Origin of the sequence: Arthrobacter sp. NPDC058127, assembly GCF_042884555.1 — a bacterium.
Taxonomy (GTDB): Bacteria; Actinomycetota; Actinomycetes; order Actinomycetales; family Micrococcaceae; genus Arthrobacter.
On record NZ_JBHVTT010000024.1, the window covers coordinates 1 to 55,712 of the forward strand.

Here is a 55,712-nt window from a genome sequence, read left to right on the forward strand (position 1 = left end):
GGGAGGGTGTGGGAGAGTAGGACACCGCCGGACAACCATTCACGTTCAGGCCCCGACACACGTCGGGGCCTGAACCATTTAAACCCACCCACCCGCACGTGAGCCGGCGTCCAACGAAAACCCGGCATACGAGAGCGGGCGTCTAGCCCGAGAAGAAGTCGGCGAGCTCGGCGATGAGCTTGTCGGGTGCGCGGATCACTCCGTCGTGTCCGTGGCCGGGCAGGATGGTGTAGCTCGATCCGGAGAGGACGTCGTGGATCTGGCCACACGCCACCCCGAAGTAGGCGGGGCTCTTTTCCCCGACCACAATGAGCGTCTCCAGCGGCAGCTCAAGGAACGGCTCTGCGGGCATGTCCGCGGCGATGACTGCCTTGATCTCCCGCACGCCGGCCTGCATGAGCTCACGCATTTGTTTGCCCATGGGGGTGCCCGACGTCAGCTTGTTGACGAGTGTCAGCATGGATAGCGGCATCCGCGCGAAGGCGCCCTCCGTTTCGACGCCCTTCACGAGCACAGCGAGCCCGCGGTCAAAGTCTCCGGTCGCCGTCGCGCGCTCGTATTCGCTTGTCCACTCGGCCTTCACGCTGTGGTTGACGGATACTGCGGGGTCGTAGACCGCCAGGCGTTCCACCGGCAGCGTGCGTGCCGCGTGCAGGGCCACTGCGCCTCCGAAGCTGTGGCCGAAGACATCGGTGCTGCCCGTGTGCTTCATGATTTCGGAAAGATCCCGGATGTCGACGTCGAGGGTGTAGTCCTCGGGCTGGGGCGACGATTCACCACGGCCGCGGCGGTTGAAAGTGTGGACCGGGCGGCCAAGGGCAGCACTGAGTTTCTGGGCAAACTTGGAGTAGTCCGCGGCCGTCACCATGGAGGCGGGCACGACGACGACGCCTGAGCCGCCGTTAGCAAGCTCACCGCCCGTCGTGAAGAGCTCGAGGGTTCCGCCGTCGGCCGTTGTGATGTTCTCGCGCGTCATGCTTCGAGCCTAACGGAGCCGCAGGGTTCCGTCAGTCCTTGAAATAGCTTGAAAGGTCCGTCACGAGTTCCTTGACCGCCGCGGGGATGGATCCGTGGAAGCCTTTTGGCGATACCACCAGTGTGCTTCCTGGGACGGCTGCGTATAGCCGCTCCGCAGTGACCTTGTAGTATTGGGGGCTTTTGCTGCCCACCATGAACCGCGTGTTGCGGGGGAGCACGGAGAAATCCCGGGGGAGGGCAGCTTCGTCGTAGGCGGCTTTGAGCTCGGCTACCCCTGTGGGCATGAGTTCCCGGAGGACTTTGTTGACCTTCGTGTGGGACACGAGGGCCATGAGTCCGGCCAAGATGGGCTCGGGTATCCGCGCCAGGGCGGTTCCAGGCTGCATGCCCCGCTTCATCCTGGCCATGGCATGCCCCACATTCCCGCTATCCACGGATTGGGCGAAGCCGTCCAGCCAGCCGGTGTCCACGCTCCCGTCGATGTTCACGGCGGCGTCGTACACGGCAAGTTTGTCCGGCTCGTAACTTGTTCCCGCGAACTCCTGCACGGCATTCAGTGCCACGGATCCGCCAAGGCTGTGGCCGAGGAGGTTCCTGGCCCCGGTGGCGTCCATGATGCTCCGCACGTCCGCAATCTCGGTGGCCATGGAGTAGTCCGCGGGTAGTTCCGTCGAGCTGCCCCGACCTCTGCGATCGTAGGCGTCGACTGCCCAGCCCTCGCCCAGTCCCTTGGATAGCGCCATGGAAAATGGCCGGTAGATGAGCGCGGTCAGGAATGCGCCGCCAATGAGCACCACGCGGCGCTCTCCGGGCGCGTCCACTGCGCCGTAACTGTACAAGGCGAGCTTGCCGCCGTCGGGCGTAGGGACCTCACGTTCTCTCACCGCTTCATCCTAGGGGGATGGCGCCTTCGCAGTTCCTTGTGCCAGGTAGCGGGCGATTCTCACCGCGAGCTGCTTCCCCGGCCGGAGGGGACCCTCGTGGAACTGCAGGGGGACTACCGCGAAGTCCACCACCGGGCTGGCAGCCGCAAGTTGCCGACCGGTCTCGGCAAAGTACGCCGGGCTCCAGCCGCCACTGAGCATCAGGGTTGGCGTTTGCAACTCCGCATAGTCCTGGATATGCGAGCCGGCGTCGATGATCGCCCGCATCTCCAACACCGCCGTCGGCAGCAGTTCCCTCATCTCGGATCCCAACCTCGTCTTGGCCGAGAGGATACTAAGCACCCGCAGTGCCCCGAGCGGCAAATACGAAATCGGGCCGGCCGTGCCTAGCCCTTGGACCAAATGCGCCCATGCGTGGTCGAGCTGGCCCGAGGTGACGGCCTCTTCCAATTGCGGCCGCCACCGCTCGTTCAAGTTGCCGGAGAGGGAAACCGCGGCGTCGTAAGTGACGAGTCGGGAAATGGGTGCGCGCAGGGCCGCCTGGAGCGCGACGAATCCGCCATAGCTGTGCCCGACAACATCGGTGGATCCGCTGGCCTCCATCACGGAAAGCAAGTCGCTGGTCTCAGTCTCGGCGGAGTAGCTAGGCGGCTGAGGTGCGGAACGGCCGCGGCCGCGCCGGTTGTAGGAATGCACCGGCCGGCCAAGCAGGACGCTGAGGTTCCGGGCGAATGGCCAGTAAAGGGAATCAGTCACCAAGGTGCCATGAACAAGCACGACGCCGGGCTCCTCCACAGCGCTCGAGGCGCCGGGAATGGATGCCTCTGCCGCCGGTCGGAAGGAGTGCACTTCAAGGTGACCGCCGTCGTCGTCCGTTTCAACTGTCCATGTCTCCACAGCCCGAGTCTATGTTGCTGCGGGGGCGGGAGGGGAAGAGAGGGAACTCTAAGGAATCCCCGGTAAACTTGTGGATTGTGACTTCCGCAAACACCCCATCCCCGCACACCGCCGCCGAGCCCGCCGACGCCAGCGAGCAGATGCGCATCCGCATGGAAAAGCGCAACAAGCTGATCGAGCGCGGCACCGAGGCCTACCCGGTGGGTGTTGAGCGGACGCATTCCCTTGCCGAGATCCGCGAGAAGTACGCCCATCTCCAGGCTGATGAAACCACCGGCGACATCGTGGGAATCACTGGCCGCGTGGTGTTCGTGCGCAACACCGGCAAGCTCTGCTTCGCAACCCTCCAGGAGGGCGGTGCGGACGGGAAGGGCGTGCGCCTGCAGGCGATGCTGAGCCTGGCGAACGTCGGCGAGGAAACCCTCGCGGACTGGAAGGCGCTGGTGGACCTCGGGGACCACGTCTTCATCAAGGGCGAAGTCATTTCCTCCCGACGCGGCGAGTTGTCCGTCATGGCCGACTCCTGGTCCATGGCCTCCAAGGCCCTGCGCCCGCTGCCGGTGCTGCACGCCGAACTGAATGAGGAAACCCGTGTCCGGCAGCGCTATGTGGACCTGATGGTCCGCGATGAAGCACGGGAAATGGTCTACACCCGCGCAGCGATTACCCGTTCGGTTCGCGACACGCTGGACCGCCGCGGCTACGTGGAGGTGGAGACGCCCATCCTGCAGCTAGTCCACGGTGGTGCCACCGCGCGTCCGTTCGAGACGCACATGAATGCCTTCGACCAGAAGATGACACTGCGTATCGCCACCGAGCTCTTCCTCAAGCGCGCCGTGGTGGGCGGAATTGACCGCGTCTACGACATGGGCCGCGTCTTCCGCAACGAAGGCGTCGACTCCACGCACAGCCCCGAATTCACGACGTTGGAATGCTACGAGGCGTGGGCGGACCAGTTCGTGATGGCCGAGCGGATGAAGGAAATCATCCTGAACGTCGCCGACGTCGTGGGCACCCGCACCATCCAGACGCACGCCGGAGAGATCGACCTCGACGGCGAATGGGCTTGGGTTGCCGTCTACCCGGGCCTCTCCGAGGCGATCGGCGAGGAAATCACTCCGGACACCACGGTGGCGGAACTGCAGGCGATTGCCGCCAAGCACGAAGTCAAGGTGGATCCCAAGTGGGATGCCGAAAAGCTTGTAGTCGAATTGTTTGGCGAGATTGTCGAACCCACGCTGCTCAACCCGACCTTTGTCTACAACTACCCGCCCTCCGCGCAGCCTCTTGCCCGCCCGCATCGGGAGGACGACCGCCTGATCGAGGCCTGGGACCTCATCATTGGCGGCATGGAACGCGGCACGGCCTTCTCCGAGCTGATCGACCCCGTCATCCAGCGCGAACGCCTCACGGAACAGTCGCGTCGTTCGGCCGCAGGTGATGTCGAGGCCATGCAGTTGGATGAAGACTTCCTGCGCGCCCTTGAGTACGGTGCTCCGCCCATGGGCGGCATCGGCCTAGGCATCGACCGCTTGGTCATGCTGTTCACCGGAGCAGGCATCCGGGAAACCATCCTGTTCCCACTCCTCAAGCCCGAAGGGCACTGACCATGGAATACATTGCCGTTCTTGCGCCGTCCGTCGTTGTCGGACTTCTCTTTTGGTTTGCCATGAAGGCTATCTTCAACGCGGACAAATCAGAGCGCCAAGCAGAAGCCCGCGCCCAGGAAGAAGCCGGACTCGGAATTGCGAAGCCGGCGGGCGACGGCTCAACACCTGCCAAATAGCTCTTTCTCCGGGCCGCCCGCGAAGATTTTAATAGAGCCTTTGACTGTGCCTTTGACTGACGCCATGCACTGGACGATAATCTTTAATTAGTAGTCTAGCTATTCTGCATATCCGACCCCTCCAAAAGAGAGTCTTTTCATGGCACAGAAAGTCAAAATTATCCTCGTTGACGACCTGGATGAGGGCTCCGCGGATGAAACTGTCCGCTTTGGCCTTGATGGAGTCAGTTACGAAATGGATCTGTCCAGTGCCAACGCTGCGAAGCTGCGGGACGCTCTTGGGCCATTTGTAGCCAAGGCGCGCAAGACATCGACCGGCCGTGCAACGCGTAGTCGCGTTGCTGCGGGGAGAAACCAGGACTCCGCACAGATCCGTCAATGGGCGCGCGAGAACGGTTATACCGTAAACAGCCGTGGCCGCATTCAGGCCGAAATTCAGGAAGCCTACCAGAAGGCCAATTCCTGACATCAAGTATCAATACCCCGGCCCTAGGGCCGGGGTATTGTCTTTTAACCGCCGGGCGGTCGGGATAACGGTGTCGTGCGCCACTATTCCCGGGAAGGCTTGGAGCCGACTGGGCATATCCGGTAGGCGATCACTGCGTTTGCTGAGAAGGACGACGGCGGTCCGCCGGCTCGTGGGGGTGGCGGCGGGAGCGCGGCCGGATCGTGGAGGCCCTGATTTGGTCGCCGCCGTGGTCCCAGGTGCCACAGACGGGTTGAGCGGGCTTATTCCCGGTGCGGCCATGTTTCCCCTGTGGCGAACACGCCCCAAAATTCCAGCGTTGCCACGTAGCATCAAAGTACGTCGTAGCTAGGAGTGTGGCGAAATGTTTGAGAGATTTACGGACCGTGCCCGTCGCGTTGTTGTGCTTGCCCAAGAAGAGGCACGCATGCTCAACCACAACTACATCGGTACCGAGCACATCCTCTTGGGTCTGATCCACGAGGGTGAAGGCGTTGCCGCCAAGGCGCTTGAGTCCTTGAGCATTTCGCTCGATGGCGTCCGCGAGCAGGTACAGGAGATCATCGGCCAGGGCCAGCAAGCCCCGTCCGGCCACATCCCCTTCACCCCGCGTGCCAAGAAGGTACTTGAGCTCTCGCTCCGCGAAGCCCTGCAGCTCGGCCACAACTACATCGGTACTGAGCACATCCTGCTCGGCCTCATCCGCGAGGGTGAAGGCGTTGCCGCGCAGGTGCTTGTCAAGCTTGGCGCCGACCTCAACCGCGTCCGCCAGCAGGTCATCCAGCTGCTCTCCGGCTACCAGGGCAAAGAAACTGCCGGTCCTGGCTCAGGTCCGGGCCAACAGGAAGGCACCCCGGCCGGTTCGGTTGTGCTGGACCAGTTCGGTCGCAACCTGACCCAGGCCGCGAGGGAAAACAAGCTCGATCCTGTGATCGGCCGCGAGCTGGAGATGGAACGCGTCATGCAGGTCCTCTCCCGCCGCACCAAGAACAACCCCGTGCTGATCGGCGAGCCCGGCGTCGGCAAGACCGCCGTCGTCGAAGGCCTCGCCCAGGCGATTGTCCGCGGAGACGTCCCGGAGACCATCAAGGACAAGCAGCTCTACACGCTTGACCTCGGTTCCCTTGTGGCGGGTTCCCGTTACCGTGGTGACTTCGAAGAGCGCCTGAAGAAGGTCCTCAAGGAAATCAGGACACGCGGGGACATCATCCTCTTCATCGACGAGATCCACACGCTCGTGGGCGCCGGCGCCGCAGAGGGTGCCATCGATGCCGCGTCCATCCTCAAGCCGATGCTGGCCCGGGGTGAGCTCCAGACCATTGGGGCCACCACCCTGGATGAGTACCGCAAGCACATCGAGAAGGATGCCGCGTTGGAGCGCCGCTTCCAGCCGATCCAGGTCAAGGAGCCTTCCGTCGCGCACGCGATCGAGATCCTCAAGGGCCTGCGGGACCGCTATGAGGCGCACCACCGGGTGACCATCACCGACGGCGCCCTTGCCTCTGCGGCAACGTTGGCCGAACGCTACATCTCGGACCGCTTCCTGCCGGACAAGGCGATCGACCTGATCGACGAAGCCGGGGCGCGATTGCGCATCCGCCGGATGACGGCTCCGCCGGAGCTCAAGGCCATGGACGAGCGCATCGCCGAGGTGAAGATGGAGAAGGAATCGGCCATCGACGCCCAGGACTTCGAAGGCGCCGCCTCGCTGCGCGACAAGGAGCAGAAGCTCATTGCCGAGCGTGCCGAGAAGGAACGCAACTGGAAGTCCGGCGGCATGGACGATATCTCCGAAGTGGATGAGGAGCTGATTGCCGAGGTTCTCGCGAACTCCACCGGCATCCCGGTCTTCAAACTCACCGAGGAAGAATCCAGCCGCCTGCTCAAGATGGAAGACGAGCTGCACAAGCGCGTCGTCGGCCAGGACGAGGCCATCCGTGCTCTCTCCCAGGCGATCCGCCGTACCCGTGCCGGCCTCAAGGATCCCAAGCGTCCGGGTGGCTCGTTCATCTTCGCCGGCCCCACCGGCGTCGGCAAGACCGAGCTCGCCAAGGCGCTGGCCGAATTCCTGTTCGGTGAAGAGGACGCCCTCATCACGCTGGACATGTCGGAGTACTCCGAGAAGCACACGGTTTCGCGTCTCTTCGGTGCCCCTCCGGGCTACGTCGGCTACGAAGAAGGCGGGCAGCTGACCGAGAAGGTCCGCCGCCGTCCGTTCTCCGTGGTCCTGTTCGACGAAGTGGAGAAGGCCCACGCCGATCTCTTCAACTCGCTGCTGCAGATCCTCGAGGACGGCCGTCTGACCGACTCCCAAGGCCGCGTGGTGGACTTCAAGAACACGGTGATCATCATGACCACCAACCTGGGCACCCGCGATATCTCCAAGAGCGTCGCAACGGGCTTCCAGTCCGGCACGGACACCACCACCGGTTACAACCGGATGCGGGCAAGGGTCACCGAGGAGCTCAAGCAGCACTTCCGCCCCGAGTTCCTCAACCGTGTTGACGACGTCGTGGTGTTCCCGCAGCTCACGCAGGACGAGATCATCGAGATCGTTGACCTGTTCGTCACGCGCCTCGAGGCCCGCCTCAAGGACAAGGACATGGGCATCGAGCTCACCACGGCCGCCAAGGTTCTCCTGGCGACCCGGGGTTACGATCCCGCCATGGGTGCGCGGCCGCTGCGCCGCACCATCCAGCGCGAGATCGAGGACCAGCTCTCCGAGAAGATCCTCTTCGGCGAGCTGCACTCAGGTGACATCGTGGTGGTCGACGTGGACGGCGAAGGCGACGACGCCAAGTTCACGTTTGCCGGCAACGCCAAGCCGCGCATCCCGGAAATCGCTCCGAGCGCCTAGGCTCCGGTTCCGCCGAATTCCGATTCAAAGGCCCCGTCCGCTCCCAAAGGAGCGGGCGGGGTTTTTGCGTCCCCGATGAGCGTATTATCTGAAATAAGCGTTTCACTCTTAGTGAATCCTTTGTGATCTGCGGCACATTGCGTGTTGAATCAGAGCATGGATTCGAATGCCTCAGAGACCCCGAGCACCCAACCCGAAACTCCTTTCCACGATCTCGACCACTACCTGGCCATCCCCCGGGTCGGCGGCCTGGCCCTCAGCACCGACGGAAGCCGCTTGGTCACCACGGTTTCCACCCTCAACGCCAAGGGCACTGAATACGTCACTGCCCTGTGGGAGCTTGATCCAGCGGGAAAGAAGCACGCCCGCCGCATCACGCGCAGCGCCAAGGGGGAGACCGGTGCGGTGTTTGCGGCCAACGGTGACCTGCACTTCACCTCGGCCCGGCCCGATCCGGACAGCCCCGAAGCGGATCCCGTGAGCGCACTGTGGCTCCTGCCTGCCGACGGCGGTGAGGCCCGGGTGGTGCATTCCCGCGCGGGCGGCGTAAGTGGCGTCATGGCCGCGTCATCCGCGGATGCCACTTTCGTGACGGCCTCGGTCCTCTCCGGTTCCACCGATGAGGAAAATGACGAGGAGCGGCGCAAGAGCCGCAAGGACAACAAGGTAGCGGCCATTTTGCACACCGGCTACCCGGTCCGCTACTGGGACGCAGATCTGGGACCAGCCCAACCGAGGCTGTTTGCCGTGGAAAACGGAGATGCGGTTGAGTCCGGCAAGCCTGCGACCGTGGATGCTACCGCCCCCCTGAAGCTGCGCAATCTGACTCCAGACGTCGGCGGCAACCTCCGCAACACCCATGCGGTGGTCAGCCCGGACGGGAAGACGATTTATACGAGCCTCGCCAAGCCGCTCGCGAAGGCCGATACGCGCTTTGTGCTCGCCTCCGTCGATGTCGCTTCCGGCTCACTGAAGGTGCTCCTTGACCATGAGGGAATGAGCTTTTTCCCGGGCCCGGTCAGCCCTGACAACAAGATGCTCTCCGTAGTCAGCGAAAGCGACAGTACCCCCGGCGAGGCGCCCCAGGTCAAACTCCACCTTTTGAATGTCGGAGTGGGAGAAACCCTTGACCTCGAGCCGCTCGCGCCCGCTTGGGACCGCTGGGGCAGCCCGGCGGCCTGGCTTCCCGACGGGCGCTCGCTCCTCGTCACAGCCGACGACGACGGCGCGACGCCGGTCTTCCGGGTCGCCGTCGCTGACGGTACGGTCACCCGGGTGACGCGTGACGCGGCGGCGTACACCGACGTCGTGGTTTCGCCCGATGGTCTGAGCGCGTTTGCGCTACGCAGCTCTTATGAATTCCCGGCCGAAGCGGTCCGGATCGATCTCGCCTCGGGTGAGGTCGAGCGGCTCCCCGCCCCGGCTGAACGCCCCAGGATCAAAGGCTCGCTGGAACGGGTGGAGACCAGTGCGGCTGACGGTTCGAGGGTTCCGGCTTACCTCGCGCTCCCGGAAGGCGCGTCCGCGGCAAATCCGGCGCCGTTGCTGTTGTGGATCCACGGCGGGCCTTTGGGATCGTGGAATGCCTGGACCTGGCGATGGAATCCATGGCTGCTCGTGTCGAAGGGGTATGCCGTGCTGCTGCCGGACCCGGCACTATCCACAGGCTACGGCCAGCAATTCATCCAGCGCGGCTGGGGCCAATGGGGCAAGGCGCCGTTTACGGACCTCATGTCCATCACCGACGCAGTGGTCCGGCGGCCGGACATTGACGAGACGCGGACGGCCGCCATGGGCGGATCATTCGGCGGATACATGGCCAACTGGGTGGCCGGGCAGACGGACCGCTTCAAGGCGATCGTGACGCACGCCAGTTTGTGGGCACTGGACCAGTTCGGGCCCACCACGGATGCTTCGCAGTATTGGCTCAAGGAAATGACCGCGGAGATGGCAATGGACAACTCGCCCCATCTCCATGTTGCAAAAATCCACACCCCCATGCTGGTGATCCACGGCGACAAGGACTATCGGGTGCCGATCGGCGAGGGCCTGAGGCTTTGGTACGAACTTCTTTCCAGCTCCGGGCTGCCCGCCGACGACAACGGCGAGACCCAGCACCGCTTCCTGTACTTCCCTGACGAGAACCACTGGATCCTGCAGCCACAGCACGCCAAGGTCTGGTACGGCGTCGTGGAGCACTTTTTGGCCAAGCAGCTACTGGGACAGGAGGTTCCAGTTCCTGGGGACCTGGGGCTTTAGGCGCCTTCGGCCTCGTAAGATTGGGGCTGTGACTTCGACTTTCAGTATCCGCCCTGCCCGCACCGGCGATGTTGCCGCGATCAAGAGGCTTGTAGCGCCATTGGCAGAGCAGCGAATCCTGATGGCCAAGGAGACCGTGGCCTACTACGAGAGCCTTCAGGAGTTTCGGATTGCCGAATCGTCCGACGGCGAGGTGATCGGTTGCGGTGCCTTGCACGTGATGTGGGAGGACCTGGCTGAGGTGCGCACCTTGGCAGCGGACGACAATTGGCGGGGCAAAGGCGTGGGCCACGTCCTTGTCCAGCAGCTCCTGGAGGACGCCCGGGCTTTGGGCGTCGCCCGGGTCTTCTGCCTGACGTTCGAAGTGGACTTCTTCAAGCGCCACGGATTCGAAGTCATGGCGGACCAAACCGCCGTCGACCCCCAGGTCTACTCGGAATTGCTGCGTTCCCACGACGAAGGCGTGGCCGAGTTCCTCGATCTGGCCCGTGTGAAGCCCAATACCCTGGGCAACACCCGCATGATCAAGGTCCTGTAGCTCCGGTTTCTTCTCTCGGTTCCTGAATGTGCCGGTCCTCAAGTCTTTACGTATATCAACTTGATGGATAAACTAATGGAGGCTCGGTTGCGGCGGGCCAACCATACTGTGGAGGCGAGAAATGAAGTACCACGTTATGTTTCCGGACTTTTCAGGTTTCCAAATCGACATGCCGCGCCCTGGCGCCACACCGGAGTCGCGCAAGCAGGGAACCGGGGGTTGCATGCGGTCCGCGTGCACGGATCTCTGGCCGGACTCGATGGCCAAAGACGCAACAGGCCAAGACTTGAGTATCGCTCGATTGACAGTGGGCGGGCCGCCGCACTGACCAGGCGCATGCCGGAAGTTTTTCCAGAAGGGACAGCCATTGGGGGTTGTCCCTTCCTTGTGTCTACCGCTGGGTTCTGTATTGCACGTTCCCACATACGTACCATTCCCCTACCGTGCCCGGGGCGCTGGTAGTAGGGTCAAATCACCTACCAGCAACGCCCCAGGAGCGCGCCATGAAAAAGCTCATCAACGATCCCCGCTCGGTGGTGGACGAGTCTGTCGAGGGATTCGGCATGGCCCATGCCGATCTCGTGGACGTCCATACGGACCCTATCTTCGTCGTTCGAAAAGGAGCGCCGGTTGCCGGCAAGGTGGCGCTTGTCTCGGGAGGAGGGAGCGGCCATGAGCCGCTTCATGCCGGCTTTGTGGGGCACGGAATGCTCGACGCCGCCGTGCCGGGCGCCGTTTTCACGTCGCCCACCCCGGACCAGATCATTCCGGCCACCGCGGCCGTCGATTCCGGGGCCGGGGTCATACACATTGTGAAGAACTACACCGGTGACGTGCTGAATTTCGAGACTGCGGCAGAGATGGCCCAGGCTGAAGGAATCAGCGTCCGCTCGGTTCTCGTCAACGACGACGTCGCAGTGGAGGATTCGCTGTACACGGCAGGCCGACGCGGCGTGGGTGGCACCGTGCTGGTCGAAAAAATTGCAGGCGCCGCAGCCGAGCGTGGGGATTCCCTGGAAGCTGTCGCGGGTGTAGCGGAGGGAGTTGTCCGCAACGTGCGCACTATGGGCGTCGCTTTGTCCGGCTGCACCGTGCCGCATGCCGGGGTACCCAGCTTTGAGCTCGCCGACGACGAAATAGAAATCGGCATAGGCATTCACGGTGAGCCGGGGCGGCACCGGATCGCCATGGAGGGAGCCGACGCCATCACCAGCCGCCTATTGGACCCCGTTCTGGAGGACCTCGGGATCAAGGCCGGTGAAGAGGTGCTGCTCTTCGTCAACGGCATGGGTGGTACGCCGCTCAGTGAGCTGTACATTGTCTACCGCCGGGCGGCCCAGATCCTCGCGGAAAGGGGAGCCAAAGTGGAGCGCTCACTCGTGGGCAACTACGTCACGTCCCTTGAGATGCAGGGCTGCTCCATCTCGGTACTGCGTCTTGATGACGAACTCACCGCCCTTTGGGACGCGCCCGTCCACACTCCAGCCCTGCGTTGGGGGATGTGACGGTGGGCCTGGGGGTCGAATGGGCGGTCGAATGGTTGACACTCTCCGCACGGCTCATGGCCGAGCATCGGGAGGAATTGATTGCATTGGACCGTGCGATTGGCGACTCGGACCACGGCGAAAACATGGACCGAGGATTCCAGGCCGTCATGGAGAAGCTTGCACAAACTCCTCCCGAAACACCCGGCGCAGCTCTGAAGCTGGCTGCGATGGCCCTGATGTCCAAAGTGGGCGGGGCCGCCGGACCGCTGTATGGAACCGCGTATCTTCGGGCGGCCACGGCGCTGGGAGAAAACGCCGACATTGATGCGGCAGCGCTAGCGGGTGCACTGACTGCGGCACGGGACGGAATCATTGCCCGCGGGAAGGCGGAGCTAGGTGACAAAACTATGGTGGATGCCTGGTCTCCGGCGGTGGAAGCGGCGGACGAGGTCCTGGTGGCCGGTGGAGATGCTGTTGCAGTGCTGGCTGCGGCGGCCGAGGCTGCCGAGGTTGGAGCCGTCACGACTGATCCGTTGGTAGCCCGCAAGGGTCGCGCCAGCTACCTCGGTGAACGCAGCGCCGGTCACCGCGATCCGGGGGCCGCGTCTTCTGCTTTGCTGTTGCGCGCGGCCGCCACCGCGGCGGGATTCCCCGAGGGGTCCGCCGAATGACGGTGGGCTTAGTGGTGGTCTCACACAGCCGGAAGATCGCGGAGGGGGCAGTGGAATTGGCCGCGCAGATGGCCCCCGATGTGCGGTTCTACGCTGTAGGCGGCACGGACGATGGCAGGATTGGGACGGACCTGGAGAAAACGATCACCGCATTCGAGGCAGGACTTGCGGAGGCTTCCGGGGATGGCGTGGTGGTCCTGACGGACCTCGGTTCGGCCGTCATGACGGCAGAATCAGCAGTCGAGTTCTCCAGCGAGCCGGAAAAGGTCCTCCTTGCCGACGCTCCTTTGGTGGAGGGCCTCGTTGCCGCGGCAGTGGCGACCCAGGGTGGTGCATTGGCCGCCGCGGTGAAGGCCGCCGCCGAGGCCGTTCGATTCGGCCCGGAGCCTGTTTTTGATGCCGAGGCGCCGTCTCAATCCGAAGGCAGGGGTCAACCGGCGGAAAGCGGCGAGTTCGAACTCGTAAACCCGATGGGAATGCACGCCCGGCCTGCGGCGAAGATTGCAGGTGGACTGGCCGGCATGGATGTCGAGGCAACAGTAAACGGCGTCGATGGCACATCCATTATGGAACTCATGAGCCTCGCAGTAGGCAAGGGCGGGAAGCTCAGGGTCGAGGCCTGGGGCACAGACTCATCGAAAGCCGTGGAGTACGTCAGGCGGTTGGTGGAACAGGGATTCGGCGAGATCTGACGGGGCGAGACCTGAACGCCGCGCGGGGTTTGGGATTCAGGACTGCCGGAGACCGTGGGCATCGAGCAGCAGGCTCGCCGTGATGGTGGTCTGGCACTGCTCGCCCCAGGGTTTCGCGGTTTTGGGTGTGAAGTCGAGTGTCCAGGGCGGCAAGGTCCCGCCGTTTACGTCCGTGCCGGTCACCTCGGCATCGATGGGTGAGGACGTCAGTGTTCCCATGTTCAGGAAGCCGTAGCGGGTGCCATCCGGTGACGTGACGGCGGAGCATGACCCATCGGGTTCAGGGCTGCAGGATTGGGGGACGGACACGCTGCCTGGGCGCAAATCCAAATCGGCCTCGCGGCATTTCCCGTCCTGGCATGCCTTCAAATGGACGGTTTTCACCGTCGGCGCGTATTCCGCCGTGATTGTCAGGGACACCACCGGGGCCATGGCAATTGCCGGGCAAGCGGTGACTTGAGGTTCACATCCCGACCAGAGTGCCGCCGTCGTGGTCAATGCGATGGCGGCCCACAACCTGCGCATACTTGAGGATAATCCCGCTGCCGTGGCCCGGAACGGGAGGCCTGCAACTGGCAGGCACATCGTTACCGACATTTGCGGATCGTTGCCGCGCCGCGACCTCACGGCCGGGTCACGTCGACTTCCGAGGCGGTCAGGACCGGGTCACGGCCGGGCGCAAGGAATTAGCCGGCCGCAAAGAATAGGGTTCTTTGCATGACTGAACCCTCGGACGTGCATGCCACTCGCTCCGCCTACAACAGCCTGCAGTTTGATGAAGGGTCGATGGAGGCGCTGGAGCTGGCGGACGGCACCTTGGGTGGCATCGTCGGCTGGTATTCGATCATCCACACGCCGCCCGGCCGTTTGCCGGCGGTGTTCGCGGAATTCCACCGGACCCTCCTGGACGGCGGCTTGCTGCTTCTCGCGTTTCAGGCCGGTGACGAGCCCAGGCATTTGGACTTCGCGTATGGCCACGAGATCGATCTCGATGCCTATCGCTTGCCGCCTGAGCGCATCACGGAACTCCTCCTTCGGGCCGGCTTTGTCGTGGACGCGCAGCTTCTCCGCGAACCGGACGAAATGCACGAGAAGACCCCGCAGGCCTACCTTCTAGCCCGCAAGCCGCCGCGCAAACCGGCCACGGCGTGAACGAAGCCGCGCAAACGGAGGCCTAGGCAGGGAGCCGCAGTCCGCCGTCGTGCATCTCTGCCAAGCCGTCGCGCAGGAGCCCTTCGAGGGCGCGTTCGAGCTGCTCCGGAGCCGAATTCAAGCGGTGCAGGGCAGCCAGCGGTACGGCCGCGCCCTCGGCCGCGAAACCGAGGTCAGCCGCGGGGCGCTCGAACAGTTCCGGGGCTACCGGCGAATCGGCCACGCGCAATACGGCCATCACGGCACCCCGCAGCTGCCGGTCCGTGCCGTGCCACGCCTGGCCTTTGGGCGTGTATGTCGGCGGCGGTTCACCTGCGGCAAGCCACGCACAGGAGTCGCGGACGGGGCAGTCTGAGCACTTCGGGGAGCGGGCCGTGCACACCAGCGCTCCGAGTTCCATGACGGAAGCGTTCCAGCGGACGGAGAGCCCGACGTCGTCGGGCATGAGCGATTGGGCGAGGCGCATCTCCGACGCGCTGAGCGACGGCGCCGGCAGCGCAAGTCCCGAAACAAGCCGGGCATGCACTCGCCGGATGTTCGTGTCCACCACGGTTTCGCGTCGCCCGAACGCAAAAGCAGCCACCGCCGCGGCCGTATAGTCGCCGACGCCGGGAAGGCTCAACAGCGATGCGTGCGTATCCGGCACCTTGCCGCCATGCTGTTCCACGATCGCGACGGCGGCCGCGTGGAGCCTGAGCGCGCGGCGGGGATAACCGAGCCTGCCCCAATGTCGCACGGCCTCGCCCGAGGGCTGCCCCGCGAGATCCGCAGGTTCCGGCCAGCGTTCCATCCAGTCTTCCCACACCGGTAAGACACGAACTACCGGAGTCTGCTGAAGCATCACCTCGCTGACCAGGATTCCCCACGGGCTGCAGTCTGGCGACCTCCATGGCAATACCCTGGCCACCTCGGAGAACCAGCGGTCCATGGACTGATGCAGGTCCGTGAGGTGATGGGTGCCGGCAAGTTCAGCGGCGCTGGCAATCTCGGCGGAGCCGGGCAGTGACATGAAGATCCTTGCTGCGGTTCGTGGCAGGCCCTGATGGCGGCCGATTCCTGCCATCCACTGTAGTGGAGTCGCGGGGATGACGTAGGTCATACTGGCCCCGATCGGGCCCTGGCGGCGTGGTGCGGCGCCATCAAGGCCCTGCGTTGCCTAGCCTAGAAGCATGGTCAACAAGGGCAAGCAACCGCCGAGGGCGCGCACGTCGTCGTCGGCAAAAAGCCCTGCCCGGACCGCAGGCGCAAACCGTCCGACAAACGGGGCCAGGCCTCAAAGGCGCCGGACCAGCCCTGCCGTTTACCGGCGTCGGAGGCTGGTAGTTTTCGGTGCCCTCCTGCTGGTCCTTGCGATGCTCGTGGCCGGGGTCGTGGCCATGAGTTCATCCCTTGCGAGCAAGGCTGATTCCGGAATCTCCAAGAACGACGCGGGTGCGGCGGCCCCCGCGGTCCAAGCTCCTTCGACTGATCCAATTGTGCCCACTACAACGCCCGCGCCGACCCCGGTGTGCGACCTCAATCTGGTGACGGTAACGGCGTCCACGGACCAGCCTGCCTATGCGGCCGGGCAGAACCCCGTGCTGAGCATGAAGATCACCAACGGCGGAACGGCACCGTGCCAGGTCAATGTCGGCACGTCCCAGATGGAGTTCCTGGTGATGAGTGGCGAGGACCGGATTTTCTCCTCGAAGGACTGCCAAGCCAAGGGCGATGACCTCGTGAAGCAGATCGATCCGGGCAAGAGCGAGACGGCCAACTTCCCGTGGCAACGCAACCGGACGACGGAAGGCTGCGGCGTGATCTCTGCCAAGCCAGCCACCGGTACGTACACCTTCAAGGCCGTCCTGGGAAACAAGGCGAGCACCAAAGCCGTCTTCGAGCTGCGCTAGAGGAACCTGTCCAGCAGGCTGGCTTCGGCCATGCGGCTGAGCCCTTCGCGGACGGTCCGGGCGCGCTGGTCGCCGATGCCGTCCACGGTCATGAGGTCGTCGATAGTGGCGGCCATAAGGTTTTGGAGTCCGCCGAAGTGCTCCACCAAACGGTCGGCCACGGCTTTCGGAACGGACTTCAACCCCGACAGGAGGCGGTAGCCGCGCGGCTGCACACCGGCGTCGAGCACGTCCATGCCTCCGGCGAAACCGATGATCCCGGCAATCTTGCCCAGATCAATCAGCTCTGTAGGGCCAAGATCCAGAAGGGCCTGCACCGCGCCGTCGATGTCCTCCGGCGAGGCATCGGCACCCGCGTAGTCGCGGATGATCACGTCGCTGCCCGGCCCGCGGCCCGTGGTGAGCTCCTCCAACTGCAATGAGAGCAACCGGCCGTCCTCGCCAAGCTCCAGGACATATTGTGCGATTTCCTCGGCAATGCGCCGGACCATTTCCTGGCGCTGAAGGGTCACAGCCACATCCCGGACGGTGACCATGGCTTCGATTTCGAGGGCCGACAGGGCGCTGGTGACTTGGTCCAAGCGGGCGCTGTAGCGTTCGAGGGTTGCGAGAGCCTGGTTGGCGCGGGCCAGGACCTTCTCGGAGCCCTCCAGCACGTGCCGCAGGCCGTTGACGTAGAGGGCGATGATCTGCATGGACTGGCTGACCGAAATCACCGGAACTCCGGTCTGGATGGCCACGCGCTCGGCCGTCCTGTGGCGCGTTCCTGATTCCTGGGTCTCGATGCTGGAGTCCGGCACAAGCTGGACCGCGGCACGAAGGATGTTCCCGGCGTCCTTGTCGCAGATGATGGCGCCATCCATCTTCGCGAGTTCGCGCAGCCGCGTCGGGGAGAAATCGATGCCGATTTCAAAGCCGCCGGAACAGATGGATTCGATGGTCCGGTCCGTTCCCAGCACAATCAGGGCGCCAGTGCGCCCACGGAGGATGCGTTCCAGGCCGTCGCGCAAAGGTGTTCCGGGGGCCACCCTGCCCAGAGTCGCCTTGAGCGAATCTTCGGGGCTCCGAGCCATAGGTGTTCCCTTCAAAGGTGCACGCAGGCGCGCCCGCAAGTGTGCCGGTTTTCAGCAATGAGTCGACGGGATAAAAATGCCAGGTTTCCCGCAAGCTCAATGATAGAGGTATAGACCGGCAACAACCGCACGGGCAAGCCTTAAAGTGCCCCAAAGAAGGTTATGTGGCGGGTGCTTCGAAACGCGTTCGACGGCGGCCGCCCGACCGCCACTTTGGGCTCGGTCCCCGGGACCCTCAGCTCGGTCCCTGGACACTCAACTTGGGCCCGGACCCTCAGGGGGCCGTCCGAAGCCGCGCTAGCCGCTCGAGGTCGCGTCGCACACTCTGCAACGCGGCTTCCCGGGCCGCCGCCCTTCCAGTGTCCGGATGCGTTTGCCTCGCGGGAGAGTGGGTTGCCCCTCTGCCGGCGTCCGGGCGGTGCCCTTGTCGGAGCCGGCTCCTGGCCGCGGCGGAGTTCGCTTCCGTGAACCCGGGAGGGTTCGCGGCGAGGCTCGCGGCGAGGTTCGCCGGGGGATTCGCCGCGGGGTACGTTGCGGGGGAGGGGCCGAGGGGATCGTAGAACAAGTCATTCCCTGGTTTCATTGATGCCTGTTCCTTTCATGCCATCGTCGGCTGCTCGGGTGTTCTTCCTGGCGGATGGCTCCAACGCGAGCTGGAGCTCCCGCCTTTCAATTCAAACTATCGGCAGGTGATTTCGGAGGTTTGTGCACCTCGTTTCGATCCTGTTAAGCGCCGGCCTTGGGACCCTGCCTCCGGCGGAGTCCCCGGCTGCGATAAACTTGGTATCTTGGCTGGCGCGCAAATCGTGCCGCTCCCTGAGTTGGCCCCCGGCCGGCACGGGGCCGTACCCAGCCTCCATTCCACGTTCGGCCCGTCGTTTCAATGCGGGCAACGCCTAGATCGCAGCGAAAGTAGCACCGTGTCCCAAGAAGTCCTGAGCCCCGCCCGAGTCCAGGAAATTCACCATGAGGCCTCCCGGCGTCGTACTTTCGCGGTCATTTCGCACCCTGACGCCGGCAAGTCCACGCTCACGGAAGCCCTCGCCCTGCACGCCAAAGTGATCGGCACCGCCGGTGCGTCGAGCGGCAAGGCCAACCGCAAGGAAACCGTCTCCGACTGGATGCAGATGGAGAAGGACCGCGGTATTTCCATCAGTTCCGCAGCATTGCAGTTCTCCTACCGGGACACTGTGATCAACCTGCTGGACACCCCGGGCCACGCCGACTTCTCCGAGGACACCTACCGCGTCCTGGCCGCAGTCGACTGCGCAGTGATGTTGGTCGACGCCGCCAAGGGCCTGGAAACGCAGACCATGAAGCTCTTCGAGGTCTGCAAGCAGCGGAACCTTCCCATCATCACGGTCATCAACAAATGGGACCGTCCGGGCCTGGACGCCCTCGCGCTGATGGACGAGATCACGGAACGCACCGGCCTTCAGCCCATGCCCTTGACCTGGGCCGTGGGCATTTCCGGCGACTTCCGTGGAGTCTGGGACCTGCGCAATGACCGCTTCGCACGGTTCGCGCGCAACAACGCCGGCGCCAACATCGCCATCACCGAATACTTCAGCCCGGAAGAAGCAGCCGAGGCCCAGGGCAACAACTGGAGCGACGCCGTCGACGAAGCCGGACTGGTGATCGAATCAAACCTCGAATTCAACGTGGAGAGCTTCCACGCCGGAACGGCAACACCCATCCTCTTCAGCTCGGCGGCCCTGAACTTCGGGGTCAAGGAGATCCTTGACGCCTTGGTGGATTTCGCGCCTCCGGCCGCACCCCGCCCGGACGTCGACGGCGAGCCCCGTTCCGTTGACGCTCCCTTCGCCGGATTCGTCTTCAAGGTCCAGGCCGGCATGAACAAGGCCCACCGAGACCACGTTGCGTTCATCCGTGTGTGCTCCGGCGTCTTTGAGCGCGGCATGGTGGTCACGCAGACACGCACCGGGAAGTCCTTCGCCACCAAGTACGCCCAGCAGGTGTTCGGGCGCGAACGCGAAGTCATCGACGAGGCCTACCCCGGCGACGTCGTCGGCTTGGTGAACGCGTCCTCACTCCGTGTAGGGGACAGCTTGTTCCTGGACGAACCAGTGGAATTCCCCGCCATTCCGCTCTTTGCCCCAGAGCATTTCCAAGTGGCAAGGTCCCAGGATCCCAGCCGATTCAAGCAGTTCCGCCGCGGCATCGAACAGCTTGAGCACGAAGGCGTCATCCAGGTGCTCCGTTCCGACGTCCGAGGCGACCAGGCACCCGTGCTCGCCGCTGTCGGTCCCATGCAGTTCGAAGTGGTGGAAGACCGCATGGCCCACGACTTCAACGCCCCGATGCGCTTGGAACGCCTCCCGTACTCGATGGCGAGGATCTCGACGGCGGAGGCCATGCCGGCGCTCGCAAACGTCCCCGGCGCTGAGGTGCTTCTGAGGTCCGACGGCGAATACCTCGCGTTGTTCAACGATGTCTGGGCGCTGCGCCGGATCGAGAAGAACCACCCGAAGCTCACGCTGGTCCCGATCGGCACCCACAACCCTGCGAAATAGTCCTCCAAAGACGAAGCACTCCTCTGGACATGCCCCTCGTATGAGCTAAGGACTGGACATGATGCTGTTATGTCCAGTCCTTGGTTCGAAGAGGGGGCATGTCCCGTGGGGACCTCGGCTTGGGGCGGGCGTTTAGTAGCTCACTTGGCGTTCGAGCTTGTTTCCCAACCCCAGCATGGCGAGGCTCACCGCGAGGAATCCTACGGCGATCGCTACGGCAAAAACCGCCACTCCGCCCCAACCGCCCGCACGCAGAGGGTCGATGAACCAGTAGGCGTACCAGTTTACGAATGAGCCCCGGACCAGGCTGTAGACGAGGTAGGCAACCGGGTAGAGCAGCCAGTACCAGAGGTGCTTGACGGTCAGCCTCGAGCGCGGAGGCTGGAACAGCCAATCGGCAACCATGACAACCGGCATGAGGTAGTGGACGACGAAGTTGACCCAGGGGAGCAAGGAGCCGAGGTCTTGTCCTGCAAGGAGTGCGCCGAAGACGAGTCCCACAACGGCCATGGCGATCGTTGCAGTGCCCCGCGTGGCGTCGTCGAGTTCGCTGGGCCGCTTGCCAACCATCACGCGGTAGCCGCTGATCAACAGCACCACCGACGCGAAGATGTTGGACAGGTTGGTGAAGTAGCTGAAGAAGTTCCACGGATCAAAGCCCAGGCCGATGTGGACCGTGAGCTGCGTCCCGACGGCTACAAGGGTCAGGAGGGCAAAGAAGAGGCGTCCCCCAATGAGCACATTTCTTTTGGTCATGGGGACAATCTTCCGGTGGCCACGGCTAACTCACGCGCCCGACACTCCGAGCCAAGCTGTCAACTCAAACAGGGGGCATGTCCAGTGGTGGACTAGGTGCTGACCACCTGTTCGTACGGCATGGATCAACTTCGGGGCACCTCAGGTGGTGCTACTTATGGGCGTTCGAGATCCAGTGGACGCGGACCTATCCGCTCGGCAGGGAGGCCGGTCGCGTCGCGGATCGGGCCCTACACGGTGGTGATCTTGCCGTCCCACCCGCCGCCGGCCGGGACGGAGGCGTGCTGGTGGATCAGTTCCCAGCCGTTCTCACGCCGCTCGAAGCAGTCGGTCTGCCGGGCCATGACGTGCTTGGTGGAGCCGTTCTTGAGCACGATGTTCGTGCTCTGCACCGTGCAGACGATGCCCATGTCCCCATTGACCTTCGCGGACAGTTCGAGGATCTCGACGTTGCAGGACTCGAAGTTGGCGAAGGTGTCGTCGAACAGCTTGCGCGCCGGGGGGACGCCCCTGGACGCGAACGGGGGGATGTCGAACCACAGCACGTCGGACGCCCAGTGCCGGGTGCTCTGCGCACCGGTCATCGACGTCGCCATCTCGCGGACGATGGCGATGATGGCTTCCTTGTCCTGCTCGGTGGTCGTCATGACTTTGCTCCCTTCATCTCGCGGCCCTGATCAGCCGCTACGGACAACCCTGCCGCGTGCCCCGACGAGAGGTGCAAGCCCCGCACGCGCCCGTGTATCTCCCGTTGGGGGAGGTGGCATAGTGGCAGGCATGGACGCGACACTGCCGATCGGGGACTTCGCAAGGGCCACGCACTTGAGCGTGAAGACGCTGCGCTACTACCACCAGGTGGGCCTGCTGGAACCGGACGAGGTGGACCGGCATACCGGCCACCGGTACTACACCACCGCGCAGATCCCGACCGCGCAGATCATCCGCCGCTTTCGCGCCTTGGACATGCCGGTCGAGCAGATCGCCAAGGTGCTGGCCGCCCCCGACCTCGACACCCGCAACGCGCTGCTGGCCGCGCACCTGAACCAGATGGAGCGGGAGTTGGCGCGCAGCCAGTCTGCGGTCGCCTCGCTGCGCGACCTGCTTACCCGCCCGCCGGGCGGCACCCGGGCCGAGATCGGGCGCCGGAGCGTTCCGGCCACGCCGGCGGCTGCGATCACCGAGACCGTTGACGTCGCCGAGGCGTTGACCTGGTACCAGGGTGCGCTCGGTGAGATCTACGCGACGCTTGACGCCCAGGGCCTGGCCGCCGACGCGCCGGCTGGCGGGATCTTCAGTACAGACCTGTTCACCCACGGGCGCGGACCGGCGACGATCTTCGTGCCTTGCGCCGGACCGCTGCGCCCCATGGGTCGGGTCGGTGCGCTGGTCATCCCGGCGGTCGAGTTGGCGACGATTGTGCACCGCGGCCCGCATGCGAATATCGACCTGGCTTACGGAGCCCTCGGCACGTACGTCGCTGAACATGCCCTCGCCGTGGACGGCCCGATCCGCGAGTACTACCCCGTCGGGCGCCACGAGAGCGCAGAGGCGGCCGAGTGGCGCACCGAGATCTGCTGGCCGATCTTCCACACGGGACCGTCGCCCGACGAACCCGCAGCGCGCACACACGAAGGCGGCGATGGGTAGAGGGCGCAGGTGGCACTCGGAACCTGCGGCGCCGAACGCGCCGACACCGGCGATATCGAAACTCCTATGCGGTCACGGCGCTACGAGATCAGCAACTCCAAAGCCTCGGCCAGATGTGCCACCTCGCGGACCGAGAAACCCTCCGGGATGGGCCCCGGTCCGTTGGGACTGGCGGGCACCACCGCGTGGGTGAAACCAAGCCGCTGCGCCTCGTGGATGCGCTGGTTGATCCCCGGCACGGGACGGACCTCGCCTGCCAGGCCAACCTCGCCGAAGGCAATGAGCCGCTGAGGCAGTGCCTTGCGCGCCTTCGCCGAGGCCACGGCAAGCGCCACCGCGAGGTCGGTGGCCGGTTCGCTCAATTTCACCCCTCCGACAGTGGCCACGTAGGAGTCGTCCTTGTGCAGGATGCAGCCGGCCCGCTGTTGAAGCACAGCCAGGAGCATGGCGACGCGCGAGCTGTCCAGGCCGCTCGTGGCCCTGCGCGGCAGTGAGCTGGCACTCTCAGCCAGGAGCGACTGCACCTCGGCCAGCAGCGGGCGCCTGCCTTCCATGGTCACGGTGATGCATGTGCCCGACACCGGCTCGCGCGTCCGCGACACAAAAAGCCCGCTGGGATCGGCGAGGCCTTCGATGCCGGCTTCGTTCAGGTCGAAACAGCCGACGTCGTCCGTGGCCCCGTAGCGGTTCTTGACCGCGCGCAACAATCGCAAGCGCGAATGGCGCTCGCCTTCGAACTGGCACACGACGTCCACCAGATGCTCCAGGAGACGCGGACCGGCAATGGAGCCGTCCTTCGTCACGTGGCCAACCAGCAGGGTGGTCATGTTGCGGCGCTTTGCGGCGGCGATGATGGACGCTGCGACTTCCCGGACCTGTGAGACCCCGCCCGCGCTACCTTCGACGTCGGCGCTGCTGAGGGTCTGTACCGAGTCCACGATCAGCAGCTTCGGCTCGAGCTTCTCCACTTGCCCCAGTGCCTGCCCGAGGTCCGTTTCCGCAGAGAGATAGAGGGTATGCGCGACCGCGTCAATCCTTTCCGCACGGAGCTTGACCTGGGCCGCCGATTCCTCGCCCGTGACGTACAGGACGTCCTGGCCCGTGCGGGCGAACTTCGCCGCGACATCCAGGAGCAGCGTGGATTTCCCGACGCCTGGTTCCCCGGCAAGCAGGATGACCGCACCGGGAACCAGCCCTCCGCCCAGGACGCGGTCCAGTTCGTCGACGCCGGTGGGCAGGAACGCGGCCGTGGTGCCGTCTACCTCGGCAATCCGGCGGGCCGGCTCCAAAACCGTTGTGGCCGCCGTCGTACGCGCAACCGTGACGCCTGTTTCCTCCACGGTGCCCCACGCCTGGCATTCGCCGCAGCGCCCCACCCACTTGACCGTGGTCCACCCGCATTCGGCACATTTGTACGCGGGTGTCTTGGAGGTGCGTGAGGTCTTGGAAGCCATGCGTACAAGGCTAGTGGAGGGGTAGGACAGTCAAGTGCGCCTCACTGCAATGGAGGAAGCACGTCCCTTGCCTCGCGGGGGTCCATGCCCGCGGCTTCGAGCAGGTCCACCATGAGCGGGCGGAAGAGCATCACCACTGTTTCGCCCTCGAGCTTCTGGACGTGCAGCATTTTGGGGTGCAGGCGGGTGGCAATGTCAGCCAAGTCCTGCCGAGCGCCGCGCAGGTGGGCGCGGCGGGCGCCGTCGTGCACTTCGGCGAGTCCGAGCGACAATTCCTCGACCGCGGCGGAAGTGTCCTGCAGGACCTCCGAAATGCTGTCCGTGGCCTCGTCCGTCAGGGCTGCGTGGTTGATGGCACTCGTCAGCCGCCGCGCGAACACGCGGCCGTTGCGAAGGGCGAGGTCGATGGAATCCAGCGATTCCTCCAGCATGGTCAACTCGTCGCGGTGCCGCCGGTACGCCGGGGCGAGCGTGGCCACCTCACCGGAGGCCTTGAGGGATTGGCGCATCCGGTCCACGAGGGGCTGGCAATTCCGCCCCCGGATGAGGGCATGCCAGGCTTGGGTCGAGTCGCTGTTGATCAATGCGTCGGCACACTCACGGAGGACCTCCGAGAGTTCGTGGAGGAGTTTGCGGACGTCCTGGCGCGGTTCCCGTCGCGGGTCCTTCGGGACCAGCATGGTGACCAGCAGCGCGAAAACCCCGCCGACTACGGCGTCGATGCTCCGCGTGAACGGTCCGCCTTCCGGCGCCGGCAGCAGGACCACGAGAAGTGATTGCAGGCCGAGCTGGGTGGTGAAGATGGAGCCACTGTCCAGGAACCGGGCCAGGAGGATGGAGAAAAGGAGCACGACGGCGGCTTGCCAGATTCCCGAACCCAGCCAGTGGAGCAGCAAATCGCCGATGACGATCCCGAGGGTACAGCCGAGCCCGACTTCCACCACCCGGCGAAGCCGCGGATCCCGCGAGAAGCCGAGCGCGATCAGGGACGAGGTGGCAGCAAAAAGGGGTCCCTTGTGCCCCAGGATGTATTCAGCGAACGCGTAGGCGCCCACGGCGCACACGGTCATCTGGACCGCCGGAACCAAGGAGTTCCGGCTGCGGACGAAGCCGGTGCGCAGCCGCGCCCGCAGGAATTTCTTGCTTGCTGAAAGTCCTTGGGGGGCGGTCATGGCTCAAGTCTATTCAGGAGCGGCTCACGGAGTGCGGCACGCCGAGGAAGCCTTGAAGTGAGGGGCGTCACTTAATCCCCCATGACACGCCAAGCGCAAGGGCGACGCTGCACTTGTAAACCAATGGTCCGCCGCCGTTCATCTCCCGTTCACTTTGGACCGCCGATCCCGTTACCTGCGGCTCCTACCGTCAATCAAGGTACAAACACGTACGCAAATCTTTCGTATGCCGACTTTCTCCCTCGGCACGCATCAGAGAATCCCTGGAAGGGGTACATCCCAGTGAAGGCAACTCGCTTCGGCCGCAACGCGGCAATTGCGGTCCTCGCAGTCGGCGCCCTTGCGCTGACCGCTTGTGGTTCAGATAACGCAACCGGCGCCGCACCGGCAGCCACCCCGAGCGCCGCAGCCGTCAAGGTCACCGGCACGCTGACCGGCATCGGCGCCTCCTCGACCGGCGCGGCCATGGACGCTTGGAAGGCCGCGTTCGCTTCCGCCAACCCGGGTGCCACCGTCCAGTACTCCCCGGATGGCTCGGGCGCAGGCCGTAAGGCCATCCTCGACGGCTCCGCGCAGTTCGCAGGCTCTGACGCCTACCTGAGCGACGCTGAGTTGGCCACCTCCAAGACCAAGTGCGGCACCGATGGCGCCATCAACATCCCGGTCTACGTCTCGCCGATCGCCGTTGCCTTCAACATCCCGAACGTCAAGGACTTGAAGCTCGACGCCACCACGGTTGCCAAGATCTTCCGCGGCCAGATCACCAACTGGAACGACCCGGCAATCGCCGCCCTGAACGCCGGCGTCACGCTTCCGGACCTCAAGGTCACCCCGGTCAACCGCTCTGACGACTCCGGAACCACCCAGAACTTCACCGATTACCTGGCTGCCGCTGCTCCCTCGGTCTGGACCGACAAGGCAGCCGGCGTTTGGCCTGCTTCCCTGAAGGGTGAGAACGCCAAGGGCACCTCCGGCGTCGTCAAGACCGTCACCGACACCCCGGGTGCCGTGACTTACGCTGACGATTCCGCAGTTTCCGGCAAGCTCGGCACCGCGCAGATCAAGGTTGGCTCGGACTTCGTCAAGATCTCCGCTGCCGCTGCCGCCAAGGCTGTTGAACTGGGCAAGCCCGTTGCAGGCCGCCCGACCGGCGACCTGTCCATCAAGCTCGACCGCACCACCACGGATTCCTCGGCCTACCCGGTAGTCCTCGTTTCTTACCACGTCGTCTGCACCACCTACGACAAGAAGGAAACCGCTGACCTGGTCAAGGCATTCGAGAGCTACGTAGTCTCCGACGCCGGCCAGCAGGCTGCTGCCGGCTCCGCCAAGTCCGCTCCGCTCTCCAAGGCGCTGCAGGACAAGGCGAAGGCCGCTGTTGACTCCATCAAGGCCAAGGCCTAAGGACCACAATGGGGTAGTGGTGCCGCGGACCGCGTCACCACTACCCTTGAATATCAACGTTCCCCGTCCCGCGCTGGTGAAACATCACCGGACGGGGCGGGGAACTTGGCCATTTTTGAGTGAATCTGAAGGATCGTGAAGTGACCACCAACTCCTTGACCACTTCCCAAGGTGCCGGACGCGCCGGGGACAAGGTCTTCTCCGGAGCCACCTTGGCCGCGGGATGCCTGATCCTCGCGGTTCTCTTCGGCGTCGCACTTTTCCTTGTCATCCAGGCCATTCCGGCCCTTGTGGCTCCACCCGCGGACATCCAGGGCGGCCACGGCTTCTTCGCCTACATCGGTCCGATCGTGGTGGGAACCCTGATTGCCGCGGTCATCGCCCTTGTGATTGCAACTCCCGTTGCCATCGGCGTTGCACTGTTTATCTCCCACTACGCGCCCCGCAGGCTTGCCTCGGGCCTTGGCTATGTGGTGGACCTCCTCGCCGCCATTCCTTCCGTGGTCTACGGCGCATGGGGCGCGGCATTCCTTGCCCCCCAGATTTCGCCCGCGTACGGCTGGCTGGCCAGCAACATGGGCTGGCTGCCGATTTTCCAAGGCCCGGCCTCGGCTACCGGCAAGACCATCCTGACCGCGAGCATTGTCCTGTCCGTCATGGTCCTGCCGATCATCACTTCCCTGTCGCGCGAGATCTTCCTGCAGACCCCGAAGCTCCACGAGGAAGCCGCCCTGGCCCTCGGCGCGACCCGCTGGGAAATGATCAAGATTGCGGTTTTGCCGTTCGGGCGACCCGGCATCGTGAGCGCCATCATGCTAGGCCTCGGCCGTGCACTTGGCGAGACCATGGCCGTCGCGCTGGTCCTCTCCTCCGGCGCACTGACCGCAAGCCTGATCCAGTCCGGCAACCAGACCATCGCCGCGGAAATCGCCTTGAACTTCCCTGAAGCCAGCGGACTCAAGGTCAGTACGTTGATCGCGGCCGGCTTGGTGTTGTTCGTCATCACCCTGGGTGTCAACATGATTGCACGCTGGATCATCTCCAGGCACAAAGAATTCTCGGGAGCCAACTAATGACTGTCACAGCCCCCGTAGCGCGCAAACGCTCCGCACTGACCAAGGGCCAGTTGCCCGCTTTCGCGCCGTACGTCGTCCTGGCCGTCGCCTTGGTACTCGGCGCTGCGATCCTTGCACTGATCGGCTTCAACGCCTTCGGCTGGGGCCTCGTGTCCGGCATTCTCTTCACGATCGGCCTGGTCGGCTGGAGCGCAGCCGTCGAAGGCGGCCGCAAGGCAAACGACAAGCTTGCCACATGCCTGATCGTCGGCTCGTTCCTTGTTGCGCTGCTGCCCCTGATCTCGGTGATCTGGACCGTCCTCGTGAACGGCATCCCGGGCATCATCACCCCCGGCTTCCTGACGACATCCATGAACGGCGTCACAGGTGCTCTCGACAACAAGAGCGTCGATGACGGCACGAAGGTCCTCGGCGGCGTCTACCACGCGCTCCTGGGCACCGTGCAGATCACCCTGCTCGCCACTGTCATATCGGTCCCGGTTGGCTTGCTGACGGCTATCTACCTCGTGGAGTACGGCAACGACCGGGCTCTCGCCCGTGCCATCACGTTCTTCGTCGACGTCATGACCGGTATCCCCTCGATCGTGGCGGGTCTCTTTTCCGCAGCATTCTTCTTCGCCGTGGTCGGCCCGGGCACCAAGACCGGTGCGGTTGCCGCCGTCGCGCTTTCAGTCCTGATGATCCCGGTGGTGGTTCGCTCGAGCGAGGAAATGCTCAAAATCGTCCCGAACGAGCTCCGCGAGGCGGCTTACGCGCTCGGCGTCCGCAAATGGCGCACCATCCTCAAGGTGGTCATCCCGACGGCGATTTCCGGCATCGCGTCCGGCGTCACCTTGGCGATCGCCCGAGTGATTGGCGAGACGGCTCCGATCCTCGTCACCGCAGGTTTCGCGACCACCATCAACAACAACGTGTTCGGCGGCTGGATGGCCTCACTGCCTACGTTCATCTACACGCAGATCCTGAACCCGACCTCGCCGTCCAACCCGGACCCGTCGAGCCAGCGGGCATGGGGCGCCGCACTGGTCCTGATCATCCTGGTGATGCTCCTGAACCTCGGCGCCAGGCTGATAGCCCGGATCTTCGCCCCCAAGGCCGGCCGTTGAACCGCCAGGCCACACGCAAACTTCCAACCACAGCACCGAAGGAACACCATGTCTAAGCGGATCGACGTCAAGGATCTGAACGTCTACTACGGCAGCTTCCTGGCCGTTGAAGGCGTCAACATCAACATTGAAGCCAAATCGGTCACGGCGTTCATCGGTCCGTCCGGTTGTGGCAAGTCCACCTTCCTGCGCACCCTGAACCGCATGCACGAGGTACTGCCCGGGGCCCGCGTCGAAGGCGAAGTCCTGCTCGACGGCGACAACCTCTACGGCCCCGGCGTGGACCCAGTGACCGTCCGCACCCAGGTCGGCATGGTCTTCCAGCGGCCCAACCCGTTCCCCACGATGTCCATTCGTGACAACGTGCTGGCCGGCGTGAAGTTGAACAACAAGAAGATCAGCAAGGGCGCGGCCGACGCACTCGTGGAGAAGTCCCTGCGCGGCGCGAACCTGTGGAACGAGGTCAAGGACCGCCTTGAGAAGCCGGGATCCGGACTCTCCGGCGGCCAGCAGCAGCGGCTCTGCATTGCCCGTGCCATCGCCGTGGAACCGCAGGTCATCCTCATGGACGAGCCCTGCTCCGCGCTTGACCCCATCTCCACCTTGGCCGTCGAAGACCTCATCAATGAGCTCAAGGACGAGTACACCGTGGTGATCGTGACCCACAACATGCAGCAGGCCGCACGCGTTTCCGACAAGACCGCGTTCTTCAACATCGCCGGCACCGGCAAGCCCGGCAAGCTCATCGAGTTCGCCGACACCACCACCATCTTCAACAACCCGTCCCAGAAGGCCACGGAAGACTACGTCTCCGGCCGGTTCGGATAATCCGCACCGCCACCCTAGCCTCGCAAGTCCCCACCGGCTCCCAGCCTTCGCAAGCTCAGGCAGGGGCCCTCGCCGGTGTGGGCCCCCGGACAGGGAACCCTGGCGGCGTGGGCCCACGCCCGGGGACCCCTGCTGCTGTGGGCCCAGTAAAGCCCGACGGCGACGGTCACCTCGGAAGGTGACTGCCGCCGTCGGGCTTTTTGCATACCTGAGGGCTACAAGCGGATCTGGTGCGGATCCCTCTCAAGGGCCGCCTCCCGAGCCGCTGCCTTCGCCGGCCGGAAGCGGCGCCAGGCCAAGGCCACCAACGGCCAGCAAAGAATGAGCGCCACCAAGAGGTAGACCACCACGGCGACCGGTTCGTTCCACAGGCCGGAGATGTCGCCCGCACTCAGCTGGAAGGCCTTGCGCAGCTGACCTTCGATCCGGGGACCCAGGATCAGGCCGATGATCAGGGGCAGGATCGGCAGGCCGAAGCGCCGCATGGCGAAGCCCAGTGCACCGAGCACCAGCAGGATGACCAAGTCGAATGCCTGCAGGTTGACCGCGTACGCGCCCAGCGTTGCGAAGAACAGTATCCCGGCATACAAGTAAGGCCGGGGAATCCGCAGCAGCTTGGCCCACAAGGGCGCCATGGGCAGGTTGATGAGCAAGAGCAGGGTATTCCCGATGAACAAGCTGGCGATGAGGCCCCAGACCAGGATTGGTTCGTTCTGGAAGAGCAACGGACCGGGTTGGATGCCGAACTGCATCAAGGCGGCAAGCATGACGCCCGCCGTAGCATTGGTCGGCAGGCCGAGCGCCAGCAGGGGCGTCAACGTACCGGCAGCGGAGGCGTTGTTCGCGGCCTCGGGGCCGGCCACGCCTTCGATGGCACCGTGCCCGAATTCCTCCGGGTGCTTGGTGAGCTTTTTCTCGACCGAGTAGGACAGGAAGGTGGGGACCTCGGCCCCGCCCGCCGGCATGGCGCCGAACGGGAAGCCAAGCGCGGTTCCACGGAGCCACGGCTTCCAAGAGCGCTTCCAGTCCTGCTTGCCCATCCATGGCTGGCCCACCGGGATGGTGGACGTCTTGCTGCGGCGAAGATGGGCAGCGATCCAGAGGGCCTCGCCGACGGCGAAGATCGCCACGGCCACCACTACGATGTCGAGGCCGTCGCTCAGCAAGGGGATGCCGAAGACCAGGCGCTGCTGGCCGGTCACCGGGTCCAGGCCGACCAGTCCGATGGCCAGGCCGAGGCCGAGGGATGCGAAGCCGCGGAGCTTGGAGGCTCCAAGGACCGCAGTCACGGTCAACAGGCCCAGGATCATGATGGCCAGATAGCTGGACGGGCCCAGGCTCACCGCAAACTTCACCACCACGGGGGCGAACGCGGCCAAAAGCGCGGTTCCTATGGTGCCGGCCACGAAGGAACCGATGGCTGCCGTGGCCAGGGCTTGTGCAGCCCGGCCCGCCTTTGCCATCTTGTGGCCCTCGATTGCGGTGATAACCGTGGACGACTCGCCTGGGGTGTTCAGCAGGATGGACGTGGTGGAGCCGCCGTACATACCGCCGTAGTAGATGCCGGCGAACATGATGAGCGCACTGGTGGGTTCGAGGTTGTAGGTCAGGGGCAGCAACAGCGCGATAGCCATGGCCGGGCCGATGCCTGGAAGCACGCCCACGGCGGTGCCGAGGAGCACGCCAAGGCACGCGAACATGAGGTTCATGGGGGTCAGCGCGGTGGAGAACCCCTGTAGCAACAGATTGAAAGTATCCATGTCAGAGGATTCCTGCCAAGATGCCGGCGGGCAGTTTGATGCCCAGCCCGAAGTAGAAGCCGTAGAAAGTCAGAAGGGCCATGGCCACGGAGACCAGCCCGTCCCGGACGTAGTTGCGGCCACCCAACGCCCACACGCTGCCCCAGAAAAGCAGCGTTCCGGAAATGACCCAGCCGGCAACGTCGATCAGCAGGATGTTCAGGACAAAGGCGCCAGCCAGGGGCAGGACGGTCTTCCAGTCCGCGGGATGGCTCAGATCCACGTCCTCGCCCTCTTCGGCCTGGCCGCGGCCGCCCCGCAAGACGTTGACAGTCAGCAGCACGGCAGTGACGAGGAGCAGGCTCCCGATGATGATTGGAAGGGTCTTGGGACCCACCGGATCTGATACCGAGTACGGGACTACCAGCCGGGACGCGTCCCAGAGAACGACGGCGCCGGCCGCCCCGAGCAGGGCAGCAATGCCGAGCTCGGAGCGGCCTTTGCGTGCCGCCGGCTTACCGGCGGCGGTGGCGTGCTGCGTCACGCCAGCCCCAGTTCCTTCAGTACGTCGGCCACCCGCTTGTCCTGGTCCGTGAGGAAGGTCTTGAACTCATTGCCGGTGATGAATGCGTCGGACCAGCCGCGCGTCTTAAGGGCTGCCTTCCACTCATCGCTTGCGTGCATCTTGGTCAGGGCGTCCACAATACGGTCGCGGTCGGCGTCGGAAACTCCGGGCGGAGCCACAATGCCGCGCCAGTTGGTGAAGACGAGGTCGATTTTGGATTCCTTGAGTGTCGGGGCATCAACGCCTTCCAGACGTGACTCGCCGCTCGTGGCCAGCACGCGTACTTCGCCGGACTTGATCTGCTGGAGGTATTCACCGGCGCCGGAGGCCGCGAAGCCGACCTTATTGCCAAGGATTGCCGGAAGCAGGTCGCCGCCGCCGTCGAAGGAGACGAAGTTGACCTTCTTGGGGTCGATGCCAACTGCCTTGGCAAGTTGCATCGGGAGCAAATGGTCAGGGCCGCCAGGGGAGGAACCGCCACCGACGGAGACCTTGGATGGGTCTTCTTTCCAGACCTTCACCAGATCGTCGATGGTCTTGTACGGGGAATCTTTGCCGACCATGATGGCGCCAGGTTCCTGGATGAGGCGGGCGAGGGGAGTGGTGGCCGTCAGCTTCGCCTCGGATTTGTTGGTGTAGCTGGCGCCAACAACGCCCAGGCCCATGAGCATGGCGAGGTCCTTGTTGCCCTTTTCGTTGACCAGGCGCGCCAGGCCCACCGTGCCGCCGGCGCCTGCAAGGTTGAAGACTTCGACGTTTGTAGCGGTCTTGGTATCACCCATGACCTTGGCTGCTGTGCGGGCCGTCGTATCGTAGCCGCCGCCGGGGGTGTTGGGGACCATGATCCGGAGCCCGGTCAGCGGTCCGGCAGGGGCGCTGCTCGTCTTGCCGGCGTCGGCGCCGCCGGTCACGCCGCAGCCGGTGGCCGCGACGGCAAGGCCTGCAGCGACAGCGATGGCGCGCAGTGCGTTCATTGGACGCATGTGTTCCTCTTCTCATCATTGGTGGGAGTGTCTTCACGCTACGGGCGGCAGTGATGCAGGTCACTGTTGTGTTCTCAAAGATCGTTGTGTTCATTGTGGTCACGGTCACACAAGCGCCAGGTGGGCCGATAATGGAACAGACCCCGCGCGGAAAAGCCGCGAAGCAGAATGGCCTGCACCCGGCTGGCCCCGATGCGGAAAGGAAAAAACCTGTGCTCAAAGCTGCCGGAAGGCGAAGGATCCTGCGCCGCCGCCGGATGTCGCTAGCGGGCCAATACCTGGGGCTGCAACTGCTGATTGTGCTCGCTGTGCTGGTCGGGGTCATTTTCATCTCGCTTGCCCAATCGGTGCAGACCTTCGAGCGTGTGGAAGGGCGGCGCGCCCTGTCAGCCGCCGAATCCCTCGCTGCGATGCCCGTGGTCCGTTCCCTGCTTCCTGGCGCGGAGCCAGGTCAGGGCGCCGCGCTTCCCGCCGTCGCCGAATCCGCCCGGACCGTGTCCGGCTCAAGTTTCGTCATCCTGGCCAAACCGGACCGCACCGTCCTGACTTCGCCTGACCCCTCCCAGCTTGGTACGTTGCTGGACCTGGGCGATAGCGACGTCCTTCTGGGGCGCGCATGGACCGGCGCCGTCAACATGAACGGCAAGGTATCCCTTGTGGCACATGTCCCGGTGCTCAATGACGAGGGCCGGATGGTGGGGATCGTCGCCGTCGGCGGGAATTACCCTTCGGTGTGGGAGAGGCTGGGCGACGCCGTACCGGATCTGCTTACTTACCTCGGCGTTTCCTTGGCCTTGGGCACGGCCGGTTCCGTGCTGCTGTCCCGACGCGTGAAACGGCAGACACTCGGCCTTGAACCCGAGGAGATCGCCGGCCTCGTGGAGCATCGTGAGGCCATCCTGCATGGCGTGAAAGAAGGCGTTATCGCCCTGGACCCGCACGAACGGATCACGGTTGCCAACGAAGGCGCGCGCGAGTTCCTCGGCCTGCCGATGGATTGTGTGGGTCGCAAGCTCAACGAGCTTGGCGTGGAACCGCAGTTGCGGGAGGTGCTGACCACGGAGCAGCCGGACCCGGACCGTTTGGTGCTGGCAGGAGAGCGGGTAGTGGTTCTGAACCGCAAACCTGTCCTTTCACATGGGCGGGTCATCGGATCAGTGACTACATTGCGGGACCGCACGGAACTTTCCACCTTGGAGAAGGAGCTCGGAGCCACCCGCACTACAACGGACACCTTGCGGGCACAGACACACGAGTTCGCCAACCAGCTTCATACCATTTCGGGACTGATCCAGCTCAAGGAATACGACGAGGTTGTCAGCTTCGTCAGCGGCGTCAGCCTCAGCCGAACACGCCTGCATGACGACGTCACCTCCCGTATCCACGATCCTGCGCTCGCAGCCATGCTCATCGCTAAAGCGAGCCTGGCCGCCGAGCGGGTCGTAACGCTGCAGCTGGACCAGAACTCGATGCTTGGGCGCGTTGACGAGCAGCTCTCGAGGGACTTGACCACCATTGTCGGCAACCTCGTGGACAACGCGATGGACGCCGTCGCGGGTTCCCCTGACGCAACCGTCCGCGTGACGTTGGCCGAAGAGCCTGACAGTGTGGTGATTACGGTGCGGGACTCCGGTCCCGGTGTGGTCGAGGAACGGATGGCGGACATCTTCCGGCAGGGATTCACTACTAAAGCGATAACGGCCGACGGCGGTCGTGGCTTCGGGCTGGCGCTCACCCGGCTGGCTTGTCTGAGGCGGGGCGGAGAGGTGAACGTCCACAACGACGGCGGTGCCGTGTTCACCGCGAGCCTTAAGAAGCGGAGTCCAATCGAATGATCAATGTCCTGATAGTCGACGATGACTTCATGGTGGCCAAGGTCCACTCAGGATTTGTCCGCCAGACCCCCGGCTTCTTAGTGGTCGGTGTGGCACACACAGGCGCGCAGGCCTTGGACGAGGCTAGGCGATTGAAACCGGATCTGGTCCTCCTGGACATCCACCTGCCTGACATCAGTGGCCTGGACTTGCTGCATCAGCTCCGGGAGGCACTGCCGGAGCTTGACGTGCTGGTCATTACGGCTGCGCGCGAAGTGGATACTGTCCGCCGCGCACTCCGTGGCGGCATTGTCCACTACCTAATGAAGCCCTTCTCCGCCGACGACCTGAACGAACGGCTCCAGCACTACCAGCGCGCGTACAGCTCGCTGGCCGCGTCCAAGACCACGGCCGAGCAGGACGACGTGAACCGGGTCTTCGGGCTCAGCCGGCGTGAACGTCCCCTGCCCAAAGGGTGCAGCGCGGAGACGCTGCGGATGGTGGAACAGTTGCTGAAGGAATCGGACCGGGATCTCTCCGCAAGCGAGGCCGCCGATGTCCTGGGAACCTCCCGGGTCAGTGCCCGGCGCTACCTTGAGTACTTGAGCGAGGAAGGCCTGGTCACGGTTCAGCTCCGCTATGGCGGAGTGGGCCGGCCGGAGCGTCGGTACGTGTGGCGGAGTGTTGGGCCCCGCTGAACTCAGTGGGCCAGCTGAACTCAGCGGGACCCGCTCAACTCAGTGCGACAGCGGCGAGAGCGCCAGCCCAAGGACGAACGCCACAGCGGCGGTAACGATCGGCGTCGCGACCCAGAAGCCTAGGATCCGCAGCACCATCCGGCGGTTGGTGACGGAAAAGTTCTGGTTGGTTCCCGCGCCGAGCACTGCCGACGTCACAGTGTGCGTGGTGGAAAGCGGCAAATGGAAGCCGATGGCGCCGACGAACAGCATCAGCGAGGTCAGGCTCTGGGCGATGAATCCCCGCATCGGGTCTACCCGTGTCAGCTTGTAGCCCAGGGTGTACGAGATGCGCCAGCCACCGCAAAGCGTTCCCGCCGTGAGCATGACAGCCGTCAGGAGGATGACCCAGATCGGAAGGTCATTGGAGTCGGACACCCCGGCCGCGACAGCGCCCAACAGGATCACGGCTACTGTTCTCTGCCCGTCCTGCAGGCCATGTCCGAACGCGACGGCCGCGGCCGAGACGGATTGTGCATGGCGGAAACGGCCGTGCATAACATCGGGCTGGGTGTATCTCGCCGCCCACGTGACAGGCCACACGAGAAGGTAGGCGCCAAGGAACGCGATCACAGGGGATAGCAGCAACGGCAAGACCACTTGCGCCAGCAGAACGCTGCCTACCCCGTTGATGTAGCCGCCTCCCATGACTGCGCTTGCAGCTCCGGCCCCCACCAGGCCTCCCACCAAGGCATGGGTCGACGAGAGCGGCACACCGCGCCACCAAGCGTAGATTCCCCAAAGGATGGCGCTGCACAGCCCCGCGGCGAGCACAGTCAGTCCGCTCACTCCCGAGGGGAGAACCACCCACGACTGGCTGAAAATCAGCGCGAAACCGCCGCTGAGCAGTACCCCCGCGAAGTTGAAGACAGCCGCCAACACAACGGCAACTGACGGCGTGAGGGCCCGGGTCCGCACGGAGAGTGCGACGGCGGTGGAGACGTCGCGGAAGCCATTCAGGAATGCGAAGCCAGCCGCCAGCGCCACCACAAGGGCGAAGAACGCGACCGCCACCTCATGCTTCCTTGACGATGATGCTGCCTACCTGGGTGGCGACGCGCCGCATGTCCTTGGTGACGTCCACTAGTTGGTTGGCTACGTCGCGGTTCCGCGAAAACTGGGTGGACTTCATGTCGCGGAGCATCTCTGCCACCCAGGTCCGGTGGCTGCGCTCGGCACGCTTGGCCAGCCGCAGGACCTCGATCCAGTAGTCCTCGAGTTCGTCCAGATCGTCCAACTGGCGCATGGCATCGACTGTGAGTTCCGCCTGGCGGCTGATGATCTCCAACTGATCCGCCGCGCGCTTGGGCACGCGGTCCAGTTTGTAGAGGACTACGAGCTCACCCGCGGCATCCAGCTTCTCCATCGCCTCGTTGAGGAAACGCGAGAGGGCGTACATGTCCTCGCGGGGGAGCGGGTTCACGAAACTCGTGCGCATGTGGGTCAGCAAGGCGAAATGCAGATCCGTGGATTTCGCCTCGTGCTCGTGCAACTCCTCCACAAGCCGTTCGTGCTCCGCGACAGGGGCTCCGAAGATCTCAGAAAGCGTCCCGGTTGCCTCAAGAATCTGGCGGGCCATTTGCGACAACAATTGCAACCCGGCGGGTTCTTGGGGAAAGAGACGCAGCTTCATTTGGCTTCCGGTAGGCGGGAGGGGTGCGGGCGGGGCGGCGTCTTCGCCGAAGGGCATAAAAATGGTGCCGAACCGGATACGCCTCTCGGCGGTAGGCCGCTCGAAGCGGCTATAAGTTGAAGCCCGGGGGTTTCGCGGTTCGACACCAGTTTCAGTTTTCTACGTCGGCCGAGCTAAGTCAATCTTGACAGCTGGCGCCGGGGGTGGTTGTGACGGCCGGTCGCCCTTATGTTTCATGTCAGTCCAGCTCTCCGAGGCGCCATGCATTGGCCGCGTGCTCGAGATCTTCCGCTGTCTTCACGAGTTGGTGCGAGTTCCGGGTCAGCTTGCTCGCGTGGCCTTCGTTGGAATGCTCTGCGCTGTCCGCCAGGGTTGCTTGGCCGAGCGCGACGACGCGGCAAAACGCGGCTGAGCGTTCCAGCGCGACGTCGAAATCGCCGTCGAACGCTCCCGAGAGGATGGCATCTGCCATCTGCTTCATTTCGTCCGCTCCCGGCGGCTCGGCTGCCCCGGCCACAACGTGGGAAACCTGGGCGGTGTCCCTCCCGGCCTTGAAGTACACGGAAATGCGCTCGGAGTTCTGCATGGTGGCCGCGCGCAAGGCATAGAGCCGCCACAAGGCGCCAGGCAAAGACCGGGCGGGGCTCTCGGCCCACATTTCAGCGATAGCCTCCAGGCCTTGCTCGTCAGCGAGTTTCACGAGGCGCCTCGTGATCTTGGGATCATCGCTATCCCGACCTCGCCGCACGAGCGCCTGGGCGGCAAGGTGCGCGGCTTCGGACACGCGCGCGGGGTCCGCTCCGCCGGCAAACGGCTCGAAGTCAATCGGCGCGAAGGGTTTCGGCTTGTGGTGCCTATTTGCTCCGCCGTATACAGGAGGTCCCGATTGTTCGCTCATGCCCCAACGCTACTCCTGTGTTTTCGCTCGTGCACTCTTGACTGGGCTTGTTGCGTTCGACGGCGCGGGTGCTGCCCGTGTCAAAACGGCCTTGAGCTTGAGGTACAGTATTTATGGCTGTTTCTACAGTCGGCAGGGGCCTTTAGCTCAGTTGGTAGAGCATCGGACTTTTAATCCGTGGGTCGTGGGTTCGATCCCCACAGGGCCCACCCTAAAACCCCCGGAACCGCACGGTTCCGGGGGTTTACTTGTACGTGGCCTGTTACCGCGTGGCCCAAGTGGCGGGGTGACGGCCGAGCGGGCCGGCTTGCTGCGACCAGTGCGCGGGGACGCCGTCGATTCGCCCTGGAAGCGGCACGCGTTGCGCCGGCCCCCAGTCGGTGGTGGTTGCCACGAGTGCGAAGTCTTCGGGTGTAGGTACAGCCAGGTGGTCGTCCGGCAGGGGTAACGAGTAGAGCAGGTTGGCCGTGCCGATGAGTGAGCCCTGGATGCGGGCGGCCATCGAATGGGTGAGCCGTCGGGTCAGAGCGCGTGCGACGGCCGCGGCCAATAACCAGCCGGTCGCATGGTCGAGGGCTTGGACGGGAAGCGGGGCCGGCTCCGCTTGTCCCGTGGCGGTGGCTCCGTCGTCGGCGATCCCGCAGCTCATCTGGACCAGGCTGTCGAACCCGCGGCGATGGCGCCACGGGCCATCCCAGCCGTACGCGTCCAAGCTGGCGATGATCAGTCCGGGGTTCATGGCGGTGAGGGCTTCGTCGTCGTAGCCCAAGCGTTTCAGGGCGTCGGCCCGCAGTCCCGACACGAGCACATCGGCACCTGCGAGCAGTTCCTCGAACGTCGCGCGGTCGCTTGAGGCAGTGAGATCCAGGGCGGCAGTACGTTTGCCGAGAGTCGTCTCAGGCAGCAGCGACGGCACCTCGTCAAAGCCCGGCGGGTCGATCCGCAGCACATCGGCACCGTAGCCAGCGAGGAATTTGGTGCACACCGGTCCGGCGATCACCCGCGTCAGGTCGAGCACGCGCACTCCGTCGAAGGGCAGTTGCCCGACGGCGTCCGGAGTGCCGGCTCCGGATGAGTAGCGTTCGACGACGGTCAGCGGCGCCGCGTCCGCGGTCGCCATCCCCGGAGCCGACGCGAGCCATTGGCCTCGGTTGTGCATGACGGCGGCGCATCCGCCCGCTTCCACAATCGCCGTCTCCAATTCTTCGGCACGCAACCCTGCTACTGCGGCCTGAACTGCTTCTTGGTCATGGGCGCCCAGTACCCGCTCGACGGCGGCGCGGTGGCTGGCGTAGTTGGTGTGCAGCCTGATCCATGCATCTGCGGCACGATAGTTGCCGGCGATGGGGTCCCACATCGGTGGCCGGGTCCAGCCGATCGGGGTGAACAGCCTCTCGGACGCGAACGCGGCGCACGACTCCCGACTGTCAACCGTCACTACTGGCTGCTTTGACTGGCTGCGAGCTGCGAGGAACTGCGCTGCGGCCACCGTTGCGACGGCAACCGCTCCCGTCGCAAGTCCTGTCACGTCGAAAGCGGCCGGTAGGACCGCCCGTGGCCCGCTCGTCGTTAGCTGAGCGGCCTGCAAATCCGCAGTGTCGTTATCGGCGCAGATTGTTTGCCACATGCGGGAGGGCACATCAGCGAAGCTGTCGTTCACACTCACCATTCTGGACGGGCCCACACGGACGGGCAACGCCAGCCGGATCTGACGCTTCCTGCCCAAGTACGGCTTCTCCTGCCAGACTGTTCCTCATGCACGCGCTTTTGGACGGACTCTTGAACACCAGCCCGCTTGTGATCGCGTGCATCGTTTTCGCCCTCGTGTTCGCTGAGGATGCAATCTTTGTGGGTTTTGTTATCCCCGGTGAAACGGCGGCAGTGGTCGGCGGAGTGATTGCAAGCCGTGGGCTCTTCGAATTGTGGGCCATGATCGTCATTGTGGTCATTGCCGCGATCACGGGAGACACCGTGGGCTACGAGATAGGCAAGCACTTCGGCCCGCGGGTGATGGCCCTGAAAATCCTGGACAAAAGACGCGCCCAATTGCAGAAGGCCGAAGACTTCCTCAAAGACAAAGGCGGCATCGCGGTGCTCCTGGGCAGGTTTACTGCTTTCTTTCGTGCCGTCATGCCCGCGCTCGCCGGACTCAGCCGTATGCCTTACCGGCGTTTCGCGTTCTGGAATTTCAGCGGCGGCATTATCTGGGGGTCGTTGTTCGTGACTCTCGGCTTTGTGGCCGGAAATTCGTACGAAGAAGTGGCCCGCGTCGTGGGCCGGGGTGCCGCGGCTGTGGTGGCGGTAATTGTGGTGGCGATTCTGCTTGTGTGGCAAGTCAGGAAGCACCGCGCCAAGAAGGCCTGACGCCGCAGGAACACGGAAATCTGGCGGAAACGTCAAGGCTTTAGGCTGGTCACAATTTGTTCGGGACGGGCGGCGAAGGGACGAACTGGATATGTCTGATGTTTGGCGTTATAACCGTAGTAGCTGCCCCGACGTCCTCGGCTTATCTGAGCCTCGAGTGATCTGATGTCCGCCTCTGCAGCACACAACTTTTAAGGAGAACCGATGCATCTTTTGCCCCGTGAGCAGGAAAAGCTCATGATCGTGGTCGCGGCCGACCTCGCCCGCCGTCGGCAATCCCGTGGCTTGAAGCTCAACTTCCCCGAAGCCGTGGCCATCATCAGCTACGAACTGATTGAGGGAGCCCGCGACGGGAAAACCGTCGCCGAACTCATGAGCTACGGAACTACCCTGCTCCGCCGCGAGGACGTCATGGAGGGCGTGCCCGAGATGATCCATGACGTCCAGATCGAGGCCACTTTCCCTGACGGCACCAAGCTCGTCACCGTCCACGACCCGATCCGCTAGGAGGCCAATATGATTCCCGGTGAGTACCGGCTCCAGGCAGAGCCCATTGCCTGTAACAGCGGACGCGAGGCAATCGCCGTCGACGTCGTCAACCGTGGCGACCGCCCCGTCCAGGTGGGCTCGCACTACCACTTTGCCGAATCGAACCCCGCGCTCGATTTTGACCGCGACGCCGCTTACGGCCGCCGCCTGGACATCCCCGCCGGAACGGCGGCGCGCTTCGAGCCCGGTGATTCCAAGACCGTCAAACTCGTTGCGCTCGCAGGAAGCCGCGAGGTCTACGGCCTGCGGAACGCCGTCAACGGTCCCCTTGACGCGGACGCCGGAAAGAACGACGGCGGCGCTGCCGCTGCCACCGAAGGGCCCGGAGCCAGCAAAGAAGGGACAGCCCAGTGAGCTTTGAAATTTCGCGCAAGCAGTACGCAGACCTATACGGCCCGACGACGGGCGACTCCATCCGCCTGGCGGACACCGAACTCTTCCTTGAGATCGAGAAGGATTACACGGTCTACGGCGAAGAGGTCATGTTCGGCGGCGGCAAGGTAGTCCGCGACGGCATGGGGCAGAACGGCCAAGTGACCCGCGACGAGGACGTCCCGGACACCGTCATTTCGAACGTGGTGGTCCTTGACTACACCGGAATCTACAAGGCCGATGTGGCGCTCAAAGACGGGCACATCTTCAAGATCGGCAAGGCCGGCAACCCCCAGATCGCCGACGGCGTGGACATCGTGATCGGCGCCAGCACTGAGATGATCGCCGGGGAAGGCAAGATCCTCACCGCAGGCGGCGTGGACACCCACATCCACTACATTTCACCGGACCAGGTCCCCACGGCCCTGTGCAGCGGAATCACCACCATGGTCGGCGGTGGCACGGGACCGGCCGAAGGTACCAAGGCCACCACCATCACGCCCGGCAAATGGCACATTTCGCGGATGCTGCAAGCCGCGGAAGGCCTGCCGATCAATATCGGCCTCCTCGGCAAGGGCCACGCCTCCGCCGTCGAGCCGCTGGCCGAACAGATCCGCGCAGGCGCAGTAGGACTCAAAGTCCACGAGGACTGGGGCGCCACGACGTCGTCGATCGATATGTCCCTGCGCGTGGCTGACGAATACGACGTGCAGGTAGCCATCCACACCGACACCCTCAACGAGTGCGGATTCGTCGAGGACACCATCAAGGCTATCGACGGCCGCGTCATCCACACTTTCCACACCGAAGGCGCCGGCGGCGGGCACGCTCCGGACATCATCAAGATCGCCGGATTGCCCAACGTGCTCCCGGCATCCACCAACCCCACGCTCCCGTACACGCGCAACACCATCGAAGAGCACCTGGACATGCTCATGGTGTGCCACCACCTCAACCCGGACATCCCGGAAGACGTGGCGTTCGCCGATTCCCGCATCCGGGCCGAAACCATCGCCGCCGAAGACGTGCTCCAGGACTTGGGCATCTTCTCGATGACCTCCTCGGATTCCCAGGCCATGGGCCGCGTGGGCGAAGTTGTCATCCGCACTTGGCAAGTGGCCGACGCCATGAAACGGCAGCGGGGCGTCCTCAAGGACGCGTCCGGCGCCAGCCACGGCGCTGCGAACGGCTTGGGCGAGGAAAGCGACAACTTCAGGATCAAGCGCTACATCTCCAAATACACCATCAACCCCGCGATCGCGCAGGGCATGGCCGACTCCATTGGCTCGGTGGAAGTGGGCAAGTTCGCCGACCTCGTCCTGTGGAATCCGGCCTTCTTCGGCGTGAAGCCGGACCTGGTCATCAAGGGCGGGCAGATAGCCTACGCGCTCATGGGCGATTCCAACGGCTCCATCCCCACCCCGCAACCACGCACCATGCGCCCCATGTTCGCCACCTACGGCAAGGCGTTGAAGCAGTCTTCCATCACCTTCCTGTCCAAGGCGGCCATCGACGCCGGCGTCCCCGAGGAACTGGGATTGGAGCGCGTTATCCGGCCGGTTTCCGGTATCCGGAACCTGAGCAAAGCGGACCTCAAGTTCAACGGCGAAACGCCCGATATCGCCGTCGACCCCGAAACCTACAAAGTGACGGTCGACGGCGAAGACGTCACCTGCGAACCTTCCGACGTGCTGCCCATGGCCCAGCGCTACTTCCTTTTCTAGATCGCCGGAGGAAAACCACATGATCATCGAAAAGATCCTCGGCAACCTGCACGAACTGCCGCAGGCCGAGGCCGCGGCGCTCGCCAAACTCCACAAGGAGAAGGTCGTGCTGCCCAGCGCCCAACTCGTCAAGCGCATCCAACGCGTCACCACAGACCACGGGAAGGAGCTCGGCATCCGCCTCCCGGCCGGATCCGGAGACCTGCGCGACGGCGACATCCTCGCAGTCGAGGACGCGAACCTGATCGTGGTGTCCGTGCTGCCGAGCGACGTCCTGGTCATCGCCGCCCGCAGCATCTACGAAATGGGCGTAGTGGCGCACTCCCTCGGCAACCGGCACCTGCAGGCCCAGTTCTTCGACGGCGACTCCGAATACGGGGCCGAAGTCATGGTGTGCCAGTACGACCACACGGTCGAGGACTACCTCAAACACGTCGGTGTGCCTTACGACCGCCAGGAACGCGTAATGCTGGTGCCTTTTCGCCATGCTGAACACACGCACTAGGCCGGTCCCGTCGCGGCGCTCTTCGCGCGGGTTGTCGGGTTCGGTCGCCTTTGCTTCGGCAGGTGATAGGGGCCGTGCCCGCTTCGCGGTGCCCTCCACACCGCGGCCCCTATCACCTGCCTCCGCCCTGTACGTCACCACAGCTGCGCTCGCGCGAGGCGACCGATGAGCGCGTCTTATCAGCTTGCGTTCCAGCAGCTGACTGACTCCGCGTTGCCTACTGGGGCATTTGCTCACTCGCTGGGGTTTGAGACGTACATCGAGCGAGGGTTGGTTCAAGATGAAGCCTCATTCGGCACTTGGCTGGCTGCGTTTGTGGGGCAGCAGTTGACTTATTCCGATGGTTTGGGCATTCGGTTCCTTTATGAAGGGGTGGGTCTGGGGGAGTTGGATGCTCATTTGAGTGCTCAGCTCTTGCCTCGGCAGTTGCGGGAGGCCAGTACCAAAATGGGTGGGCGGCTGATCGAGATCGGGACCGAAGTCTTTCCGTCGGCCGAGCTGGAAGCTTACCGGGCTATGGTGGCCACGGGCCGGGCTGCCGGGCATCAGCCGCTGGCGTTCGCCGTCGTCGCACGCTCGCTGGGCGTGCCGTTCGAAGAAGCGCTGGCCGCGTACCTTTTCGCGGCGGTCACCTCCCTGACGCAGAACGCCGTGCGCGCCATCCCGCTTGGCCAGAACTCCGGGCAGCGCCTGCTGCGCAAAGCGCACGACGGCGTCGCTGCCGCCGTCGAACATGTCCAGCACCTCGGCTGGGACGACTTCGGGGCCGTCAGCCCCGGCCTGGAAATTTCGCAGATGCGGCACGAATGGCAACGTGCGCGCATGTTCATGAGCTAGAACCATAGGAGGACACATGTCTGAACCCATCAAGATCGGCATCGGCGGACCGGTAGGCGCCGGCAAGACCCAGCTCGTGGAGCGGCTGACCCGCCACATGAGCCGGGAAATCTCCATGGCCGCCATCACCAACGACATCTACACGATCGAAGACGCCAAAATCCTTGCGGCCAACGGCATCCTGCCCGAAGACCGCATCATCGGCGTCGAAACCGGCGGCTGCCCGCACACCGCCATCCGCGAAGACACCTCCATGAACACGGCGGCCATCGAGGAACTCAAGAAGCGCCACCCGGACCTGCAGGTGATCTTCGTCGAATCCGGCGGCGACAACCTCTCCGCCACATTCAGCCCCGAGCTCGTGGACTTCTCGATCTACATCATTGACGTCGCCCAGGGCGAGAAAATCCCCCGCAAGGCCGGCCAAGGCATGATCAAGTCGGACCTGTTCATCATCAACAAGACCGACCTCGCCCCCTTCGTCGGGGCCGACCTGTCAGTGATGGAGCGGGACTCCAAGGAATTCCGCGGCGACAAGCCCTTCTGCTTCACGAACCTCAAGACCGACGAAGGGCTCGACAAGGTCATCGCATGGATGCGGCACGATGTCCTGATGCTCGACCTGGCGCAATGAGCGCGACGGCGGCTGCGGCTGAGGCGCTGGACCCGCTTGCTGGCGCTGCTTGCGGCGCTTCGCCGGATATAGAGGGCCGTGCCCGTCCCCAGCCGCTCCCAACTCTCGCAAGCTCGAGTCGGGGCCCTCGCGGCAGTGGGCCCATCGCGGTGCCCGCCACGCCGCGGCCCTCTATATCCGGCTCCGCTGCTGCTGTCGTCTCACCGCGGGGGCGCCTGGACCTTGTTGTCGCCCTTCGTGCTGGTCGTTCCGTGGCCGTGCAGCAGTTTCATCAGGGTGCCTTGCGGGTTTTGAGACCGCATTACTTGGATGAGAGCGGGCAGGTTTGTTATGTCGTGGTCAACCCTGGCGGGGCGTATTTGGGGGCGGATCTCTATGTTGTGGACGTGGAGGTGGAGGCGGGGGCTTCGTTGCTTTTGACGACGCAGTCGGCCACGAAGATCTATCGGACTCCGGGGTCGTTTGCCGAGCAGCGGATGACTATCCGGCTGGGGGAGGGGGCGGAACTGGAGTTGGCACCTGACCAGCTCATCGCCTACCGGGAGGCCAGCTATCGGCAGGACACGCACATCACTGTGCACCCGACGTCGAGCCTCATCATGGCGGAAGTCATCACTCCGGGCTGGTCCCCGGATGGCGCTTCTTTCAAGTACAAGGAACTCCGGCTCCGGAACGAGATCCAGGTGGAGGGCGACGACGGCGCGGCGCTGCTTGCGCTCGACAACCTCCTGATCCGGCCGCCCCTGGGCGATGTGACCGGAATGGGCTTCATGGAGGGGTACAGCCACCTGGGTTCGCTCGTTGTGGTGGATCCGCGGGTTGACCAGGCGCTCGCCGATGAACTGCACCGGCTGACGGCGGGGTATGAGGCGTACTCGGGTTTGTCGTTGACCCGAACCCTTGCGGGCACGACGGGCCTGGTCCTACGATCCCTCTCGAACAGCACCGAGGAACTGAATCGATTGCTCGGTGCCTGTACTGGCCTTTTGCGCGAACGCTGGTACGGCAGGGCGCCGCTGAACCTCAGGAAGTACTGATGACTTCACTCGCCGAGTTCGCTTCGATGTATCGCCAGCGTGAGCATCTCCCGATGAAGTCGCGCCTCGCGTTCATGTTCGGTTCCGTCGTCCTCCTGCACCTTGCCGCCGTCGTATTCCTGCTGGTGGGTGGTGCCGGTGGCGGCCAGCCTCTGACGCTGGGCCTCGTGCTGACGGCGTATGTGGCCGGTATCAAGCACAGCTACGACTGGGACCACATCGCCGCGATCGACAATTCCACACGAAAATTCGTGGCACAGCACAAGGACCCCGTGAGTGTCGGCTTCGCCTTCAGCCTGGGCCACAGCTCCGTGGTGATCCTGGCCGGGGTGATGGTGGTCGGCGGCGCCAGCCTCGTGGGCCAGCTCATGGAGGACGCCACCACCGGACACCTCGTGCTGGGGCTGATCGGCAGCGGCGTGTCCGGGCTCTTCCTTCTGGCCATGGGCATCTTCAACGGGTCGGCGTTCCTCCGCACGATGCAGTTGTACCGCGCCGCCCAGGCCGGCGGCGCGATCGCCGTCGACGACCTCGAAACCAAAGGGTTCATCGCGCGGCTCTTGGCCAAGCCGCTATCCAAGGTCCAGCGTCCGCGGAACATCTATGTGATCGGGTTCTTGTTCGGGCTCGGCTTCGACACCGCCACCACCATCGGGCTGCTGGTGCTCACGACGGCGGCGTCGCTCGCGGGTGTGCCCGTGCTCGCCCTCCTGGCGCTGCCGCTCGCTTTCACCGCGGCGATGACCCTTTGCGATTCCATCAACGGCGTGGCCATGATGCGCATGTACAAATCCGCCATCCATGATCCCCAGCGCAAGCTTGGATTCAACGCCATCATCACCGGCATCTCGGCCTTCTCGGCCCTGTTCATCTCGGTCATCACGCTGGGCGGCTTCCTCAATGCGGCCTTTGGACTGAGCGATCCTGTCACCACGTGGCTGGGCGAAATTGACCTCGGCGACGCCGGCCTGGTGCTGATTGGGCTGTTCGCCGTCGTTTGGGTGGTTGCGGCCCTGCGATTCCGGGCGGCGCGGCGCCGCTAGTCGGGCTGGAGCCACTCCAGAAGGCGATCCAATGCCCAAGTCGTGATAATGCGATCGGCGGGTACGCCGTTGGCTTCCGCCCGCTCCGCACCATACTGCAGGAAGTCGAGCTGGCCGGGGGCATGGGCGTCACTGTCGATGCTGAAGAGGCAGCCGGCGTCGAGGGCAATTTGAATCAATTCGTCCGGCGGGTCCTGGCGCTCGAGCCGCGAATTGATCTCGACGGCGACCGAGTGTTCCGCGCACGACGCGAACACCTTTTCGGCGTCGAACTCCGACGGAGGCCGGGTTCCTCGCGATCCCTTGACCAAGCGGCCGGTGCAGTGCCCGAGGACGTTCGTGTGCGGGTTTTCGATGGCGGTGAGCATGCGCCGGGTCATGGGCCCTTTGTCGGACCGGAGCTTCGAGTGGACACTGGCCACTACAACGTCCAGTTGGCTCAGCAGTTCCGCGGACTGGTCCAGCTCGCCGTCTTCAAGGATGTCCACTTCGATGCCGGCCAACAGCCGAAAGCCAGGATCCTGCCCGTTTTGCCCGTTGATCCCATCCACAACGGTGAGTTGTTCCATCAAACGCTCCGGGCTGAGCCCGTTGGCGATGGTGAGGTTGGGGGAGTGATCGGTCAGGGCGAGATATTCCCGTCCGAGTATACGAGCCGCGTCGGCCATAACCTCGATCGGCGAGCCGCCGTCGGACCAGTTGCTGTGGCTGTGCAGATCGCCCCGGAGTTCGGCGTGCAGCTTGTGGCCACCCTTGACCAAGGGTTCGGCGCCACGACGACGGAGGTTTTCAAGGTAGTCCGGAACGGTGCCGCTCAGGGCTTGGCTGATCACCTCGAAAGTCCTACTGCCGATTCCCTTGGTTCGCTTGAGGCGGCCATCCTTGACCCGGGCGGCCAGTTCCTCTTGGCTCAGGCCGGCAATGATGCCCGCGGCCCGGCGGAACGCCTGGACCTTGAAGCTGTCCGCGAGTTCCCGTTCCAGCCAGAAGGCGGTTTCGTTGAGCGCGTCTACGGCGTCCATGGCTCAATCATGTACCACGCCGCGCCCAGGCGCATGTGAGCGAGCGTTTGGGTTTAGGGGCCTATAGGTGAGCGAGGGTTTGAGCCTTCCGACCCCCGCTCACGTATGTGGGGTCTACGACTGACGCTCGCTCAAATCAGGTGAGCGAGGGTTTGGGGTTGGGGGCCCATATGTGAGCGAGGGTTCCGGAATGGGGCGTCATGCTGTCGGAATAACTGGGACGGCCACCACCGCCCTGCAATAATCGGAACCAGTTGCCTCGCTTGAGTTGCACGCGGGGCGGTATGCACCTTCGGACGAATCACATCGCAGACGAGGCGGACATGACCAACACTCCCATCCAGCAGGCCACCGACACCACGGCGATGCCACCCGCTACGAACCCCGCCATTGACGAGGACTTGCTTCACCGGCTCGCGGATGCTCACGGCGTCGGGACGGCGTTCTACGGCTGGGATGGGCTGCAACACGACGTTTCGCCCACCACGTTGATCCAAGTGCTGGGCGCGCTGGGAGTCGCCGCACATTCCAACGAGCAGATCGAAGCGGCCCTTGCGGACGCGGAACTGGCGCCGTGGCGGCGGATGCTGCCGCCCGCCGTCGTCGTCCAGGAGGGAACGACGGCGGCTGTACACATCCACGTCCGCGACGGTTCGCCTGCGCGCCTGACGATCTCGCTCGAGGACGGAACGGAACTCGCGGCCACCCAACAGGAAGACTGGGCTTCGCCGCGCGACGTGGATGGAGTGCCCACAGGCCGCGCCACTTTTGAGGTGCCGGCCGGGTTGCCGCTCGGCTGGCATTCGCTCACGGCCGAGTCCGACGGCGTGACGGCCACCGCGGTGCTGGCCGTGGTTCCAGCCAAGTTGCAGACGGCAGCACAGCTCGAGGAACGGCGCGGCTGGGGACTCGCCACGCAGTTGTACTCGGTACGCTCGAAGCGCTCATGGGGCATCGGGGATTTCGCGGACTTGGCCGATTTGGCGTCGTTGGCTGGCACGCGCGGGGCCGACTACGTCCTCGTGAACCCCCTGCATGCCGCAGATCCGGTGCCTCCGGTTCAAGCGTCGCCGTATTCTCCGTCCACAAGGCGATTCTTCAACCCCCTTTACATTCGAATCGAATCCATTCCCGAACTGGCATATGTGAAGCCGCGGAAGCGGGCCACCGTGGACCGGCTGTTGGATGACGTCCACGCGCTCAACAAGGACGCGGAACGGCTGGACCGGGACCAGATCTTCGCCGCCAAGCTCGCAGCCCTGGAACTCCTTCACACGGTCAAGCTTTCTCCGGCCCGGCAGCGCGCCTTCGAGGAATTTTGCCGCGAGTCCGGCCCGGGCCTGGACGATTTCGCCCTTTGGTGCGCCATCCGCGAGGACCGATCGCCGGACGACCCCTTCTGGCAGGATCCCGCGGCCACGCTCGGTTCTCCGAAGCTTGAGTCGATGCGCCAGTCCCTGGCCGATCGGATCGGTTTCCACCGCTGGCTTCAGTGGATCTGCGATGAACAGCTCGAGTCAGCCCAGGCCGCGGCGAAGCGATCCGGCATGCGGCTGGGAGTGGTGCACGATCTCGCCGTCGGGGCGGACCTGAGCAGCGCCGACGCCTGGACCCTGCGCAGCAGCTTCGCGCCGGGTGTCAGCGTGGGCGCACCACCGGACATGTACAACCAGCTCGGACAGAACTGGAACCAGCCGCCGTGGCACCCGGTCCGTTTGGCGGAGGCGGGCTACGCGCCGTTGCGCGCGATGCTCTCCACCGTCCTCCGCCACGCCGGCGGAATCCGCGTCGACCACATCCTGGGGCTATTCCGCTTGTGGTGGGTACCTGCCGGCAACTCCGCCCGCGACGGCGCCTACGTCCGCTACGACCACGAGGCCCTGATCGGCATCCTTGCTTTGGAAGCGCACCGCGCGGGAGCGGTGGTCATCGGCGAAGACCTTGGCGTTTTCGAGCCGTGGGTGCGGGACTATCTTGCGGCCCGAGGCATCCTGGGCACGTCGATCCTTTGGTTCGAGTACGACGGCGACTCGCCCCTGCCGCCCGAACGTTACCGAACGCAGGCACTCGCCAGTGTCAACACCCACGACCTCCCGCCGACGGCCGGGTACCTCGCAGGCGATCACGTGGATCTCAGGAACCAACTGGGCTTGCTTGAACGAAGCGTGGCCGAGGAACGGGCCGAGCACGAGGCCAGCCTGGACAAGATGATGGGGTTGCTGCGGGAACGGGACCTGCTGCCTGCCGACGGAAAAGCGCTTGGTGAGGAGCAGGTCATTGAGGCGCTGCATCGTCTGCTGGCCCTCGCACCGTCGGTCCTGTTGGGCGTTGCGTTAGTGGATGCCGTAGGGGAGCGGAGGGTGCAGAACCAGCCGGGAACGACCTCGGAGGTCTACCCCAACTGGCAAGTGCCACTCGCCGACGAACGCGGACGCGCGGTGCTGATCGATGACCTTGATGCCAACCCTCGGTTCAACTCTTTGCTCGCGGCCGTGGACGAGGCTGTACGGGGTTAGGCAACGCATCGAGGCGTGAAATCTCGCCCTTTGGCCCTCCCCGCGACGCTCGCTCACCTTTGGGCCGTTTCAGTTGAACGCTCGCTCACCTTGATGAGCGAGCGTTCCCGATTTTGGCCGCATATGTGAGCGAGCGTCGCCGTTTTGGCCCGTCAGGGAGCTATAGCCAAAGCGGTGGGGGAACCCGTGTTCAGCTGGTCCAGGACGTCGCCCGGGATGCCCGTGGCAGGGTCCAGGGCGAACGTGGTGACTTGGTTGGAACGTTCGTGCGCGACGTGGAGCCAGCCGTCGCGGACCAAGTGGTGTCGGGGCCAGTCTCCTCCGCTGGGCACGTCAGCCACGGGCCGGAGCCGGGTTCCGCTGCCCTCGACGGCCAACACCGAGATCCGGTTGGAGCCGCGGATACCCGTGTAGACGAAGCGATTGTCCGGGGACAGCGCGATTTCGGCCGCGGCGTCGCCGTCGGCGGCCCCACCGGCCGTCGCAGGACCGCGACGGTGGAGTGCAAAGCGACCGTCCGCGCCGGGCAGGAGCACCACCACTTCGATGGAGTACTCGGTCACCACGAAGACCGCGTCGGCGGAGGGGTGCTGGACCAAGTGCCGCGGACCGCTGCCCACGGGGAGCGCGACTTCGTGGTCCTTGAGCAGGCCGGTGTCGGGGAAGTAATTCCACACCCGTACGAGGTCGAAGCCGAGGTCCGTGGTCATGATCCGGCCATCCTCGAGCATGAGGCTTGCGTGGGCGCGGCTCACCCGGGCGCCGCCCGTGGCAATGTCGATGCCGCCGTCGACGCTGGCGTGCGGGTCCTTGGCCGGCGGCGCGGCAAAGCGCGAGGTGATGCGGCCGTCGTCGTCGAGCCCGTACAGCAGCACGTTCCCGTCGCCCCAACAGTTGACCACGATGAAACGGGCGGAAGGGTCGACGGCGACGTGGCAAGCCGCGGCTCCGGCCGGCCAAGCCTCGCCCAGGGGCTCGAGGCCGAACAGCCCGGTCCGCCGGTACGCCCGGACCGTCTGGGCGGCCTCGGCTACCGCGTAGACCACCGGCAGGGCGGGGTGAACGGCAAGGAACGACGGCGACGGTGCTTCGACGGCGGTGCCCAGCCAAGCAATGCTGCCATCTTCACGCGCGGCGACTGCCCCAATGCCCATTCCGTTCCCGTCGCTGTCCGCGGTGTACGCGCCTGCCCAGATGAGCGTTCCGTCGATGTTCTCTGCCATGCCGTCCTCAGTGTTGGTGAGTAGAACCTGAATCAGTGTCCCTGTACGTCCGAGTCAACACCGGCATCGGCACCCGCGTCCAAAGTGGCGATCGCGGACAGGTCGTCATGGTCCAAAGCGAAGTCGAAAACGTCCAGGTTTTCCTTCATGCGCAGTGGATTGGCGGACTTCGGGATGGCCACGAGCCCCTCCTGGATGTGCCAGCGCAGCACCACCTGCCCGGGAGTCTTTCCGTGTTTCTTCCCGATCGCGGCCAAGACCGGGGCATTCAGGAGATCGCGGCCGGCCCCCAACGGACTGTACGATTCCGTGGCGATGCCATGGTTGCCGTTGAAGGCTCGCTCATCGATCCGCGTGATGGACGGTGAGATTTGGATTTGGTTGACGGCCGGCACCACCGAGGTTTCCTCAAGGAGCCGCTCGAGGTGCGAGGGCTTGAAGTTGGACACGCCGATCGAACGCACCTTCCCCTCAGCCTGCAGCCGCTCGAAAGTCTCCCAGGTGGACACGAATTCATTCCGTTGGGGGAGCGGCCAATGGATCAACAAGAGGTCCACGTAGTCCAGTCCGAGGCGCTTGAGGGAGCCCTCGAGCCCCTCGACGGCGCGATCGCGGCCCTGGTGTGTGCCGTCCAGTTTGGTGGTGATGAACAGTTCCTCGCGCGGGATGCCGCAATCCCGCACGCCTTGCCCGACGCCGGCCTCGTTACCGTAGCGGTACGCCGTGTCGACGTGCCGGTAGCCAAGCTCGACGGCGGACACCACCGCCGTGGCGACCTGGGCGTCGTCGAGCGGCCAGGTCCCGAGGCCGATCTGCGGAATGGCATTACCGTCATTGAGCCTGACGGTCGGAGCAAGTGCCATGGTCCTGTCCTTTCAGTTGCTAGATCGGCCTCCGTGCCCATTGGACCAGTTGATCGCTGAGTTTCATGAAGTCCTGGTCCACGTGCTTGATGCCTGGATGTTCATCATGCCACCGGACGATCTCCCGTGCGCCTGCCGCGAAAGGAATTTCTGCCCGATACCAGGGAACGAGCGTTTTGATCTTGGTGTTGTCGAAGACCACGGAGTGGGACCTGTCCCCGAGAAGCCCGGGTCCCAGCTCCGGGGAGTGCGCGGCAATGGTATCCGAGGCGATGTGCACGAGTTCGGGTTCCGGCACCCCGGCCGCTGTGGCGAAGAGCCGGTAGACCTGGTCCCACGGGAGGGCTTCGTCCGAGGTGATGGTGTAGCTTTCACCCACAGCCTGCGGCCGGCCGAGGAGGCCAACGAAGGCCACCGCAAAATCATCCGCGTGGGTGAGGGTCCACAGCGAGGTACCGTCGCCGTGGACTATCACAGGCAGGCCTTCCCGCATTCGATGGATGTCCGTCCACCCGCCCAGCAGGGCGATCCGCGTGCGGTCATAGGTGTGCGAAGGCCGGACGATCGTCACGGGGAATCCCTCGTCGCGGTAGGCCCGGACGAGAAAGTCTTCGCACGCGATCTTGTCCTGGGAGTACTTCCAGAACGGGTTCCTGAGCGGGGTCGATTCGAGGATCGGCAAGTGTGCGGGCGGCTTCTGGTAGGCCGAAGCCGAACTGATGAACACGTACTGCCCGGTCCGGCCGCGGAACAGCTCCACCGCGGCGGCCACATGCTCGGGCGTGAAAGAGATGAAGTCCGCGACGACGTCGAACTCGCGGCCGTTCAGCACCTCCGCCACCTCCGCGGGGTTGCGGATATCCGCCTGCAGCAATTCCGTGCCCGGAGGGGCCGGCCTTTCCGAGCTCACTCCGCGATTGAGCACGGTGAGCCGATGACCCAGCGCGACGGCGCGCTCCGCCACCGCCGCGCTGATGGTCCCGGTCCCGCCGATGAACAGCAGGCGCAACGGTGCCGACGTCACCACGCGTAGTCTTCCGGCGCGGTCCGGTGGCCCGGGAAGATATCGTCGAGCCGCTTGAGGGCGTCGGCGTCGAGGGTGACATCCAAAGCCCTGATGGCAGCGTCCAACTGCTCCTGCGTGCGCGGACCCACAATCGGCGCGGTCACAGCCGGTTGGTGCAGCAACCAGGCCAAGCCAACGTCGCCGGGCTCGTAGCCAAGGTCGTCGGCGAGGTCCTCGTACTGGCGGATCTGGTCTTCATGCTTCTTCAGGGTCTCCGCCGCGCGGCCCTCAAGGCGACGGACGCCGTCGCGTTCCTTCTTCAGCACCCCGCCCAAGAGCCCGCCGTGAAGCGGCGACCACGGGATGAGGCCGAGGCCGTACTGCTGGGCGGCCGGGATGACTTCCAGTTCGACATTGCGGGTGAGCAGGTTGTAGATGGACTGCTCGCTCACGAGTCCGTTGTAGTTGCGCCGCGCGGCAGTCTCCTGGGCCTGGGCGATGTGCCAGCCAGCGAAGTTGCTGCTTCCGGAATACAGGATCTTGCCCTGCTGGACCGCTACCTCGATGGCCTGCCAGATCTCGTCCCACGGCGTGTTCCGGTCCACGTGGTGGAACTGGTAGACGTCGATGTAGTCGGTCTGCAGGCGCTTGAGGCTGGCGTCCAAGGCGCGCCGGATGTTGAGGGCGGAGAGCTTGGACTCGTTGGGGCGGTCAGTCATGGTTCCGTAGAGCTTGGTGGCCAAGACAACACGATCGCGGCGCTCGCCGCCCTTGGCGAACCAGCGGCCCAGGATTTCCTCGGTCCAGCCCCGGTTGTCGTGGCCGCCGTAGACGTTGGCGGTGTCGAAGAAGTTGATGCCGGAGTCCAGCGCGGAATCCATGATGGAGTGCGCTGCGGATTCCTCGGTCTGCGGGCCGAAGTTCATGGTTCCGAGGCACAGGCGGGAGACGCTGAGGCCCGAGCGGCCCAAGTGGGTGTACTGCATGGTTTTGCTTTCCTTACGCTGTGATGGGTGGGTTTCTACATCTGGCTGAAGGACGCGACGGCGGGGTCGGCGCCGAGGCGGGCACCGCCGTCGAGCGCGCTGATGGCCGCCAGTTCGCCCGGGGTGAGCTGCAACGCCGCCGCCGCGAGATTCTGGCGGATCCGCTCCGGGTGGACGGACTTGGGGATCACGATGTTGCCCGTTCCGAGGTGCCAGGCCAGCACGATCTGCGCCGGGGTGGCACCGTACGTTTCGGCAAGTTCGGTGACCGTCGCCGACCCCAGGTCCGCTCCCTGCCCCAGCGGGCTGTAGGCCTCGACGGCGATCCCGTGCGAGCGGCTCTTCGCCGCCAGTTCCCGCTGTTGGAAGGTGGGGTGCAGTTCGATCTGGTTGACGGCGGGAACGACGTCGGCGAACTCAAGGAGAGTGTCGAGATGATCCTGCAAGAAGTTGGAGACGCCGATTGCCCGGGCGCCGCCGTCGGCGTGGATCTTTTCCAGTGCCTTCCACGCGTCGACGAACAGGCCTTGGGACGGCACAGGCCAGTGGATCAAGTAAAGGTCGATGACGTCGAGGCCGAGTTCGCGGCGGCTGTGGTCGAATGCCGCCGCGGCGCGGCCTTGTTCGCCGTTGCGGAGTTTGGTGGTGATGAAGAGTTCCTCCCGGGCGATGCCGGAAGCCTTGATTGCCGCGCCGACGCCGGATTCGTTCCGGTACGCCGCGGCCGTGTCGATGTGCCGGTACCCGGCTTCAAGCGCGTCCTCCACGGCCTTCTGGGTCTCGGCAGGTGGGACCTGGAAGACGCCGAAGCCGAGCTGGGGGATGGTGACCGAGTTGTTCAGGACGAGCCCGGGAACGGTTGAATTCTGAGCGTTGGACATGTCCGGCCTTTCGTCGCTGGTGGGTGGATTGCCTGACTGGCTTTTTCGAGCCTATGCACTTTCGGCAGAACAATCAGTAGTTTTGACGCCCCCTGTTTTTCCTAGGACTCGCAGTCCTACCTTGGCCGTGGAAACACGCCCTGAGGGAGGGAAGAATGGGGGCATGGGTCAAAGC

General features: G+C 64.4%; 54 protein-coding genes and 1 tRNA gene (1 of these 55 running past the window's edge). 31 read left to right on the top strand and 24 right to left on the bottom strand.

The window, feature by feature from the left end:
* Window positions 1–142: 142 nt before the first annotated feature.
* The 3 genes from ACFVTG_RS22015 to ACFVTG_RS22025 are packed head-to-tail and all read right to left on the bottom strand — an operon-like array spanning window position 143 to window position 2,759.
* Window positions 143–976 (bottom strand): alpha/beta hydrolase, encoded by an 834-nt coding sequence (locus ACFVTG_RS22015; RefSeq protein WP_284754292.1) that lies wholly within the window; start codon window positions 974–976, stop codon window positions 143–145.
* Window positions 977–1,007: 31 nt separating this feature from the next.
* Window positions 1,008–1,862 (bottom strand): alpha/beta hydrolase, encoded by an 855-nt coding sequence (locus ACFVTG_RS22020; RefSeq protein WP_284754294.1) that lies wholly within the window; start codon window positions 1,860–1,862, stop codon window positions 1,008–1,010.
* A 9-nt stretch (window positions 1,863–1,871) separates the two neighbouring features.
* Window positions 1,872–2,759, bottom strand: a complete 888-nt coding sequence (locus ACFVTG_RS22025) for an alpha/beta fold hydrolase (RefSeq protein ID WP_390282913.1) — start codon at window positions 2,757–2,759, stop codon at window positions 1,872–1,874.
* 77 nt (window positions 2,760–2,836) lie between these two features.
* Between ACFVTG_RS22025 and lysS the strand changes: the two genes are divergently transcribed.
* The 9 genes from lysS (at window position 2,837) to dhaM (ending at window position 13,515) form a co-directional block, all read left to right on the top strand.
* On the top strand, window positions 2,837–4,366 hold the full coding sequence (gene lysS, locus ACFVTG_RS22030; protein WP_284754296.1) for a lysine--tRNA ligase: 1,530 nt from the start codon (window positions 2,837–2,839) through the stop codon (window positions 4,364–4,366).
* 2 nt (window positions 4,367–4,368) lie between these two features.
* Window positions 4,369–4,545 (top strand): hypothetical protein, encoded by a 177-nt coding sequence (locus tag ACFVTG_RS22035; RefSeq protein WP_284754297.1) that lies wholly within the window; start codon window positions 4,369–4,371, stop codon window positions 4,543–4,545.
* Window positions 4,546–4,684: 139 nt separating this feature from the next.
* Window positions 4,685–5,011: an Lsr2 family protein gene (locus ACFVTG_RS22040; RefSeq protein ID WP_059390281.1), complete on the top strand. Its 327-nt coding sequence runs from the start codon at window positions 4,685–4,687 to the stop codon at window positions 5,009–5,011.
* Window positions 5,012–5,375: 364 nt separating this feature from the next.
* Window positions 5,376–7,868 (top strand): ATP-dependent Clp protease ATP-binding subunit, encoded by a 2,493-nt coding sequence (locus ACFVTG_RS22045; RefSeq protein WP_390282914.1) that lies wholly within the window; start codon window positions 5,376–5,378, stop codon window positions 7,866–7,868.
* Between the two features lie 156 nt (window positions 7,869–8,024).
* Complete coding sequence (locus ACFVTG_RS22050) at window positions 8,025–10,127, top strand: S9 family peptidase (protein WP_390282915.1); 2,103 nt, start codon at window positions 8,025–8,027, stop codon at window positions 10,125–10,127.
* A 28-nt stretch (window positions 10,128–10,155) separates the two neighbouring features.
* Entirely contained in the window at window positions 10,156–10,665 is a 510-nt protein-coding gene (locus ACFVTG_RS22055) for an amino-acid N-acetyltransferase (RefSeq protein ID WP_059388339.1), read from the top strand.
* 503 nt (window positions 10,666–11,168) lie between these two features.
* A complete protein-coding gene (dhaK, locus tag ACFVTG_RS22060) occupies window positions 11,169–12,170 on the top strand; it encodes a dihydroxyacetone kinase subunit DhaK (protein ID WP_236814121.1) in 1,002 nt (333 codons plus the stop codon).
* A gap of 2 nt (window positions 12,171–12,172) precedes the next feature.
* Window positions 12,173–12,823 carry a dihydroxyacetone kinase subunit DhaL gene (gene dhaL / locus ACFVTG_RS22065; RefSeq protein ID WP_390282916.1) on the top strand — a complete coding sequence of 217 codons (651 nt, stop codon included), beginning with the start codon at window positions 12,173–12,175 and terminating at the stop codon, window positions 12,821–12,823.
* On the top strand, window positions 12,820–13,515 hold the full coding sequence (gene dhaM, locus ACFVTG_RS22070) for a dihydroxyacetone kinase phosphoryl donor subunit DhaM (protein WP_390282917.1): 696 nt from the start codon (window positions 12,820–12,822) through the stop codon (window positions 13,513–13,515). Before dhaL ends, dhaM begins: the two co-directional genes overlap by 4 nt.
* A gap of 36 nt (window positions 13,516–13,551) precedes the next feature.
* On the opposite strand, the gene ACFVTG_RS22075 is transcribed toward dhaM, so the two are convergent.
* Window positions 13,552–14,040, bottom strand: a complete 489-nt coding sequence (locus ACFVTG_RS22075) for a hypothetical protein (RefSeq protein WP_390282918.1) — start codon at window positions 14,038–14,040, stop codon at window positions 13,552–13,554.
* A 192-nt stretch (window positions 14,041–14,232) separates the two neighbouring features.
* Between ACFVTG_RS22075 and ACFVTG_RS22080 the strand changes: the two genes are divergently transcribed.
* A complete protein-coding gene (locus ACFVTG_RS22080) occupies window positions 14,233–14,667 on the top strand; it encodes a class I SAM-dependent methyltransferase (protein WP_390282919.1) in 435 nt (144 codons plus the stop codon).
* 22 nt (window positions 14,668–14,689) lie between these two features.
* Here ACFVTG_RS22080 and ACFVTG_RS22085 read toward each other — a convergent pair whose 3' ends face one another.
* Window positions 14,690–15,676 carry an A/G-specific adenine glycosylase gene (locus ACFVTG_RS22085; RefSeq protein ID WP_390282920.1) on the bottom strand — a complete coding sequence of 329 codons (987 nt, stop codon included), beginning with the start codon at window positions 15,674–15,676 and terminating at the stop codon, window positions 14,690–14,692.
* A gap of 160 nt (window positions 15,677–15,836) precedes the next feature.
* Here ACFVTG_RS22085 and ACFVTG_RS22090 point away from each other — a divergent pair, with 160 nt between their 5' ends.
* Window positions 15,837–16,556, top strand: a complete 720-nt coding sequence (locus ACFVTG_RS22090) for a hypothetical protein (protein ID WP_284754311.1) — start codon at window positions 15,837–15,839, stop codon at window positions 16,554–16,556.
* On the opposite strand, the gene disA is transcribed toward ACFVTG_RS22090, so the two are convergent.
* Together disA and ACFVTG_RS22100 are read right to left on the bottom strand one after the other, a co-directional pair.
* Entirely contained in the window at window positions 16,553–17,629 is a 1,077-nt protein-coding gene (gene disA, locus ACFVTG_RS22095; RefSeq protein WP_284754312.1) for a DNA integrity scanning diadenylate cyclase DisA, read from the bottom strand. The two genes, ACFVTG_RS22090 and disA, sit on opposite strands and share 4 nt — an antisense overlap.
* Window positions 17,630–17,903: 274 nt before the next feature.
* Window positions 17,904–18,212, bottom strand: a complete 309-nt coding sequence (locus tag ACFVTG_RS22100; RefSeq protein WP_390282921.1) for a hypothetical protein — start codon at window positions 18,210–18,212, stop codon at window positions 17,904–17,906.
* Window positions 18,213–18,549: 337 nt separating this feature from the next.
* Here ACFVTG_RS22100 and ACFVTG_RS22105 point away from each other — a divergent pair, with 337 nt between their 5' ends.
* The gene (locus ACFVTG_RS22105) at window positions 18,550–20,163 is read left to right on the top strand and encodes a peptide chain release factor 3 (protein WP_390282922.1); all 1,614 of its coding nucleotides are present in this window, start codon (window positions 18,550–18,552) and stop codon (window positions 20,161–20,163) included.
* 132 nt (window positions 20,164–20,295) lie between these two features.
* Here the strand turns inward: ACFVTG_RS22105 and ACFVTG_RS22110 are convergent, their stop codons facing one another.
* Both ACFVTG_RS22110 and ACFVTG_RS22115 read right to left on the bottom strand, forming a co-directional pair.
* On the bottom strand, window positions 20,296–20,919 hold the full coding sequence (locus ACFVTG_RS22110) for a Pr6Pr family membrane protein (protein ID WP_284754315.1): 624 nt from the start codon (window positions 20,917–20,919) through the stop codon (window positions 20,296–20,298).
* Between the two features lie 230 nt (window positions 20,920–21,149).
* A complete protein-coding gene (locus ACFVTG_RS22115; protein ID WP_390282923.1) occupies window positions 21,150–21,566 on the bottom strand; it encodes a YybH family protein in 417 nt (138 codons plus the stop codon).
* On the opposite strand from ACFVTG_RS22115, the gene ACFVTG_RS22120 reads away from it, so the two are divergent.
* Window positions 21,565–22,566, top strand: a complete 1,002-nt coding sequence (locus ACFVTG_RS22120; RefSeq protein WP_390282924.1) for a MerR family transcriptional regulator — start codon at window positions 21,565–21,567, stop codon at window positions 22,564–22,566. The two genes, ACFVTG_RS22115 and ACFVTG_RS22120, sit on opposite strands and share 2 nt — an antisense overlap.
* Window positions 22,567–22,646: 80 nt before the next feature.
* Here ACFVTG_RS22120 and radA read toward each other — a convergent pair whose 3' ends face one another.
* Window positions 22,647–24,020, bottom strand: a complete 1,374-nt coding sequence (gene radA, locus ACFVTG_RS22125) for a DNA repair protein RadA (protein ID WP_390282925.1) — start codon at window positions 24,018–24,020, stop codon at window positions 22,647–22,649.
* A 41-nt stretch (window positions 24,021–24,061) separates the two neighbouring features.
* The gene (locus ACFVTG_RS22130; RefSeq protein WP_390282926.1) at window positions 24,062–25,192 is read right to left on the bottom strand and encodes an aromatic acid exporter family protein; all 1,131 of its coding nucleotides are present in this window, start codon (window positions 25,190–25,192) and stop codon (window positions 24,062–24,064) included.
* A 282-nt stretch (window positions 25,193–25,474) separates the two neighbouring features.
* Between ACFVTG_RS22130 and pstS the strand changes: the two genes are divergently transcribed.
* The 4 genes from pstS to pstB all read left to right on the top strand — a co-directional run bounded on the left by pstS (window position 25,475) and on the right by pstB (window position 29,606).
* A complete protein-coding gene (gene pstS, locus ACFVTG_RS22135; RefSeq protein WP_284754323.1) occupies window positions 25,475–26,596 on the top strand; it encodes a phosphate ABC transporter substrate-binding protein PstS in 1,122 nt (373 codons plus the stop codon).
* 140 nt (window positions 26,597–26,736) lie between these two features.
* Window positions 26,737–27,669 carry a phosphate ABC transporter permease subunit PstC gene (gene pstC / locus ACFVTG_RS22140; protein WP_284754325.1) on the top strand — a complete coding sequence of 311 codons (933 nt, stop codon included), beginning with the start codon at window positions 26,737–26,739 and terminating at the stop codon, window positions 27,667–27,669.
* Window positions 27,669–28,778, top strand: coding sequence for a phosphate ABC transporter permease PstA (gene pstA, locus ACFVTG_RS22145; protein WP_390282927.1), 1,110 nt, complete (start codon window positions 27,669–27,671; stop codon window positions 28,776–28,778). The genes pstC and pstA overlap by 1 nt, the downstream gene beginning before the upstream one ends.
* Window positions 28,779–28,826: 48 nt before the next feature.
* Window positions 28,827–29,606, top strand: coding sequence for a phosphate ABC transporter ATP-binding protein PstB (gene pstB, locus ACFVTG_RS22150; protein ID WP_184740670.1), 780 nt, complete (start codon window positions 28,827–28,829; stop codon window positions 29,604–29,606).
* Between the two features lie 215 nt (window positions 29,607–29,821).
* Here the strand turns inward: pstB and ACFVTG_RS22155 are convergent, their stop codons facing one another.
* From ACFVTG_RS22155 to ACFVTG_RS22165, 3 genes are read right to left on the bottom strand one after another with little or no spacing between them, the layout of a single operon-like run.
* The gene (locus ACFVTG_RS22155) at window positions 29,822–31,366 is read right to left on the bottom strand and encodes a tripartite tricarboxylate transporter permease (protein ID WP_390282928.1); all 1,545 of its coding nucleotides are present in this window, start codon (window positions 31,364–31,366) and stop codon (window positions 29,822–29,824) included.
* Between the two features lies 1 nt (window position 31,367).
* Window positions 31,368–31,889, bottom strand: a complete 522-nt coding sequence (locus ACFVTG_RS22160; protein WP_390282929.1) for a tripartite tricarboxylate transporter TctB family protein — start codon at window positions 31,887–31,889, stop codon at window positions 31,368–31,370.
* Window positions 31,886–32,893 (bottom strand): Bug family tripartite tricarboxylate transporter substrate binding protein, encoded by a 1,008-nt coding sequence (locus ACFVTG_RS22165; protein WP_390282930.1) that lies wholly within the window; start codon window positions 32,891–32,893, stop codon window positions 31,886–31,888. Before ACFVTG_RS22165 ends, ACFVTG_RS22160 begins: the two co-directional genes overlap by 4 nt.
* Before the next feature lie 257 nt (window positions 32,894–33,150).
* On the opposite strand from ACFVTG_RS22165, the gene ACFVTG_RS22170 reads away from it, so the two are divergent.
* Entirely contained in the window at window positions 33,151–34,728 is a 1,578-nt protein-coding gene (locus ACFVTG_RS22170) for an ATP-binding protein (RefSeq protein WP_390282964.1), read from the top strand.
* Complete coding sequence (locus tag ACFVTG_RS22175; RefSeq protein WP_284754333.1) at window positions 34,725–35,405, top strand: response regulator; 681 nt, start codon at window positions 34,725–34,727, stop codon at window positions 35,403–35,405. The genes ACFVTG_RS22170 and ACFVTG_RS22175 overlap by 4 nt, the downstream gene beginning before the upstream one ends.
* 39 nt (window positions 35,406–35,444) lie before the next feature.
* On the opposite strand, the gene ACFVTG_RS22180 is transcribed toward ACFVTG_RS22175, so the two are convergent.
* The 3 genes from ACFVTG_RS22180 to ACFVTG_RS22190 form a co-directional block, all read right to left on the bottom strand.
* Window positions 35,445–36,458, bottom strand: a complete 1,014-nt coding sequence (locus tag ACFVTG_RS22180) for an anion permease (RefSeq protein ID WP_390282931.1) — start codon at window positions 36,456–36,458, stop codon at window positions 35,445–35,447.
* A 1-nt stretch (window position 36,459) separates the two neighbouring features.
* The gene (locus tag ACFVTG_RS22185; protein ID WP_390282932.1) at window positions 36,460–37,077 is read right to left on the bottom strand and encodes a DUF47 domain-containing protein; all 618 of its coding nucleotides are present in this window, start codon (window positions 37,075–37,077) and stop codon (window positions 36,460–36,462) included.
* A gap of 238 nt (window positions 37,078–37,315) precedes the next feature.
* Complete coding sequence (locus tag ACFVTG_RS22190) at window positions 37,316–37,975, bottom strand: hypothetical protein (protein WP_265980649.1); 660 nt, start codon at window positions 37,973–37,975, stop codon at window positions 37,316–37,318.
* Window positions 37,976–38,111: 136 nt separating this feature from the next.
* Here ACFVTG_RS22190 and ACFVTG_RS22195 point away from each other — a divergent pair.
* Window positions 38,112–38,184, top strand: a tRNA-Lys gene (locus ACFVTG_RS22195).
* Between the two features lie 53 nt (window positions 38,185–38,237).
* Here ACFVTG_RS22195 and ACFVTG_RS22200 read toward each other — a convergent pair.
* Window positions 38,238–39,413 (bottom strand): CoA transferase, encoded by a 1,176-nt coding sequence (locus ACFVTG_RS22200; RefSeq protein WP_390282933.1) that lies wholly within the window; start codon window positions 39,411–39,413, stop codon window positions 38,238–38,240.
* 317 nt (window positions 39,414–39,730) lie between these two features.
* Between ACFVTG_RS22200 and ACFVTG_RS22205 the strand changes: the two genes are divergently transcribed.
* The 9 genes from ACFVTG_RS22205 (at window position 39,731) to ACFVTG_RS22245 (ending at window position 47,040) form a co-directional block, all read left to right on the top strand.
* Window positions 39,731–40,339 carry a DedA family protein gene (locus ACFVTG_RS22205; protein WP_284754339.1) on the top strand — a complete coding sequence of 203 codons (609 nt, stop codon included), beginning with the start codon at window positions 39,731–39,733 and terminating at the stop codon, window positions 40,337–40,339.
* A gap of 204 nt (window positions 40,340–40,543) precedes the next feature.
* Entirely contained in the window at window positions 40,544–40,846 is a 303-nt protein-coding gene (locus ACFVTG_RS22210) for an urease subunit gamma (RefSeq protein WP_078106942.1), read from the top strand.
* A gap of 9 nt (window positions 40,847–40,855) precedes the next feature.
* The gene (locus ACFVTG_RS22215; RefSeq protein ID WP_390282934.1) at window positions 40,856–41,242 is read left to right on the top strand and encodes an urease subunit beta; all 387 of its coding nucleotides are present in this window, start codon (window positions 40,856–40,858) and stop codon (window positions 41,240–41,242) included.
* Window positions 41,239–42,984, top strand: coding sequence for an urease subunit alpha (ureC, locus tag ACFVTG_RS22220; protein ID WP_390282935.1), 1,746 nt, complete (start codon window positions 41,239–41,241; stop codon window positions 42,982–42,984). Before ACFVTG_RS22215 ends, ureC begins: the two co-directional genes overlap by 4 nt.
* 19 nt (window positions 42,985–43,003) lie before the next feature.
* On the top strand, window positions 43,004–43,489 hold the full coding sequence (gene ureE / locus ACFVTG_RS22225; RefSeq protein ID WP_390282936.1) for an urease accessory protein UreE: 486 nt from the start codon (window positions 43,004–43,006) through the stop codon (window positions 43,487–43,489).
* 165 nt (window positions 43,490–43,654) lie between these two features.
* Window positions 43,655–44,326 carry an urease accessory protein UreF gene (locus ACFVTG_RS22230; protein WP_390282937.1) on the top strand — a complete coding sequence of 224 codons (672 nt, stop codon included), beginning with the start codon at window positions 43,655–43,657 and terminating at the stop codon, window positions 44,324–44,326.
* A 16-nt stretch (window positions 44,327–44,342) separates the two neighbouring features.
* Window positions 44,343–44,960, top strand: a complete 618-nt coding sequence (gene ureG / locus ACFVTG_RS22235) for an urease accessory protein UreG (RefSeq protein ID WP_078106937.1) — start codon at window positions 44,343–44,345, stop codon at window positions 44,958–44,960.
* Window positions 44,957–45,997: an urease accessory protein UreD gene (locus ACFVTG_RS22240; protein WP_390282938.1), complete on the top strand. Its 1,041-nt coding sequence runs from the start codon at window positions 44,957–44,959 to the stop codon at window positions 45,995–45,997. Before ureG ends, ACFVTG_RS22240 begins: the two co-directional genes overlap by 4 nt.
* Window positions 45,997–47,040 (top strand): HoxN/HupN/NixA family nickel/cobalt transporter, encoded by a 1,044-nt coding sequence (locus ACFVTG_RS22245; protein ID WP_390282939.1) that lies wholly within the window; start codon window positions 45,997–45,999, stop codon window positions 47,038–47,040. Before ACFVTG_RS22240 ends, ACFVTG_RS22245 begins: the two co-directional genes overlap by 1 nt.
* Here the strand turns inward: ACFVTG_RS22245 and ACFVTG_RS22250 are convergent.
* A complete protein-coding gene (locus ACFVTG_RS22250; protein WP_390282940.1) occupies window positions 47,037–48,062 on the bottom strand; it encodes a PHP domain-containing protein in 1,026 nt (341 codons plus the stop codon). The genes ACFVTG_RS22245 and ACFVTG_RS22250 overlap by 4 nt on opposite strands.
* Before the next feature lie 323 nt (window positions 48,063–48,385).
* Here ACFVTG_RS22250 and malQ point away from each other — a divergent pair, with 323 nt between their 5' ends.
* Window positions 48,386–50,578, top strand: a complete 2,193-nt coding sequence (gene malQ, locus ACFVTG_RS22255; protein ID WP_390282941.1) for a 4-alpha-glucanotransferase — start codon at window positions 48,386–48,388, stop codon at window positions 50,576–50,578.
* 152 nt (window positions 50,579–50,730) lie between these two features.
* Here malQ and ACFVTG_RS22260 read toward each other — a convergent pair whose 3' ends face one another.
* From ACFVTG_RS22260 to ACFVTG_RS22280, 5 genes are read right to left on the bottom strand one after another with little or no spacing between them, the layout of a single operon-like run.
* Window positions 50,731–51,801 (bottom strand): lactonase family protein, encoded by a 1,071-nt coding sequence (locus ACFVTG_RS22260; protein WP_390282942.1) that lies wholly within the window; start codon window positions 51,799–51,801, stop codon window positions 50,731–50,733.
* A 32-nt stretch (window positions 51,802–51,833) separates the two neighbouring features.
* On the bottom strand, window positions 51,834–52,664 hold the full coding sequence (locus tag ACFVTG_RS22265; RefSeq protein WP_390282943.1) for an aldo/keto reductase: 831 nt from the start codon (window positions 52,662–52,664) through the stop codon (window positions 51,834–51,836).
* 19 nt (window positions 52,665–52,683) lie between these two features.
* The gene (locus tag ACFVTG_RS22270) at window positions 52,684–53,688 is read right to left on the bottom strand and encodes an SDR family oxidoreductase (RefSeq protein ID WP_390282944.1); all 1,005 of its coding nucleotides are present in this window, start codon (window positions 53,686–53,688) and stop codon (window positions 52,684–52,686) included.
* A complete protein-coding gene (locus ACFVTG_RS22275) occupies window positions 53,685–54,656 on the bottom strand; it encodes an aldo/keto reductase (protein ID WP_390282945.1) in 972 nt (323 codons plus the stop codon). The genes ACFVTG_RS22270 and ACFVTG_RS22275 overlap by 4 nt, the downstream gene beginning before the upstream one ends.
* Window positions 54,657–54,691: 35 nt before the next feature.
* Window positions 54,692–55,537, bottom strand: a complete 846-nt coding sequence (locus tag ACFVTG_RS22280) for an aldo/keto reductase (protein ID WP_390282946.1) — start codon at window positions 55,535–55,537, stop codon at window positions 54,692–54,694.
* Window positions 55,538–55,700: 163 nt separating this feature from the next.
* Here ACFVTG_RS22280 and ACFVTG_RS22285 point away from each other — a divergent pair, with 163 nt between their 5' ends.
* Window positions 55,701–55,712, top strand: partial view of a helix-turn-helix transcriptional regulator gene (locus ACFVTG_RS22285; RefSeq protein WP_390282947.1) — the start only. Its footprint extends 912 nt past the window's final position; 12 of the gene's 924 nt are visible here — the first part of the coding sequence; it begins with the start codon at window positions 55,701–55,703; its stop codon lies off the right edge, out of view.

Coding starts and splice junctions, on each gene's coding strand:
- ACFVTG_RS22015 (WP_284754292.1), bottom strand. CDS start 976: ATGACGCGCGAGAACATCACAACGGCCGACGGCGGAACCCTCGAGCTC.
- ACFVTG_RS22035 (WP_284754297.1), top strand. CDS start 4,369: ATGGAATACATTGCCGTTCTTGCGCCGTCCGTCGTTGTCGGACTTCTC.
- ACFVTG_RS22040 (WP_059390281.1), top strand. CDS start 4,685: ATGGCACAGAAAGTCAAAATTATCCTCGTTGACGACCTGGATGAGGGC.
- ACFVTG_RS22045 (WP_390282914.1), top strand. CDS start 5,376: ATGTTTGAGAGATTTACGGACCGTGCCCGTCGCGTTGTTGTGCTTGCC.
- ACFVTG_RS22050 (WP_390282915.1), top strand. CDS start 8,025: ATGGATTCGAATGCCTCAGAGACCCCGAGCACCCAACCCGAAACTCCT.
- dhaK (WP_236814121.1), top strand. CDS start 11,169: ATGAAAAAGCTCATCAACGATCCCCGCTCGGTGGTGGACGAGTCTGTC.
- dhaM (WP_390282917.1), top strand. CDS start 12,820: ATGACGGTGGGCTTAGTGGTGGTCTCACACAGCCGGAAGATCGCGGAG.
- ACFVTG_RS22075 (WP_390282918.1), bottom strand. CDS start 14,040: ATGCGCAGGTTGTGGGCCGCCATCGCATTGACCACGACGGCGGCACTC.
- ACFVTG_RS22080 (WP_390282919.1), top strand. CDS start 14,233: ATGACTGAACCCTCGGACGTGCATGCCACTCGCTCCGCCTACAACAGC.
- ACFVTG_RS22085 (WP_390282920.1), bottom strand. CDS start 15,676: ATGTCACTGCCCGGCTCCGCCGAGATTGCCAGCGCCGCTGAACTTGCC.
- ACFVTG_RS22090 (WP_284754311.1), top strand. CDS start 15,837: ATGGTCAACAAGGGCAAGCAACCGCCGAGGGCGCGCACGTCGTCGTCG.
- disA (WP_284754312.1), bottom strand. CDS start 17,629: ATGGCTCGGAGCCCCGAAGATTCGCTCAAGGCGACTCTGGGCAGGGTG.
- ACFVTG_RS22100 (WP_390282921.1), bottom strand. CDS start 18,212: ATGAAACCAGGGAATGACTTGTTCTACGATCCCCTCGGCCCCTCCCCC.
- ACFVTG_RS22110 (WP_284754315.1), bottom strand. CDS start 20,919: ATGACCAAAAGAAATGTGCTCATTGGGGGACGCCTCTTCTTTGCCCTC.
- ACFVTG_RS22120 (WP_390282924.1), top strand. CDS start 21,565: ATGACTTTGCTCCCTTCATCTCGCGGCCCTGATCAGCCGCTACGGACA.
- ACFVTG_RS22115 (WP_390282923.1), bottom strand. CDS start 21,566: ATGACGACCACCGAGCAGGACAAGGAAGCCATCATCGCCATCGTCCGC.
- radA (WP_390282925.1), bottom strand. CDS start 24,020: ATGGCTTCCAAGACCTCACGCACCTCCAAGACACCCGCGTACAAATGT.
- ACFVTG_RS22130 (WP_390282926.1), bottom strand. CDS start 25,192: ATGACCGCCCCCCAAGGACTTTCAGCAAGCAAGAAATTCCTGCGGGCG.
- pstA (WP_390282927.1), top strand. CDS start 27,669: ATGACTGTCACAGCCCCCGTAGCGCGCAAACGCTCCGCACTGACCAAG.
- pstB (WP_184740670.1), top strand. CDS start 28,827: ATGTCTAAGCGGATCGACGTCAAGGATCTGAACGTCTACTACGGCAGC.
- ACFVTG_RS22155 (WP_390282928.1), bottom strand. CDS start 31,366: ATGGATACTTTCAATCTGTTGCTACAGGGGTTCTCCACCGCGCTGACC.
- ACFVTG_RS22165 (WP_390282930.1), bottom strand. CDS start 32,893: ATGCGTCCAATGAACGCACTGCGCGCCATCGCTGTCGCTGCAGGCCTT.
- ACFVTG_RS22170 (WP_390282964.1), top strand. CDS start 33,151: ATGTCGCTAGCGGGCCAATACCTGGGGCTGCAACTGCTGATTGTGCTC.
- ACFVTG_RS22175 (WP_284754333.1), top strand. CDS start 34,725: ATGATCAATGTCCTGATAGTCGACGATGACTTCATGGTGGCCAAGGTC.
- ACFVTG_RS22185 (WP_390282932.1), bottom strand. CDS start 37,077: ATGAAGCTGCGTCTCTTTCCCCAAGAACCCGCCGGGTTGCAATTGTTG.
- ACFVTG_RS22190 (WP_265980649.1), bottom strand. CDS start 37,975: ATGAGCGAACAATCGGGACCTCCTGTATACGGCGGAGCAAATAGGCAC.
- ACFVTG_RS22205 (WP_284754339.1), top strand. CDS start 39,731: ATGCACGCGCTTTTGGACGGACTCTTGAACACCAGCCCGCTTGTGATC.
- ACFVTG_RS22210 (WP_078106942.1), top strand. CDS start 40,544: ATGCATCTTTTGCCCCGTGAGCAGGAAAAGCTCATGATCGTGGTCGCG.
- ACFVTG_RS22215 (WP_390282934.1), top strand. CDS start 40,856: ATGATTCCCGGTGAGTACCGGCTCCAGGCAGAGCCCATTGCCTGTAAC.
- ureE (WP_390282936.1), top strand. CDS start 43,004: ATGATCATCGAAAAGATCCTCGGCAACCTGCACGAACTGCCGCAGGCC.
- ACFVTG_RS22230 (WP_390282937.1), top strand. CDS start 43,655: ATGAGCGCGTCTTATCAGCTTGCGTTCCAGCAGCTGACTGACTCCGCG.
- ureG (WP_078106937.1), top strand. CDS start 44,343: ATGTCTGAACCCATCAAGATCGGCATCGGCGGACCGGTAGGCGCCGGC.
- ACFVTG_RS22240 (WP_390282938.1), top strand. CDS start 44,957: ATGAGCGCGACGGCGGCTGCGGCTGAGGCGCTGGACCCGCTTGCTGGC.
- ACFVTG_RS22245 (WP_390282939.1), top strand. CDS start 45,997: ATGACTTCACTCGCCGAGTTCGCTTCGATGTATCGCCAGCGTGAGCAT.
- ACFVTG_RS22250 (WP_390282940.1), bottom strand. CDS start 48,062: ATGGACGCCGTAGACGCGCTCAACGAAACCGCCTTCTGGCTGGAACGG.
- malQ (WP_390282941.1), top strand. CDS start 48,386: ATGACCAACACTCCCATCCAGCAGGCCACCGACACCACGGCGATGCCA.
- ACFVTG_RS22260 (WP_390282942.1), bottom strand. CDS start 51,801: ATGGCAGAGAACATCGACGGAACGCTCATCTGGGCAGGCGCGTACACC.
- ACFVTG_RS22265 (WP_390282943.1), bottom strand. CDS start 52,664: ATGGCACTTGCTCCGACCGTCAGGCTCAATGACGGTAATGCCATTCCG.
- ACFVTG_RS22275 (WP_390282945.1), bottom strand. CDS start 54,656: ATGCAGTACACCCACTTGGGCCGCTCGGGCCTCAGCGTCTCCCGCCTG.
- ACFVTG_RS22280 (WP_390282946.1), bottom strand. CDS start 55,537: ATGTCCAACGCTCAGAATTCAACCGTTCCCGGGCTCGTCCTGAACAAC.